Origin of the sequence: Roseibium sp. TrichSKD4, from assembly GCF_000148725.1 — a bacterium.
Taxonomy (GTDB): domain Bacteria; phylum Pseudomonadota; class Alphaproteobacteria; order Rhizobiales; family Stappiaceae; genus Roseibium.
This window is the reverse complement of the sequence record NZ_GL476300.1, coordinates 1-57,035: the sequence shown is the minus strand read 5'-3', so window position 1 is coordinate 57,035 and position 57,035 is coordinate 1. Positions and strand designations below refer to the sequence as shown.

Annotated in this window: 51 protein-coding genes and 3 pseudogenes (1 of these 54 running past the window's edge); 37 read left to right on the top strand and 17 right to left on the bottom strand. The window is 54.2% G+C overall.

All coding sequences use genetic code 11. The features are described from left to right. On the top strand, positions 1-466 hold the 3' portion of the coding sequence (locus TRICHSKD4_RS00280) for a sulfite exporter TauE/SafE family protein (protein WP_009465559.1). 464 nt of this gene lie to the left of the window's left edge; the window shows 466 of its 930 coding nt (coding positions 465-930); its start codon lies off the left edge, out of view; the stop codon is at positions 464-466. Beyond that, on the top strand, positions 463-1,239 hold the full coding sequence (locus TRICHSKD4_RS00275; protein ID WP_009465558.1) for a TIGR02186 family protein: 777 nt from the start codon (positions 463-465) through the stop codon (positions 1,237-1,239). The genes TRICHSKD4_RS00280 and TRICHSKD4_RS00275 overlap by 4 nt, the downstream gene beginning before the upstream one ends. Before the next feature lie 19 nt (positions 1,240-1,258). On the opposite strand, the gene pdeM is transcribed toward TRICHSKD4_RS00275, so the two are convergent. Together pdeM and TRICHSKD4_RS00265 are read right to left on the bottom strand one after the other, a co-directional pair. Further along, the gene (gene pdeM / locus TRICHSKD4_RS00270) at positions 1,259-1,996 is read right to left on the bottom strand and encodes a ligase-associated DNA damage response endonuclease PdeM (RefSeq protein ID WP_009465557.1); all 738 of its coding nucleotides are present in this window, start codon (positions 1,994-1,996) and stop codon (positions 1,259-1,261) included. Beyond that, positions 1,993-4,500 (bottom strand): ligase-associated DNA damage response DEXH box helicase, encoded by a 2,508-nt coding sequence (locus tag TRICHSKD4_RS00265; RefSeq protein ID WP_009465556.1) that lies wholly within the window; start codon positions 4,498-4,500, stop codon positions 1,993-1,995. The genes pdeM and TRICHSKD4_RS00265 overlap by 4 nt, the downstream gene beginning before the upstream one ends. 903 nt (positions 4,501-5,403) lie before the next feature. On the opposite strand from TRICHSKD4_RS00265, the gene TRICHSKD4_RS00255 reads away from it, so the two are divergent. Both TRICHSKD4_RS00255 and TRICHSKD4_RS00250 read left to right on the top strand, forming a co-directional pair. After that, positions 5,404-6,420: a ligase-associated DNA damage response exonuclease gene (locus TRICHSKD4_RS00255; RefSeq protein WP_009465553.1), complete on the top strand. Its 1,017-nt coding sequence runs from the start codon at positions 5,404-5,406 to the stop codon at positions 6,418-6,420. 28 nt (positions 6,421-6,448) lie between these two features. Then, positions 6,449-6,892, top strand: a complete 444-nt coding sequence (locus TRICHSKD4_RS00250; RefSeq protein WP_009465552.1) for a hypothetical protein — start codon at positions 6,449-6,451, stop codon at positions 6,890-6,892. Between the two features lie 29 nt (positions 6,893-6,921). Here the strand turns inward: TRICHSKD4_RS00250 and TRICHSKD4_RS00245 are convergent. Beyond that, a pseudogene (locus TRICHSKD4_RS00245) lies at positions 6,922-8,960 on the bottom strand (DEAD/DEAH box helicase). 224 nt (positions 8,961-9,184) lie between these two features. On the opposite strand from TRICHSKD4_RS00245, the gene TRICHSKD4_RS00240 reads away from it, so the two are divergent. Further along, on the top strand, positions 9,185-10,840 hold the full coding sequence (locus TRICHSKD4_RS00240) for a cisplatin damage response ATP-dependent DNA ligase (RefSeq protein ID WP_009465549.1): 1,656 nt from the start codon (positions 9,185-9,187) through the stop codon (positions 10,838-10,840). Between the two features lie 176 nt (positions 10,841-11,016). Beyond that, positions 11,017-11,823, top strand: a complete 807-nt coding sequence (locus tag TRICHSKD4_RS27795) for a hypothetical protein (RefSeq protein WP_009465548.1) — start codon at positions 11,017-11,019, stop codon at positions 11,821-11,823. An 80-nt stretch (positions 11,824-11,903) separates the two neighbouring features. On the opposite strand, the gene TRICHSKD4_RS00230 is transcribed toward TRICHSKD4_RS27795, so the two are convergent. Next, positions 11,904-12,776, bottom strand: a complete 873-nt coding sequence (locus TRICHSKD4_RS00230; protein WP_040615805.1) for a thioesterase family protein — start codon at positions 12,774-12,776, stop codon at positions 11,904-11,906. Between the two features lie 454 nt (positions 12,777-13,230). Here TRICHSKD4_RS00230 and TRICHSKD4_RS00225 point away from each other — a divergent pair, with 454 nt between their 5' ends. Continuing rightward, positions 13,231-13,917, top strand: coding sequence for a response regulator transcription factor (locus tag TRICHSKD4_RS00225; protein ID WP_009465545.1), 687 nt, complete (start codon positions 13,231-13,233; stop codon positions 13,915-13,917). A gap of 20 nt (positions 13,918-13,937) precedes the next feature. Here TRICHSKD4_RS00225 and TRICHSKD4_RS00220 read toward each other — a convergent pair whose 3' ends face one another. Then, complete coding sequence (locus TRICHSKD4_RS00220; protein WP_009465544.1) at positions 13,938-17,462, bottom strand: PAS domain-containing hybrid sensor histidine kinase/response regulator; 3,525 nt, start codon at positions 17,460-17,462, stop codon at positions 13,938-13,940. A 184-nt stretch (positions 17,463-17,646) separates the two neighbouring features. On the opposite strand from TRICHSKD4_RS00220, the gene TRICHSKD4_RS00215 reads away from it, so the two are divergent. The 5 genes from TRICHSKD4_RS00215 (at position 17,647) to TRICHSKD4_RS00195 (ending at position 22,202) form a co-directional block, all read left to right on the top strand. Next, positions 17,647-18,807, top strand: a complete 1,161-nt coding sequence (locus TRICHSKD4_RS00215; RefSeq protein ID WP_009465543.1) for a pyridoxal phosphate-dependent aminotransferase — start codon at positions 17,647-17,649, stop codon at positions 18,805-18,807. A gap of 68 nt (positions 18,808-18,875) precedes the next feature. Further along, a complete protein-coding gene (locus TRICHSKD4_RS00210; protein WP_009465542.1) occupies positions 18,876-20,027 on the top strand; it encodes a nitrogen regulation protein NR(II) in 1,152 nt (383 codons plus the stop codon). A gap of 54 nt (positions 20,028-20,081) precedes the next feature. Next, entirely contained in the window at positions 20,082-20,678 is a 597-nt protein-coding gene (locus TRICHSKD4_RS00205; protein ID WP_009465541.1) for a response regulator transcription factor, read from the top strand. A gap of 155 nt (positions 20,679-20,833) precedes the next feature. After that, positions 20,834-21,178, top strand: coding sequence for a response regulator (locus tag TRICHSKD4_RS00200; protein ID WP_040615803.1), 345 nt, complete (start codon positions 20,834-20,836; stop codon positions 21,176-21,178). 310 nt (positions 21,179-21,488) lie between these two features. Next, on the top strand, positions 21,489-22,202 hold the full coding sequence (locus TRICHSKD4_RS00195; RefSeq protein ID WP_009465538.1) for a Crp/Fnr family transcriptional regulator: 714 nt from the start codon (positions 21,489-21,491) through the stop codon (positions 22,200-22,202). 101 nt (positions 22,203-22,303) lie between these two features. On the opposite strand, the gene hemN is transcribed toward TRICHSKD4_RS00195, so the two are convergent. Next, the gene (gene hemN, locus TRICHSKD4_RS00190; RefSeq protein ID WP_040615802.1) at positions 22,304-23,680 is read right to left on the bottom strand and encodes an oxygen-independent coproporphyrinogen III oxidase; all 1,377 of its coding nucleotides are present in this window, start codon (positions 23,678-23,680) and stop codon (positions 22,304-22,306) included. An 86-nt stretch (positions 23,681-23,766) separates the two neighbouring features. Here hemN and TRICHSKD4_RS00185 point away from each other — a divergent pair, with 86 nt between their 5' ends. The 13 genes and pseudogenes from TRICHSKD4_RS00185 (at position 23,767) to TRICHSKD4_RS00125 (ending at position 36,315) form a co-directional block, all read left to right on the top strand. Beyond that, positions 23,767-24,474 carry a glutathione S-transferase family protein gene (locus TRICHSKD4_RS00185; protein ID WP_009465536.1) on the top strand — a complete coding sequence of 236 codons (708 nt, stop codon included), beginning with the start codon at positions 23,767-23,769 and terminating at the stop codon, positions 24,472-24,474. 126 nt (positions 24,475-24,600) lie between these two features. Continuing rightward, complete coding sequence (locus TRICHSKD4_RS00180; protein WP_009465535.1) at positions 24,601-25,659, top strand: AbrB family transcriptional regulator; 1,059 nt, start codon at positions 24,601-24,603, stop codon at positions 25,657-25,659. Positions 25,660-25,853: 194 nt separating this feature from the next. Next, positions 25,854-27,509, top strand: coding sequence for a cytochrome-c oxidase, cbb3-type subunit I (gene ccoN, locus TRICHSKD4_RS00175; RefSeq protein WP_040615801.1), 1,656 nt, complete (start codon positions 25,854-25,856; stop codon positions 27,507-27,509). A gap of 13 nt (positions 27,510-27,522) precedes the next feature. Next, positions 27,523-28,257 (top strand): cytochrome-c oxidase, cbb3-type subunit II, encoded by a 735-nt coding sequence (gene ccoO, locus TRICHSKD4_RS00170; protein WP_009465533.1) that lies wholly within the window; start codon positions 27,523-27,525, stop codon positions 28,255-28,257. Between the two features lie 6 nt (positions 28,258-28,263). Next, positions 28,264-28,419 carry a cbb3-type cytochrome c oxidase subunit 3 gene (locus tag TRICHSKD4_RS00165; protein WP_040615871.1) on the top strand — a complete coding sequence of 52 codons (156 nt, stop codon included), beginning with the start codon at positions 28,264-28,266 and terminating at the stop codon, positions 28,417-28,419. Between the two features lie 3 nt (positions 28,420-28,422). Next, on the top strand, positions 28,423-29,304 hold the full coding sequence (ccoP, locus tag TRICHSKD4_RS00160; RefSeq protein WP_009465531.1) for a cytochrome-c oxidase, cbb3-type subunit III: 882 nt from the start codon (positions 28,423-28,425) through the stop codon (positions 29,302-29,304). 256 nt (positions 29,305-29,560) lie between these two features. After that, positions 29,561-30,205, top strand: a pseudogene (locus TRICHSKD4_RS00155) (4Fe-4S binding protein); the annotation flags it as partial. Positions 30,206-30,316: 111 nt separating this feature from the next. Next, a complete protein-coding gene (locus TRICHSKD4_RS00150) occupies positions 30,317-31,666 on the top strand; it encodes an IS5 family transposase (protein ID WP_009465529.1) in 1,350 nt (449 codons plus the stop codon). Then, a complete protein-coding gene (locus tag TRICHSKD4_RS00145; RefSeq protein WP_247642754.1) occupies positions 31,627-32,427 on the top strand; it encodes a 4Fe-4S dicluster domain-containing protein in 801 nt (266 codons plus the stop codon). The genes TRICHSKD4_RS00150 and TRICHSKD4_RS00145 overlap by 40 nt, the downstream gene beginning before the upstream one ends. A 102-nt stretch (positions 32,428-32,529) precedes the next feature. Continuing rightward, entirely contained in the window at positions 32,530-33,042 is a 513-nt protein-coding gene (locus tag TRICHSKD4_RS00140) for a FixH family protein (protein ID WP_009465527.1), read from the top strand. Positions 33,043-33,050: 8 nt separating this feature from the next. Beyond that, the gene (locus TRICHSKD4_RS00135) at positions 33,051-35,264 is read left to right on the top strand and encodes a heavy metal translocating P-type ATPase (protein WP_009465526.1); all 2,214 of its coding nucleotides are present in this window, start codon (positions 33,051-33,053) and stop codon (positions 35,262-35,264) included. A gap of 34 nt (positions 35,265-35,298) precedes the next feature. Beyond that, positions 35,299-35,442: a cbb3-type cytochrome oxidase assembly protein CcoS gene (ccoS, locus tag TRICHSKD4_RS00130; RefSeq protein ID WP_009465525.1), complete on the top strand. Its 144-nt coding sequence runs from the start codon at positions 35,299-35,301 to the stop codon at positions 35,440-35,442. 354 nt (positions 35,443-35,796) lie between these two features. Beyond that, positions 35,797-36,315 carry a response regulator gene (locus tag TRICHSKD4_RS00125; protein WP_040615865.1) on the top strand — a complete coding sequence of 173 codons (519 nt, stop codon included), beginning with the start codon at positions 35,797-35,799 and terminating at the stop codon, positions 36,313-36,315. A gap of 33 nt (positions 36,316-36,348) precedes the next feature. On the opposite strand, the gene TRICHSKD4_RS00120 is transcribed toward TRICHSKD4_RS00125, so the two are convergent. Beyond that, complete coding sequence (locus TRICHSKD4_RS00120) at positions 36,349-36,549, bottom strand: hypothetical protein (RefSeq protein ID WP_139051906.1); 201 nt, start codon at positions 36,547-36,549, stop codon at positions 36,349-36,351. 203 nt (positions 36,550-36,752) lie between these two features. On the opposite strand from TRICHSKD4_RS00120, the gene aroQ reads away from it, so the two are divergent. Continuing rightward, positions 36,753-37,196, top strand: coding sequence for a type II 3-dehydroquinate dehydratase (gene aroQ / locus TRICHSKD4_RS00115; RefSeq protein ID WP_009465522.1), 444 nt, complete (start codon positions 36,753-36,755; stop codon positions 37,194-37,196). Between the two features lie 16 nt (positions 37,197-37,212). Here aroQ and TRICHSKD4_RS00110 read toward each other — a convergent pair whose 3' ends face one another. From TRICHSKD4_RS00110 to TRICHSKD4_RS00095, 4 genes are all read right to left on the bottom strand, one after another. Then, positions 37,213-37,962 (bottom strand): sugar transferase, encoded by a 750-nt coding sequence (locus TRICHSKD4_RS00110; RefSeq protein WP_009465521.1) that lies wholly within the window; start codon positions 37,960-37,962, stop codon positions 37,213-37,215. 228 nt (positions 37,963-38,190) lie between these two features. Then, positions 38,191-39,498 carry a UDP-glucose/GDP-mannose dehydrogenase family protein gene (locus TRICHSKD4_RS00105; protein WP_009465520.1) on the bottom strand — a complete coding sequence of 436 codons (1,308 nt, stop codon included), beginning with the start codon at positions 39,496-39,498 and terminating at the stop codon, positions 38,191-38,193. A 164-nt stretch (positions 39,499-39,662) separates the two neighbouring features. Further along, a complete protein-coding gene (locus TRICHSKD4_RS30100) occupies positions 39,663-39,983 on the bottom strand; it encodes a hypothetical protein (protein ID WP_208992956.1) in 321 nt (106 codons plus the stop codon). A gap of 37 nt (positions 39,984-40,020) precedes the next feature. After that, on the bottom strand, positions 40,021-40,632 hold the full coding sequence (locus TRICHSKD4_RS00095; RefSeq protein ID WP_009465518.1) for a LysE family translocator: 612 nt from the start codon (positions 40,630-40,632) through the stop codon (positions 40,021-40,023). A 145-nt stretch (positions 40,633-40,777) separates the two neighbouring features. Between TRICHSKD4_RS00095 and TRICHSKD4_RS00090 the strand changes: the two genes are divergently transcribed. After that, positions 40,778-41,224 (top strand): Lrp/AsnC family transcriptional regulator, encoded by a 447-nt coding sequence (locus tag TRICHSKD4_RS00090; RefSeq protein ID WP_009465517.1) that lies wholly within the window; start codon positions 40,778-40,780, stop codon positions 41,222-41,224. Between the two features lie 163 nt (positions 41,225-41,387). After that, positions 41,388-42,145, top strand: a protein-coding gene (locus TRICHSKD4_RS28770) for an IS5 family transposase (protein WP_371256643.1) whose coding sequence is annotated in 2 segments (ribosomal slippage) — positions 41,388-41,726 and positions 41,729-42,145 — 756 coding nt in all. Because the reading frame shifts where the segments join, the coding sequence is not laid out codon by codon here. Here the strand turns inward: TRICHSKD4_RS28770 and TRICHSKD4_RS00075 are convergent. Next, entirely contained in the window at positions 42,129-43,184 is a 1,056-nt protein-coding gene (locus TRICHSKD4_RS00075; RefSeq protein ID WP_139051904.1) for an ArgE/DapE family deacylase, read from the bottom strand. The two genes, TRICHSKD4_RS28770 and TRICHSKD4_RS00075, sit on opposite strands and share 17 nt — an antisense overlap. A gap of 137 nt (positions 43,185-43,321) precedes the next feature. Between TRICHSKD4_RS00075 and TRICHSKD4_RS00070 the strand changes: the two genes are divergently transcribed. The 3 genes from TRICHSKD4_RS00070 (at position 43,322) to TRICHSKD4_RS00060 (ending at position 47,301) form a co-directional block, all read left to right on the top strand. After that, positions 43,322-44,611, top strand: a complete 1,290-nt coding sequence (locus TRICHSKD4_RS00070) for an amidase family protein (RefSeq protein ID WP_009465512.1) — start codon at positions 43,322-43,324, stop codon at positions 44,609-44,611. Positions 44,612-44,721: 110 nt separating this feature from the next. Continuing rightward, positions 44,722-46,440, top strand: coding sequence for a D-lactate dehydrogenase (gene dld, locus TRICHSKD4_RS00065; RefSeq protein WP_009465511.1), 1,719 nt, complete (start codon positions 44,722-44,724; stop codon positions 46,438-46,440). A 195-nt stretch (positions 46,441-46,635) separates the two neighbouring features. Further along, positions 46,636-47,301, top strand: coding sequence for a L,D-transpeptidase (locus TRICHSKD4_RS00060; protein WP_009465510.1), 666 nt, complete (start codon positions 46,636-46,638; stop codon positions 47,299-47,301). A gap of 69 nt (positions 47,302-47,370) precedes the next feature. On the opposite strand, the gene mtnA is transcribed toward TRICHSKD4_RS00060, so the two are convergent. Both mtnA and TRICHSKD4_RS00050 read right to left on the bottom strand, forming a co-directional pair. Continuing rightward, positions 47,371-48,468 (bottom strand): S-methyl-5-thioribose-1-phosphate isomerase, encoded by a 1,098-nt coding sequence (gene mtnA, locus TRICHSKD4_RS00055; protein ID WP_009465509.1) that lies wholly within the window; start codon positions 48,466-48,468, stop codon positions 47,371-47,373. A gap of 205 nt (positions 48,469-48,673) precedes the next feature. Beyond that, positions 48,674-50,028, bottom strand: a protein-coding gene (locus TRICHSKD4_RS00050; protein ID WP_085979592.1) for an IS3 family transposase whose coding sequence is annotated in 2 segments (ribosomal slippage) — positions 48,674-49,689 and positions 49,689-50,028 — 1,356 coding nt in all. Because the reading frame shifts where the segments join, the coding sequence is not laid out codon by codon here. 328 nt (positions 50,029-50,356) lie between these two features. Between TRICHSKD4_RS00050 and TRICHSKD4_RS00040 the strand changes: the two genes are divergently transcribed. After that, the gene (locus TRICHSKD4_RS00040) at positions 50,357-50,806 is read left to right on the top strand and encodes a hypothetical protein (protein ID WP_009465505.1); all 450 of its coding nucleotides are present in this window, start codon (positions 50,357-50,359) and stop codon (positions 50,804-50,806) included. After that, complete coding sequence (locus tag TRICHSKD4_RS27790; protein ID WP_009465504.1) at positions 50,803-53,193, top strand: AAA family ATPase; 2,391 nt, start codon at positions 50,803-50,805, stop codon at positions 53,191-53,193. The genes TRICHSKD4_RS00040 and TRICHSKD4_RS27790 overlap by 4 nt, the downstream gene beginning before the upstream one ends. A 60-nt stretch (positions 53,194-53,253) precedes the next feature. Here the strand turns inward: TRICHSKD4_RS27790 and TRICHSKD4_RS32120 are convergent, their stop codons facing one another. Further along, entirely contained in the window at positions 53,254-53,484 is a 231-nt protein-coding gene (locus TRICHSKD4_RS32120; RefSeq protein ID WP_009465503.1) for a hypothetical protein, read from the bottom strand. On the opposite strand from TRICHSKD4_RS32120, the gene TRICHSKD4_RS00030 reads away from it, so the two are divergent. From TRICHSKD4_RS00030 to TRICHSKD4_RS00020, 3 genes are all read left to right on the top strand, one after another. Beyond that, positions 53,462-53,731: a hypothetical protein gene (locus TRICHSKD4_RS00030; RefSeq protein WP_009465502.1), complete on the top strand. Its 270-nt coding sequence runs from the start codon at positions 53,462-53,464 to the stop codon at positions 53,729-53,731. The two genes, TRICHSKD4_RS32120 and TRICHSKD4_RS00030, sit on opposite strands and share 23 nt — an antisense overlap. Further along, positions 53,728-54,075: an IS66 family insertion sequence element accessory protein TnpB gene (tnpB, locus tag TRICHSKD4_RS00025; RefSeq protein ID WP_009465501.1), complete on the top strand. Its 348-nt coding sequence runs from the start codon at positions 53,728-53,730 to the stop codon at positions 54,073-54,075. The genes TRICHSKD4_RS00030 and tnpB overlap by 4 nt, the downstream gene beginning before the upstream one ends. A gap of 69 nt (positions 54,076-54,144) precedes the next feature. Further along, the gene (locus tag TRICHSKD4_RS00020) at positions 54,145-55,668 is read left to right on the top strand and encodes an IS66 family transposase (RefSeq protein WP_009465500.1); all 1,524 of its coding nucleotides are present in this window, start codon (positions 54,145-54,147) and stop codon (positions 55,666-55,668) included. On the opposite strand, the gene TRICHSKD4_RS00015 is transcribed toward TRICHSKD4_RS00020, so the two are convergent. Continuing rightward, on the bottom strand, positions 55,656-55,955 hold the full coding sequence (locus tag TRICHSKD4_RS00015; protein ID WP_009465499.1) for a hypothetical protein: 300 nt from the start codon (positions 55,953-55,955) through the stop codon (positions 55,656-55,658). The genes TRICHSKD4_RS00020 and TRICHSKD4_RS00015 overlap by 13 nt on opposite strands. Position 55,956: 1 nt before the next feature. Beyond that, the gene (locus tag TRICHSKD4_RS00010) at positions 55,957-56,475 is read right to left on the bottom strand and encodes an antirestriction protein ArdA (protein ID WP_009465498.1); all 519 of its coding nucleotides are present in this window, start codon (positions 56,473-56,475) and stop codon (positions 55,957-55,959) included. Between the two features lie 204 nt (positions 56,476-56,679). On the opposite strand from TRICHSKD4_RS00010, the pseudogene TRICHSKD4_RS00005 reads away from it, so the two are divergent. Next, positions 56,680-57,035: pseudogene (locus TRICHSKD4_RS00005) on the top strand (transposase); the annotation flags it as partial.

Sequence of the window (57,035 nt, the reverse complement as noted above, 5' to 3'; positions counted from 1 at the left end):
CTGGATCCATGGTCTGCCCTTCAAGGTGCGGTTCCGCCGATCCAAACTTTATGTAAGCGCGATACCGGTGTTGGGACTTGGCGCGTCCATCGGTTTTCTGGGCACCGTTCTTGGTATCGGCGGCGGATTCATGATGGTTCCCGCGCTGATTTACCTGCTGCGAGTTCCAACTGGCATCGTGATTGGGACATCACTGTTCCAGATCATGTTCACAATGGCCGCAGCCACGATCTTTCATGCAGCCTCCACCCAAACCGTTGATATCGTTCTGGCGCTCACCCTGATGATAGGTGGGGTGATCGGGGCGCAGCTGGGTGCGCGGATGGGGCAGAAACTGCGCGGTGACCAACTGCGCCTGTTGCTTGGCCTTCTGGTACTTGCTGTCGGCCTGCGGTTTGCCGTCGACTTGCTACTCACGCCTGAGGACTTCTATTCCATCGCGATCACCAAGGGGGCAGGGGCATGAGTGCGCGCTGGCTGCTTCTTTGGATTGGAATTGCGGCTCTTGGCTTGATCTCTCGGGCAGAAGCTGAGGAGCTGGTGACGGCCCTGTCCGCTGAGATGGTCTCCATCCAGTCGAACTTCACGGGTACGGAAATCGTGATCTTCGGCCAGATATCCCGGGACACAAATACCATCAGTCGGCGCGGCAAATATGAACTTGCCATTATCGTAGAAGGCCCGACACAGGATATCACTACTCGCCGCAAGGGCCGGTTCTTGGGGGTTTGGGTCAACCGGGATTATGAGCGATTTTTGAATGTCCCATCGTTCTATGCCATCTCAACGACAACATCGATTGGCGAGTTGGCGAACCGGGATTTGTTGGATGAGTACCAAATTGGCCTCAATCACCTGAACCTTGCAGTCACAGGTAAGTCTGACGTTCCGTTGTCAGAGCGTGATGATTTCCGGCAGGCCTTCTTGCGGCTGCGGGAAGAAGCCGGGCTTTATTCCGAACGTCAGGAAGCGATTGAGTTTCTGACGGATACGATGTTTCGGACCAATGTGCCCCTTCCGGCCAATATCCCGGTCGGGGCCTACAAGATCAAAAGCCTTCTGTTTCAGGACGGTGCCTTGCTGTCACAGACGGAGGGAAGCCTCTCCGTTGCAAAGACCGGCTTTGAACAAATCACCTTTGAAATGTCGCGCGACTATTCCCTTCTTTACGGGCTGATCGCTGTCATTTTGGCGATCTTCACCGGATGGATTGCAGGCGTCATCTTCAAGAAAGATTGATAAGAAAAAGCCGTTCCGGTCAGTCGCCGATCAGGCGTGAGGCTGAGAACGGATAAAGCCGGTCATTCCCCAGCATAAAAACGGAAAACTGGAGACGCCGGAACACCAGGTGGAAGGCTGTGTCGTTGACATTCAGTCCGCCGGTCAGCGCGCCAAAGGCTGGCATCACAAGCCGATAACCGTCTGTCGCAAAGCAGGAACGCCGAATGGAGCGGCCATAGCGGCGAACGCGGGCAGCTGGATGAAGATGCCCGCAGATTTCTCCGGCGATCACGCTCCGATCCGTCTTCTGCAAAGGTTCATGGCGAAAGGTGAGCGGTCCAATGGTCAGCTCATCCACGGTTTCTCCGCACAAACGCACAGGAGCAATCGGGTCGTGATTGCCTGTGACCCAGATCCACTCGCGATTGAGCTGAAGAGATGTCAGCATGGCGCGATAAACGGGAGGTAGGCGGTCCGAGCCATCGGGATCATGAAAGCTGTCGCCCAAGGAGATGACACAAGCCGGATCAAAGGTTTCAATCGCCGAAGACAGGCGCTCCAGCGTGATGCCGGTGTCATATGGCGGCAGCATCAACCCACGCCGCGCATAGGAGGACGCCTTTTCCAGATGCAGGTCTGAAACGACGAGAACGGATTGATCAGGCCACCAGAGAATTCCGCTTTCATGCAGGCCAACGGTTTCCCCGTTGATCTGCAAATCATGGCAGACAGGCGCAATCGCAAATTCAGTCAAATGCGATGTCAGGGCACTCATTCCATGGCCTCCAGAACCAAGTCTTCCGCAGCTTCCGCCAATATGTCGTCTATGGCTTCGCCATAGACCGGCTCCTTGCCAATCTCAAGCATAATTGGCACAGCCAGAGGCGAAACTCTCTCAAGGCGAGTATGCGTGATTCGGCCCTTAATACGTGCAAGTAACTCAGATAATCTTGAAATATCCAAAAGTCCTTCAGCCGCATCGTTCCATGTGGCCTGCAAAAGGATGTGATCCGGCTCATGAGAGCGCAGGACATCATAAATGAGGTCGGATGAAACCGTAACTTGTCGTCCGGACTTTTCCTGCCCCGGATGTCGTCGCTCAATCAAACCGGCAATGACCGCGCAGTAGCGAAAGGTGCGTTTGAGAAGCGAAGACTCGGCCAACCACGCATCCAGATCATCTCCCAGAATATCTTCTTCAAAAAGCGCATTGAGATCGATTTTCCCGCTTGAGAACAAAAGCGACAAGTCTCCCAGACCCCAGACGGCCAGCGCATAATCATTTGCTACAAATCCCATCGGCCGTGCCCCCAGCCGCTCCAGTCGTTTGGTCAGCAGCATTCCGAGGGTTTGATGGGCAAGCCGCCCCTCAAATGGGTAACACACCATGTAGTGGCGCTTGGCTCTGGGAAAGGTCTCCACCAACAGGCCATCGCGGGTCGGCAATTCGGATTTTGCCTGCTGCAGTTCTAGCCAGTCGCGAACCTGACCGGGCAGGTGACGCCAGCGTTCCGGCGAGGCCAGCATGGCGCGCACACTGTCCGCCAAATACGTGGACAGCGGAAACTTGCCGCCCTGATAGGACGGGATCATCGGGGTGTCACTTTTGGAGCGAGAAGCAAAGGCTTCGTTCTCGCGCAAGCCTTCAAACCTGAGCACTTCACCACCAAACAGGAAGGTGTCGCCTTGCGCGAGTTGTTCAACGAACCACTCTTCGATCTCGCCGAGCATCTTGCCGCCGCGCCCGATGGGGCTGCGCCGACTATCTGCTTTTGACCGCACAAGGCGGACCTTCAGCATCGGGGCTTCGACAATCGTGCCGACATTCAGCCTGTATTGTTGAGCGATTTTTGGATGGGCGATGCGCCATAGCCCATCCTTGCCCTTTCGAAGCTTGGCGTATTGCTCATAGGTTTTAAGTGCGTATCCGCCGGTTGCGACAAAGCTCAAGACCTTTTCAAAGGTCTCCCACGTTAGATGCCGATAAGTTTCACAGGTGCGGATTTCATCATAAATGGCAACCGGGTCGAGGGCATCGGCGCAGGCAAGACCAAGAACATGCTGGGCCAGCACATCCAGCGCGCCTTTGCGTAGGGGAGGGGTGTCCTGTTTGCCGCGTTTGGAGGCAGCAAGGGCCGCCTGACATTCCAGAACTTCAAACCTGTTCGCGGGAACAAGAATGGCCTTGGAGGGGTCTTCCATCCGGTGGTTCGCCCGCCCAATGCGCTGCGCCAGTCGGCTTGCGCCTTTCGGGGCGCCGACATTAATCACCAGATCAATGTCACCCCAGTCGATCCCCATGTCGAGGGAAGACGTGGCAACAACGGCGCGCAAGGCCCCGGACGCCATGGCGGCTTCCACCTTTCGCCGCTGTCCGACGTCCAGCGAGCCGTGATGGAGCGCGATCGGCAGCGTGTCATCGTTGATCCGCCACAGCTCCTGAAAAATCATTTCCGCCTGACTGCGCGTGTTCACAAAGACCAGCGACACCTGATGCTTTTTGATCAGCTGGTAGATCTCGCCCATCGCATGGCGGGATGAGTGTCCGGACCACGGCAACCGTTCTTCCGTATCCAAGATACTGACATCCGGTTCCGCTCCACCTGTGATCTGTACCATTTCCGCAAGTGCACGTGTCTCTGCATCCGGTTGCCCGACAAGATAGGCCCGCAGATCATCGGGCTCAGCAACCGTTGCAGACAGCCCGATGGTGCGAAGGTTCGGGCAGATTTTGCGAATACGCGCCAACCCGAGGGCCAACAGATCGCCGCGCTTGGACGTAACCAGCGCATGGAGTTCATCCAGAACCACGGTTTTCAGGGACCGGAACATCTCCATGGATTGAGGATCAGATAGCAAAAGGGCGATCTGTTCCGGTGTTGTCAAAAGAATTTCTGGTGGATTGCGCTTTTGTCGCTGGCGTTTGTGGCTTGGTGTGTCGCCGGTGCGGGTTTCCAGTTTGACCGGAAGACCCATTTCCGAGACCGGAGCTTCCAGATTGCGGGCAATATCAACGGCAAGTGCCTTGAGGGGTGAGATATAAAGTGTGTGCAGGCCGGTTGAGCCTGCCGATTCCGGCGGCAGCTTGGCGCGTGCCTCCAGCTCCACCAAACTTGGCAGAAAGCCCGCCAGTGTCTTACCGGCCCCGGTTGGCGCAATCAGGAGCGTGGACTCCCCCCGAGACAGATGATCCACCAAAGCAAGCTGGTGCGGCCGCGGCGACCAGCCACGAGAAGCAAACCATTGATGAAACCGGGAGGGAAGAACGCGACTATCCATGGTCAACGTTTTAAGACTGGGATGCCAAAAAGGCGATGGATTCTCATCAAATAAGGCATGCAATCGAACCAGGTCATCTGTCTGAATTTGTTTTGCACCATTGCAAGTTTATATACTCCGTTCGCGCCAAAGGCAGAGCATTGAATCATTATTTTGGCGCAGCAGCCGAAGCGGTATAGATCCCCCAATATGCAATGAGCAAAGGCAAAATGAGAGGTGTCCAAATATCAACCCGACTGCTCGATAGATACATGTAATCTGAGGACAGCATAAGAATAAGGATGAAAAAGAAAGCGAGAAATATTGGGGTGGTCAGCCTGTTTTTATTAAATTCATTAGATGAAGCGGAGCTAACAATCGTAAAAGTTTTGATAGTTACAACATAAACTAATATTAAGAATGTCAAAAACACAGACCCACTGAATGAAAACAATAAATTCCTGAGAAAGCTTCGATCTCGAAGCCAAATGAAATAATCTGAATAGACAGAGCCGTCCGAATATACCGCCATAAATTCCTTTGTATGAGGAAATTTGATACACTGTATTTCAGCGATCCTGTAGAGTGTCGATGAACTTTCTAGAATTGAATTGAATGGTATAAGTATAGCGTATGTAATTACTAAAAAGATAGCAATTTTCTTGCAGGTAGTTTCAGGATTTCGGTATTTAATTAGGATTGTGTTGTTCGGGTGAATTATTTTCTTAAAAATATAGATTGCTACCGTTGTGAAAATTATTCCATACGGACCGAAAAATAATATTGCTGCAAAACATATCGATGAAAAAATGAATACAAGAAACATTGATTCTTACTTTTGGTGAGATTTGAGCGGAGCACATCACACACTTGATTGTCTGTCCAGCCACTGGACATAAGCTCTTGAGTCATTAGCTTTCGGGTATGTCCAGCCTTTTGACCCTCACGCCAGAGGGGCTCTATTGCCCTGATGCCAAGGCACATATTGATCCGGTGCGCCCGGTGGAGCGTGCGATCATCACACATGGTCACGCAGATCATGCACGTGCTGGTCACGGTGCTGTCCTGGCAACTCGGCAAACGCTGGACATCATGGCCATCCGATATGGTGCGAATTCTTGCGGTCAGGCTCAGGCGCTGGATTATGGTGAGGCGCTTGCGCTCGGGCTCGTCACAGTCTCGCTTTATCCCGCAGGGCACGTTCTCGGCTCGGCGCAGGTGCTTTTGGAAAACGCCAGTGGGCGCACGGTGGTGTCCGGAGACTACAAGCGCCACAAAGACCCGACTTGCACACCGTTTGAGCTTGTTAGCTGCGATACCTTTGTGACGGAGGCGACCTTTGGCCTGCCGGTGTTTCGTCACCCGCCCGCATCTGAAGAAATTGCAAAGCTTTTGGGTTCCATGGCGATGTTTGCAGATCAAACGCATCTTGTCGGCGCTTATGCGCTTGGAAAGGCGCAAAGGGTCATGGCAAAACTGCGCGCCGCTGGATATGAGCGAACGATTTACCTGCACGGGGCTCTGGAAAAACTGACCGACTACTATCAGACACAGGGTGTTGATTTGGGGCCGATCGAACTTGTCGGTAAACGAGGCAAGGAGCTGGCAGGCGAATTGGTGATGTGTCCGCCCGGTCAATTGACGGACCGTTGGTCTCGCCGCTTTGGCGATCCGAAAACGGTCATGGCGTCGGGCTGGATGCGGGTGCGGGCAAGAGCTCGGCAACGCGGCGCAGAACTGCCGCTCATCATGTCCGATCATGCGGATTGGGATGATCTTTGCCGGACAATTCTGGAAACAGGCGCAGAGCAGATTTGGGTTACGCATGGCGCAGAAGAAGCTCTTGTGCACTGGTGCGAATTGAATGGACGACAGGCCCGTCCGCTCAATATGATCGGGTATGGCGACGGCGAGGAAATCCTCGACACAAACGATGCGTAAGACCGACCGGTTGGTGAAGGAGATTGAAATGTCGGACGATCATCAGCCCGCAGCGAACAGCAACGGCCATGCAAATGGCGGGGGAGCCGAAGATGAACTTGCGGCTGAAACCGCCATTGCCCAGCTGTTCGACGACTACAAGGCGGGTTTTGACGACTATGAAGCCGACAGGATTTGCGATTGTTTCGCTCTGCCCGTAACGATATGGCAGTTTGAAGAAGGCCACGTTTTTTCCGAGGAAGAGGACCTGATGGACAACATCGAGACTCTTTTGTCAGCTTTGGAAAAAGAGGGCGTGGTGCAGTCCGAGTTTCAGGTGTCCTCAAGCCATATCAACGGCAATTCAGCGATGATTACGCTCGATTGGACGCAGGAAGACGCAGACGGGGAAGCCGTACTGGAATTCACCTGTCACTACCACCTCATTCAGGACGGCGTTGACTGGGTTATCGCCATGATCATCAACGAATAAGGCCGGTTTCCCGGCCTTATGTTAATCAATCAGCTCTTGGCGCGGGCTTCTTTGCGAGCCGCCCGGGATGGCTTGTTCTTCTTCGGTTTCCCGTTGCCACCTGCTGGCTTGCCGGTTTTCGGTTTACCGCGAAATGGCTTTTTGTCGCGGCCCGTGGATTTTTCATCATCCCCTTTGAAGGACTTTGACTTCTTCTCCCCACCCAGCGTTTTGGGGTCGAGCGGCTCGTAAGCGGGATGGTTGGGTGCCACATCCTCTTCGCCAAAGCGCTTGCGGCTTTTTACCTTACGCGGGCGGTCGTTTTGCGGGCGTCCACGCCGTGGACGGTCTCCGTCCATGCGGTCTTCCCGGCCCATGTTTTCGTAATCCGGGGCACCACCCTTGCGGCGGGGTTTTCCGCGTCCACGGTCTCCACCTTCACCGGCTGGAGGAGGCGGAACCTTGCCCTTGCGCGCATCCAGAAGTTCGATGGTGACATTGTCTTCACCAGTGCCGTCGCGCTTCAGCGTCGCCGCATATCGTTCGGCATGCTCTCCAGAGATTTCAAAGCGAGTTTCTGTCTGGAAAATCTTGATCGCGCCGACTTCCTTTTTGGTGACGTGCCCGGCGCGGCAGATCATGGGAAGCAGCCAGCGTGGATCAGCCCGGTGCTTGTGGCCAAGTGACAGGCGGAACCAGACACCCTCGTCAAACTTGCCACGGATTTCGGCAACACGGCCACCACGAGAGCCGGAATCGCGACCGTGAATGTTCTCTTCACTCGCTTCACTGACCTCTTCAGGCGCAGGAAGACGAGACTGGTAGAGCTTGACGAAAGCAGCTGCCAGCTTTTCCGGATCGTGCTTTTCCATAAGCTCGCGGGCAATGGCCAGGTCTTCCGGTTCAAACTCGGTGTTCAGAACAGGCGCTTCGAAGAGACGCTCCTTGTCCTTGGCACGAATGTCGTCCGCTGTTGGTGCGCCTTTCCAGGTGACTTTGACACCCGCGAACTTCAGCGTGTGTTCCGCTGCTCGGCGACGCGGGAAGGGGACCATCAACACACTGGTACCTTTGCGGCCAGCACGTCCCGTCCGTCCGGAACGGTGCAGGAGCGCAGCCTTGCCCGTTGGCAGGTCCGCATGGATCACAAGATCAAGGTTGGGAAGGTCAATGCCGCGTGCGGCCACATCCGTTGCCACACACACCCGCGCAGCGCCGGTTTTCATGGCGGTGAGGGCGGCAGAGCGCTGTTCCTGACTCAGTTCGCCAGAAAGGGACACGATGGCAAAGCCACGATTGGCAAGACGAGACGTCAGCGCTTAACCGCCTCACGTGTAGAGCAGAGATGATGGATTTTCCGCTTCATGCAACGCAGAACATTGATGAGGGCGTTTTCGCGCTCGCTGGAAACCACCGGGTGCGCGATGTAATCAATGTCGACGTGCTGATCCTTGGCGGAAATGGTCGACAAGCGAACCGCGTCTTTTTGAAAGCGCTTGGCAAGTTCTGCAATCGGTTTTGGAACCGTTGCCGAGAACATCAGCGTCCGGCGTGTTTCTGGCGCTGCGTCGAGAATAAATTCCAGATCTTCCCGAAAGCCCATGTCGAGCATTTCGTCGGCTTCATCAAGGACAACGGCCTTGATCTGGGAAAGGTCCAGCGCGCCGCGTTCCAAATGGTCCCGCAAGCGGCCCGGTGTGCCAACTACAATATGCGCTCCGCGATCAAGGGCGCGGCGCTCGGTCCGTGGGTCCATGCCGCCAACACAGGAGGTTAGCGTGGCACCTGCTTCCCGGTAGAGCCAGGTGAGTTCTTCCTTGACCTGAAGTGCCAGCTCGCGGGTCGGCGCAATCGCCAGTGCAATCGGCGCGTTCGCCTGTCCAAGGTTGTCGTCTTCGCCGAGCAGCGTCGGGGCAAGAGCAAGACCGAAAGCCACCGTTTTGCCGGAGCCGGTTTGCGCGGAGACGAGAAGATCAGCCTCTGGCGGGGCTTCCTTCAAAATAGTTTCCTGAACAGGGGTTAGGGTCTCATAACCCTTTTTCTCCAACGCGGCCTGCAGGGCCTGCGGGAGGGAACTCACTTCGGTCATTGTGTACTTTCGTGAAAGGAGACGCAGATCCCGTCGCCATTTTCAGCGGATAAAGCGGACATGCGTATGATTTTGTGCCTGTATAAGCGTCCTTTGCCCTCACGTCCAGCATCTTCACGCATGGCAGCTCACCGCTGACTGTAGATCTTGAAACTTGAAGACAGTGCATCAAGTTGCTGTAGTCTGGTCAAGATCTGTCATTTTATCACTGTCATCTGTTCGTCATGCAATCTTTCGCCCATCTGCTGGATCGTCTGTCTTATGAGCCGCGCCGTCTGGCGAAGGAGGCGATGTTGCAGGCTTATTTTCGAGAAATTCCAGATCCGGATCGGGGCTACGCACTGGCTGCACTGACGAGCGGGTTGAGCTTCAAACATGCAAAGCCTGCCTTATTGCGCCAGTTGGTCAGCGAGCGAACTGATCCAGTGTTGTTTGGCTTGTCTTATGATTTTGTCGGGGATCTCTCCGAGACAATTTCTCTGATGTGGCCGGTTTCGGCGACAGAAGGCGGTGAAACGCAGTCAGAGCCGCCGAAACTGTCTGCCGTTGTCGAAACCTTGCTGACGGCGAAAATGGCAGAGGTCCCAGAATTGCTAGAAACCTGGCTGGATCAATTGGATGAAACCGGGAGATGGGCTCTTCTAAAACTTGTCACAGGGGGGCTAAGGGTTGGTGTTTCCGCGCGGCTTGCCAAAACGGCACTGGCAAAAATGGGCGGCGTTGATCCAAACCTCATCGAAGAAGTCTGGCACGGACTGGAACCGCCCTATGAAGCGTTGTTCGCGTGGATGGAAGGAAAGGCGGGGCCTCCGGATGTGCGTGATCCGGTTCCTTTTCGCCCTGTGATGCTGGCCCATCCACTGGATGCAGAAAAAGATCCGGCGACCCTCGATCCCGATGATTTTGTGGCAGAATGGAAATGGGATGGCATTCGGGTTCAGGCGGTTTCTGCTTATGATGAAAATGGAGAGCGCCATCAACGCCTTTACAGCCGAACTGGTGAAGATATTTCCGCCGCCTTTCCCGATGTCCTTGAAACGCTCACCTTTGATGCGGCTCTGGATGGAGAGCTGCTGATCAAGCGCGGTGACGCTGTTCAACCTTTCTCGGATTTACAGAAACGGCTCAATCGAAAGAAGGCCGGGCCAAAACTGTTAAAGGACTATCCTGCAGCCATCAGGGCCTATGACATCATTGCTCTCGGCGAGAGGGATTTGCGCAGCCTGCCGTTTTCAGAAAGGCGCATTCTGCTGGAAGGTGTCATTAAGCAGCATGGTGGTTCAAGACTGGACCTGTCGCCGCAAATTGACGCAGAAAACTGGGAGGGGTGGGCAGAGGTTCGCGGAGACCCGGCCAGTGTCTTACAGCAGGCAGATGCATCAGCTGTTGAGGGGCTGATGCTCAAGCGCAAGGCCAGTTCCTATCTTCCCGGTCGGCCGAAGGGCGAGTGGTTCAAATGGAAGCGCGATCCTTTCCTGATTGATGCCATCTTGATGTACGCGCAGCGAGGACACGGCAAACGGTCGTCTTTTTATTCCGATTACACATTCGGCGTTTGGCGGGCGACAGCGGAAGGTGATGAGTTGGTGCCGGTTGGCAAAGCCTATTTCGGCTTCACCGACGAAGAACTGCAGCAGATCGACCGGTTTGTGCGCAACAATACCGTGAACCGATTTGGTCCCGTTCGAGAAGTCGAGCACACCCAGGAAGTTGGGCTGGTTCTGGAAGTTGCCTTTGAGGGGCTTAACAGATCTCCCCGCCATAAATCGGGACTTGCCATGCGGTTTCCCCGAATATCGCGGCTGAGATGGGACAAACCGCCAAGCGAAGCAGATCGTATTGAAACGCTGGAAGCCTTGTTGCCATCTCACGCTTCATGAGTTTTTGATATGGAGGTGACGTCCGTCGTTCATGTGTTTTTCAAGGGGCCGCAGCGGGTCGTCTGTGCATGACCGACAATTAATTTGGGCAGCGTCGTGCTTTGGCCATGGAATTATGGCACGTAAACAAGAGAGGCTTCCGGCCGCGCGGAAACACCCTTAGGAGATTGGCCGTTATGAATTTTCGTTCGGACTATTGTGCAATTGGTTTGATCACAGGCGTTTGTCTAACCGCGGCCACGGCAGGCCACGCTGCCGGTTTTTCTCAAAACACGGTCTCCTGGGGAAGTGTTGTCTATCCGGTCGAGGCGCGTAGTGAGCGCCCGGTTCCTCGGCCATCTGTGCCTGTTCCGCCAGTCGCACCTCTTGTGAAGGTCACTGAAGCGGCAAACAGTGCGGAAAAAACATCAGACACAGTGGCGCCGGAGGCGGCTGAACAGTCCACAAAGACCAGCGACAGCGAAACAGTGCTGCAAAAAGAAAACGCTCTTCCCGACAATCCGGGTGGTCAATTCTTCTTATTGCAAGTTGGCGATGAAGTGCTGCGTGTAGACAGGGAAGCGGGAACAGTCAGCTTTTGCAAAAAGCCAAACGGCTCCTGGAGATGTTTGTCCGCCCCGATGGCTGAGGAAGCCTATCTTGCCGAAATTGAGAGCCTGAACTCCGAAATTGAGCGTCTGGAAGAACGGATTGACGATCTGGAGTCCGCCGCGGTAGAGCCGCCGGTTGTCTCTGCGCCGGCAACGCCAGACGCGCCATCTGGTGAGACTGAGCAAGCCCCGGCAGAACCCGACGACCCGATGACTAACGCTGATGAAGGCGCAGACGACGAGAAGACACAATCTGCGGAGCAATCTTCCAGATTTGCCGAGGAGGAAGAAGAGCTGGAAGAAATTCTGGACTTCACCGAAAGCGCAATGCGCCGTTTCTTCGGCTTGATGCAGGATCTACGGTCCGAGTTTGAAGACACCGACCAGAAATAGGCCAGTGTTTGCCCATAGCAGACGTTCAGGGCGGCATGCACCCTGCGTCGACGAGTTCTTTCTACGCAGATAATGCGCTCTCAGTCGGCCGCAACACGCGCTGTGTCTTCATCTGAAAACGAGGGCAGCTCCACAGCTTTGCGTGTTTTCAGATCCATCATCATTGCAACCACATCGCAGATCGCAGTGATGCGCTGTGTGCGAGTTTCAAAAAGATGGTGGCGCAAAGTAAAGACCTTGTCTCCCATGCTGGTTACACCGCTTACTACTCCGACGGCATCACCGACCTTCAGCGGGCTGAGCCAGGTTAGTTTCATTTCCGCAGCAACGCGCCCATAGCCATTCTCGGTCAAATAGGCGTGGGTCATGGGAGTTTGTTCCCATATGTGGGCAACACCATCGGTGAAACAGGATAGGGCAAAGCCGTCGTCTGCCCTTTGGTCCGTGCCAATGTGGCGAGGTAGAACAGTCCCCTTGAAGCAGATGCTTGCTCCGGCTTGCAGCAACCCATCCATGGAGGAGCGGAATTGTGTTGGAGTTGGCGCGAGCCCACGGGGTGTCGCTTCGTCTGGGATAGGCCTGTTGTAATCTTTAAAGCGCGTCCGAAGCGCTTTGACTGAGCTGCTGTTAGGCTCATAGCCATCAATTGCGGTCGCTGTCAGCTCATCCGTTGTTGCGTTATGCATCTGATGGATAACCGTCAGCATATGAGGTCCGTCAAAGGCAATGTATGAAGACACGGTGATCAGGTCGCCGCACCGCATTTCCTTGTGATAGCGCACATGCCGAACACGGCGCGCCCCAACCAGAGTTTCGCTAAGGCCAGTGGAGAGTCGAAACTGGCGGTCGGCTTCTTCAAAGCGGGAAAAATAGAACTGCACGTTGAGATGGTCGTTCTCGTCGCATTCCCATCTGTTCACAAAAGAATAAAGAGTTATCAATGATCTCGACATTACTTGGAGTAGACCTTTGTTTCCGTTATTATTTATACTATACCCTAGCGGTAAATCAGAAACGTTATGTAGACTGATAATTGTTGGTCCAAATTAATCAATAGAAATATCCCAAATAAGAAGGGAAGGTTGTTGAAAAAAATGGCTTTAATTTTCTATTTGTTTCTGAATTATGTTCATTTTGAGAGCAAAAGCAAAATAACACCTTTCGCATGCAGCGAAGGTGTTCTGCAAGTGTTGGGAGGGTGGGTAGTAGTTTGATACTTAATGCATACATTGACTCAATAGGAAACGCAAACAGGAATTATTTTCCCCTGTGCTTGCGATTTTTCGAGTCTGCGAACATAATTTCAGGAAAATCAAAGCACCCAAATTCTGTTGTCGGATGAATATTGATGTAAGGTCAATTACCGATACAACAAGAACACTGATCGGGTGAGGGAGGTTAAGGGGCGTGGCTGAAAGCAATTATCGGTTTGTTATCGCGGATGATCACCCACTGTTTCGAGGAGCCTTGAAACAGACACTGGAAGCGCTGTTTCAAGGTGCTGAAATTCAGGAAGCCGGTGCGCTGGAAGATGTCACCAAGGGATTGGACGAAAACGGCGAGGCTGATCTGGTTTTGCTCGATCTGACCATGCCGGGCATGCGCGGGTTTTCCGGATTGATGTATCTGCGTGCGCAGCATGCAAGCGTCCCAGTGGTTATCGTGTCCGCGAATGAAGATCCACAGGTCATCCGTCGCTGCATGGAATTTGGAGCGTCCGGTTTTATCCCAAAATCCCACGGAATTGATGTGATCCGTGACGCAATTTCCGCAGTCATGGCAGGCGATCTCTGGACGCCGCCAGAAATTGAACTGGCAGAAGACGACGGTGTTGGTGATCTGGTCAAACGCCTCTCAACCCTTACACCGCAACAGGTGCGGGTTCTGATGATGTTGTCGGAAGGCCTCTTGAACAAGCAGATCGCTTATGAACTTTCAGTCTCCGAGGCCACGGTTAAAGCCCATGTCTCTGCGATCTTGCAGAAACTGGGTGTAGAGAGCCGCACGCAGGCTGTGATTGCGGCCTCCCGGATCGAAGTTGGCCAATGGCAACTTGGAGCGGATGAAGAAGAAGCGGCAGCCTCACAGGGCTGACGCTGAACTTCTAGCTGCGGTTATTCGGCAGCGTTTTGTGCTGTTTTACATCTGGCAAGATGGGCACGCAGTGCTGCCGGTTTTAGTGGCTTGTTCAAAATATTGATGGACTTGGATTCAGCCTCTGCTCGAACGGGCCGGCTTCTGTCCGCTGTAATGAGCAGCGCCGGGATGTCCTGACCGTAGGTTTCCCGCAACCGGCCTATTGCCTCAATGCCGGTGCCGTCGTCCAAGTGATAATCGGCAAGAAAAATATCCGGAATTAGTCCTGCATCGTCGAGAAGTTCGCGGGCCACAGTGTCATCCGGAGCCGTAATTACATCGCATTGCCATCCTTGTAGCAGGTGGCGCATGGCGTTGAGGATGTCCGGCTCATTGTCAATTGAGACCACGCAGAGCCCTTGAAGTTGTCCGACCGGTGCCGGTGCAACAGGAGCAGGTTTTTCCGGCGTAACCGGCTTAGCGGTGGGAATTCTAACCGAAAAACAGGAGCCCTTCTGAACCTTTGAGCGAAGGGATACCGGGTGATCGAGCACGTTGCTGATCCGCTCAACAATCGAAAGCCCCAGCCCCAACCCTTTGGCCGCACGCATGCCTTCTTCAAGTCTCTGAAATTCCAGGAAAATGAGCTTTTGCTGGCGTGGAGGAATGCCCATGCCTGTATCATGTGTTTCCAGAAGCAGGGCATCGCCATTCCTGCGCACACCGACGAGCACCTTGCCGGTTGCCGTATATTTGATGGCATTTGAAACAAGGTTCTGGATCAGCCGCCGAAGCAAACGCCTGTCAGAACGAACCGTCAGGCTGGTTGGAACCATCGCGAGGGTGAGGCCCTTCTCACGGGCAATCGGCTCAAATTCGCGGATCAAAGGCGTTAGGAGTTCATCCAATGCAAAGGCGCTGTATTCAGGCTTCAATGCGCCGGTATCCAGCCGGGATATGTCGAGAACCGCGCCAATAATGTCTTCAACGGATTCAAGCGCAGCCTCGACGTTGCGAACCAGTTCACCGTTCTCGCCTTCGCTGAATTTGCTGACAAGGATCGAGGAATAGAGCCGGGCAGCGTTCAGTGGCTGCAGAATATCGTGACCGGCAGCTGCAACGAAGCGTGTCTTGCCGATATTGGCGTCTTCAGCTGCACGGGTTGCTTCGCGAAGTTGCTTGTTGACCTCTGTCAGCTCTTCCGTGCGCTCGCGCACGCGCCGTTCCAGATTCTCATTGGCTCGGGCCAAGGCTTCTTCGGCCATCACCCGTTCGGTAATGTCGGTATAGGTGGTCACGATGCCGCCATCCGGCATGGGGCTGACGCGAACTTCCAAAACCGTACCGGTTGCGCGCAGTCGTTCTTGAAAGGTCTCGTGCCGGTTGGCCATCTGGTCAATGCGATGCTCGACCGTCTCATCAATCGTTCCCTCGCCATATTCGGCATTTTCGGCGGAAAAGCGGATGATACTGTCAAGAGCGATCCCAACTTGACCAAACTCTGCAGGTAGGCCCAACAATTCCCGAAACTGCCGGTTCCAACAAATCAGGCGGAGGTCTTTGTCGAACACTCCAATGCCCTGACGCACCTGGTCAAGCGCGGTCTGGAGTAGATCGCGGTTGTATTGCAGGGCGGCAGATGCGTCGTCCAGAAGCCGAACTGCACCCTTGGTCGATAGGGTATGCCGCTTGAGCATCAGGGAAAGAACGAGGCGGGACGAGGCTGCTCCGATCGCGCTTGCCAGAGGTTGCTCCGAAAAGCGGAGCAATCCGACGTCTGCCGGCTCTGTTCCCGAAAGCTCAACACCCCTTTCCCGAGCATAGCGCTGGAAGGAGCGCTCGGTTCTGGCCTCTCCGAGATATCTGGCAACGGTGGCTTGCAAATCACTCACCGTTGCAGAGGTTCGCCACAAGCGGAAGCTCGGCGTCGGCTTGAAGGCTGCTGGCACAAAGATATTGGCCTGTAGGGTCTCAGCCGCATGTGGGGCGCGGGTAAACGAGCCGAGGGTAAAGAATGTAACGTTGACCAAAAGGCTCCATAGAGTGCCATGGATGAACGGGTCACCCTCAATGCCAAACAAGGCCTGCGGTTTAAGGGCGGCAATACCAAACGGACCGATCTCAAGAATGGTTGCCGATATGATGCGAGACTCGGCGAATGTGGGCAAAAGCAGCGTGTAGGCCCAGCAAGCAAAACCTGCTGCCATGCCCCAGATTGCGCCGCGCGCTGTTGCCCTGCGCCAAATCAAGGCGCCGATAAAGGGCGGTGCAAATTGCGCAATCGCTGCAAAGGACAGCAGCCCGATGGAGACGAGAGCCGCCGTGTCTCCCGCTGCGCGATAATAGGCATAGGCCAGCAACAAAATGCCGAATATGGCCAAACGCCGAATGGTGAGAAGGTGGCTGCTCATGTCGCTGCCACTGGCGGCAACGATCTCGCCATCCTGCCGACGACGCAGGATGAGGGGCACCACAATATCATTGGAAATCATGACGGAAAGCGCCACGGTTGCGACAATGACCATCGCGGTGGCCGCTGATAGTCCCCCGATAAACGCAAAAAGCGCCAGCCAGTGGTGTCCGGCATCAACCGGCAGCGCCAGAACGAATGTGTCCGGATTTACATCCTGACCAAAGCGCAGCAAACCCGCTGCTGCAATGGGCACAACAAACAGATTGATCAGCACCAGATAGAGCGGGAACATCCAGACGGCACATTTCAGCTCGGATTCTGAGTTGTTCTCCGTAACAGCAACATGGAACTGGCGTGGAAGAAGCAGAACGGCGAAAGTCGACAGCAGGATCATCACCAGCCAGTTGCCGGTATTGATTGGTTGTTCAAAGACCTCAGCGACCTCAGGCGCATTGCCAATTGCATTGATCAGGTCAACCGGGCTGTCGAAGAGGCCGAAACAGACCCAAATGCCCACCGCGAGAAAAGCCGCGAGCTTGATCACGGCTTCAGCGGCAATAGCCAGCATCAACCCGTCCTGATGCTCGGTCGTATCCACATGACGGGTGCCAAAGGCCCACGCAAAAGCAGCCATGCTGAGAGCAATGATGAAGGCAATGTCGTTGAAGCCGAATAAGGCCAAAACGGCAGGCAAATCCGGCGTTCCAACCAATGCGGTGATGGACTGGGAAACAGCTTTCAACTGCAGGGCAATGTAGGGGATGATGCCTATCACAGCGATCAGAGTGGCAACGGCCGCAACGGATTGGCTTTTTCCGTACCGTGCGCCGATAAAGTCGGCAATGGAGGTGATCCGCTCTGCTTTGGCCAGTCTGATAATTCGGCGCAGGATTGGATACCCCAGCGCGAAAACCAAAAAGGGTCCGATGTAAATCGTCAAAAACTCAAAACCGGTCCGGCTCGCATTGCCGACCGAGCCGAAAAAGGTCCACGAGGTGCAGTAAACGGAAAGCGACAAAGCATAAATGATGGGTCGACTGCGCCCATCGCGCAGCAAGCCGCCTGACATACGGTCGCCATAGCTGGCGATCACAAACAACAGAAAAATGTAGGCAATCGCCGCAAAAACAAAAAGCCACTCGTACATCATCAGGTCGTGCTTGAGCCCCCGCTGCAGTCCTGGATCATTTCCCGACGCAAAAAAACACCGCTGACAATCCGATCACAGTTGGCAACGCTTGTCCATTCGTGCCATCAGGATGATTACCAAGTGCCTGTTAAGACTGACGAGATTTCATTCAGAGACGCGGAGCGAGCTGTTGAGTATCGACCTGATGTCCAGTTTAAGTGTTGAAGCTGGTAGAGCCCCGGAAAGTGGCATTATTGAAGTTGTGAATGCCGGGCGAGATCATCCGGACCTTATCCCTCTTTGGGCAGGAGAAAGCGATCAGCCCACGCCCGCTTTCATTTGTGAGGCAACAAAAACCTCTCTGGATACTGGCGAGACCTTTTATACCTATCAGCGCGGACTGCCGGAGCTGCGCGAGGCGATTGCAGCCCATTATCGGCGTACATATGGAGTGCCGTTTGAGGCGGCGCAGGTTTGTGTAACCGGATCAGGCATGCAAGCCATTCAGCTGGCCATTCAGGCGGTTGCCAGCAGTGGCGACGAGATCGTTATTCCAACTCCAGCCTGGCCAAATATGGCTGCCGCCGCAGAATTGCGTGGTGTGAAAACAGTTGCCGTCCCGATGGATATTGCGGAAAGCGGCTGGCAGCTGGATATGGCCAAGCTGGAAGACGCGATCACGGACAAAACCCGGGCCATCTTTTTGAATTCACCGTGCAATCCGACCGGTTGGGTCGCAAGCCTAGACGACCTTAAGGCTGTTCTTGAAATGGCTCGGCGTCGGAAGCTTTGGATCATTGCCGACGAAATCTATGGCCTGTTTCATTTCGGTGGCGATGGTGTAGCACCATCGTTTCTGCAGTTTTGTGATCCAGATGATCCGGTCCTGTTCGTCAACACCATGTCAAAAAACTGGGTCATGACTGGCTGGCGTTTGGGCTGGATTGCGGGTCCTGCTCGCCTTGGGCAAGTGTTTGAAAATCTGGTTCAATACTCTACCTCCGGAGTCCCGGCCTTCACGCAGCGCGGAGCCATTGCGGCCCTGACCGAGGGCGAAGACTTCTTGTCCGAGCAGGTTGAATTGGCGCGCAAGGGACGGGCTCTGTTGCTGGACGGTTTTGCCGGAAACAACCGTGTTCAATATGCTGCACCTGATGGTGCTTTCTATTTCTTCTTCGCCGTTGAGGGGGTGACAGATACACGCCAGTTTGCGCTAGATCTTTTAAAAGAAACCGGTGTCGGCCTTGCGCCGGGAACAGCCTTTGGGACCGGAGGGGAGGGTTTCCTCAGACTTTGCTTTGCCCGCCGACACGATCATTTGGAAGAGGCGGTAGGTCGCATCAACCAATTCCTTCAACGTGGATAGCATCGTGGCAGGCTTGCCGTTCTAAGTAGATACCCTTAAAGGTTTGAACGGAACACACGGGAGAGGACATGCACCCTCAAGATCACACCGATGCTCAGGAAATAGCGTCAACGGTTTCTGAAGCGCGCCTAACGAGCGTGTTTGGAACGGCTGTGGACGGTATCGTTGTGATCAATGAAAAGGGGCAGGTGCTGGCCTTTAATGAAGCTTGCGAAACCCTGTTTGGTTACAAGGCGTCAGAGTTGCTGGGTCGGAATGTGAGTACCATCATGCCGCGTCGCTACGCTGAGCATCATGATGGTTACGTCGACCATTACATTCATACCGGCGAACGCAAGATCATCGGCATTGGCCGTGAAGTTGAGGGACGGCACAAGGACGGGACTGAGTTTCCAATCGAATTGTCGGTTGGTGAGGCTGCAACTGCAGAGGGGCGCCAGTTCATCGGCATTCTTCGCGATTTGCGACAGAGAAAAGCCGTTGAAGCTAAGCTTGCAGAAGCGCAGGCGCAACTAGTCAATATGACCCGCATCAGTGCGCTGGACGAGATGGGTGCAGCCATTGCACATGAATTGAACCAGCCGCTCACTGCCTTGATGCTGTATCTGCAAACCGTATCCAAAAAGCTGCAGGTGAACGATCCGGACCCACTACTCCTTTCAATCATTGAAAAGGCGGTGGGCGAGGTTGAGCGTGCTGGAGATATTATCCAGCGAATGCGTTACTTCGTGGAGAAAAAAGAACCGGAGCGGGAAGAGATCAATGTCGCCGAGCTCGCTCAAGAGTGCTTTGATCTCATCAAGCTAGGTGTGGGCGATGACAGAGTTTCCTTTGAACTGAACGCATCGACCGATCTTGCGCCAGTGTATGCCGATCCGGTGCAAATCCGTCAGGTGTTGGTGAACCTTGTAAGAAATGCACGCGAAGCGGTGGAAAAATCTGCGGAGAAGCGTGTGACCGTCGAGCTTTCTCAGAATATTACCGCCGATACGATGGATATTCGCGTCTCTGACACCGGCCCCGGTGTCCCAGACGAGATGCGGGCGGAACTGTTCCGAGCTTTCAGCGGTGGAAAGCGGAAAGGGCTCGGTTTGGGGCTGGCGATTTCTCGGTCAATCGCGCAAAATCATGGCGGCGATCTTTACCTAGAGGAAGACCCGAAGCGCGCCGGAACAACATTCGTCCTGCGGCTCCCAATAACGGGGCCGCAAGAAAACTGAGAACATGATTATTCAGCTTGAGAATTTGGAATTGAAGAAGGGTCAAGGGGTGAGATGACACAGGAAAAGACGCTTTACCTCGTCGATGATGACCCCGCTGTGCGTGATGCACTGTCTGTTGTTTTTGAGACCGAAGGTTTCACCGTGGAAGCGTTTTCTGACGGTGACAAGTTTATCGAATCTGCAAGCAGCAAAAACCCTGCCTGTATTTTGCTTGATGTTCATATGCCTGGGCGTTCAGGGATTGAGATCTTGCGGGCACTGAATGCGGAAGATTATCCGGCTCCGATTTTCATTATCTCCGGCCAGGGCGACATTCCGATGGCTGTGGAAGCCATTCGCAACGGAGCGCATGATTTCATAGAGAAACCTTTTAGCGCCGAAGCCGTGGTGAAGCGTATTGAGGAAGGAATTGCTGCAAGAGCTGGGCGCGCAGATGCACAAGCCAAACAGGGTTTTCAGGGCGCGGACCTGCTGACTCGCCGAGAAACGGAAGTTCTGCAAGAGATCACCGAAGGCGCGTCGAACAAGGAAGCTGGACGCAAGTTGGGTATTAGCCCGAGAACTGTGGAAGTGCACCGGGCTCGGATCATGGAAAAACTCGGAGCCCGAAATGCAGCGGATCTTGTCCGTATTGTGCTGGGGCAGTAGGTCATTTACTGGTCGGACAGCAAAGAATTGGTGGTGGAGAGCGAAAAGCGCTAGCAAAATTCGGTCTCCCCATAGTGTTACTGCGTACTACTTTACTTAAGTTTATCGGCTATATTTAAGCGCGTCTCGAATGCGCTTAGCCGGAGTGCCCCCTTTTGACAGTTCACGTAATAGAGGATGATTTCGCAGTCTGTGACGCGTTGACCATACTCTTGAATGAGTTGGGGCACGATGTGAGAGCTTATGCATCTGCGGAAGAGTTTCTGTCAGACGGGCGGCCTGTACCAACAGACACAGTCGTTGTGGACTTGGGACTGCCGGGTATGGCTGGAACAGCCGTGGTGACTCATTTGAACGAGTCGAGCCCACCACCAAGAGTGATCGTTATCACTGGAAAATCGAAGACTCAACTTCGCCTGATCGCGGAAGAGCTTTCGGACCTGCCTGTCCTTCGTAAGCCAATTTCCTACTCCAAGCTCGCCGAACATTTCAGCGCCTAACGCAGCGAAAACAATTGCATAACGCCTAAGGCGTCTGCCTTAGACAATGAGGTTGTGCGTTCGGACGTCGCATGAGGCAATACGCCGCTAAGTAGTAGGCCTTACGCATTCGACCGAATTTATTGATCTATGTCATGCGGTTAACGTGGTTGCATTGAAGAGGCGAAATCGTCGGACGGGGCGATTTGCTGCATTCAGGTTCATGACCAATCCGGAGCTTATATTGCGGAGGGTGTCCCAACCTTGGTGCGGGCCTTTTGACATCATGTTGCCCATTCGGGCGCGGTCCATCCGGACCAAGGAGGGAAATATGGCTTATCTTGAACCCCAAGACGGGATCCGGCTCGCGCGGCGTGTAAGACCGGTACGACCTTCCGGGGCGAAGTCTGATGAAACCTTTGCGGACTTCGGAGCCAAGACCTCTACCTACGCATCGCATGACGTGATCTATTACGAAGGCGACCCGGCGCGCAGATTGTTTGAAGTTGCGTCCGGAACAGTCATGCTCTTCAAGCTGCTTCCAGACGGGCGACGTCAGGTGGTGGAAGTTCTGCGTCAGGGGGAAATCTTCGGCCTTGCGGGCAGTGACGAATATGACTGCACAGCAGAAACCTTGACGGAAGCAACGGTTCACGAGCTTGAGTTGCGCCTTGTAGAGGGTTCTGCCGAAGTCCAGTGCAAGCTGGCCAAATGCCTTTCAAACCAGATGCGGATCCTTCACGAGCATGCGGTTCTTCTCGGACGGAAATCGGCTGTTGAGCGGGTAGCCAGCTTCCTGATGTATCTGGTTCCAGATCGCGGCGGCCTTGGCTGTATCGGTCCGGATGATGAGGACAATGACGGCTACGATCTGAAGCTTCACATGACGCGTCAGGAAATTGCAGACTATCTCGGATTGACCATCGAGACCGTGAGCCGTGTGGTATCTGATCTCAAGCGCCGCGGAGTTATCCGCATTGACCGGTCAGACCAAATCCACTTGAAGCGCGTCTGCAGCCTTTGCCAAATGACCGGCATGCATTGACCGGTCTTCCAACTTTTCTTTTTGGTATCCTCCCCAACTGAAAAAGCCGGCACATCGTGTCGGCTATTTTTTATTCTGCATTTCCACAGCTGGGTGGCGGCTCAAACAGCCGTTGAGTGGCGCGCTTTGCCGGAGGTCATGCTCCCGCCCAGATACGCGTCGAAGGCCGCTGCAGCCAAGCGAACATAGGGCTGTCCTTGTTCCGTGATCTCAACACGAAACCCGTGATCACCTGAGCGGGACAATCGGACAAGCCCATCATCAGCAAGTCCAGATAGCGCATCAAAACAATCGCTTAAGGAGGATGTGCAGACTCCGAATGCACCGCAGGTCTTTTCAACGTCGCATTGATAGTCTGTCATCAGTTGCTCGATGATCCGGCCGCGCAAAAGGTCGTCGGTTGAAAGGGCCAAGCCTTTTCCGATTGGCGAGGTTCCCGCTTCGATCTTGCGTCTCCAACCGCCCACGTCAGGTAGGTTCTGGATATAACCTTGGCTTAGTTTGCCGATGGAAGAGACACCAAAACCAATCAACTGATCACCCTGATCTGTCGTGTAGCCTTGGAAGTTACGGCGCAGGTCTCCAGCTTCAAGTTGTTGAGCCATGCTGTCTTCCGGCAACGCAAAATGATCCAGCCTGATTGCCGTATATCCAGCGTCTTGGAGGGCGGTGCGGGCCAAATCCGCCATGGCCAGGCGTTCAGCTGCATCGGGTAGCCGTGTTTCGTCCATCAAGGTTTGATGCTTGCGCATCCACGGCACATGGGCATAGCCGAACAAGGCAATCCGTCCGGGGCGTAGCTCAAGCGTTTTTGTGATTGTATCGAGAATGGTCTCTCGCGTTTGTTCTGGAAGGCCGTACATAAGGTCGAAATTGAGATCGGTCAGGCCCACCGCGTGCAAATCTGCAACGGCTTTTGCAACCAGATCAAAAGGCTGAACCCGGCCAATGGCTTTTTGGACGGTAAGGTCGAAATCCTGAACACCAAGGCTTGCGCGGTTCACACCCATTTTCTGCAGTGTTTCTGCAAGGGCAGGGGTGACGTTACGTGGATCAAGTTCAATCGCGTGCTCAACATCAGCTGCGAATTGGAACCTGTCCTGAAGATCTTGAGTGATTTGCAAAAGGTCGGTATGAGGCAGAAGGCTCGGCGTACCGCCACCCCAATGGATATGCCGCACAGAGCCTGCAGATGTGAGGTGAGCGGCGACTAATTCGATCTCTTGGCGGAGCGTTTTTGCATAAGCAACCAGCGGTGCTTCCTTGCGTGTCGCCTTTGTGTGGCAGCCGCAATAGTGGCAGATTTCCCGGCAATAAGGCACGTGAAGATACAGCGACAACGTATCGCTCGGTCCGAGGGCCTCAAGCCAGCTGACATAGGTGTCAGCGCTCAACCCGTCATGAAAGTGAGGGGCTGTCGGATAGCTGGTGTAACGCGGAACCGTCCGCATCGCGTAGGAAAGGTCGATCTTGCTCATTGGCGCACATTTCACTGATCTGCCCGCAATTGCCTTGATTTTTCTCAATCGGTTTTTCAAACAGGAGGTCTGAAAAGGAGAGGGCGATGGAAAAGCAGGCGATTTATGAGCTTTACGGCTCGCCGGACAGTGCAAATCTGGTGGTCAGGATGGCTCTGGAGGTACTGCATCAGCCTTATCGCTATCACGCTGTCGATCGGAGCATTCAGGCGCACAAGTCGGAGACCTATCGGCAGCTCAACCCGCAAGGGCTTTTGCCTGTTCTGGTCGACCCGGATCAGGATGCTCCGCTGTTTGAAACGGCGGCCATACTACTTCATATGTCCGACAAGCACGGAAGCTTGGGTGCCTTACCAAACGGTCCGGAACGAGGCCGGTTTTTGAAGTGGCTGTTTTTCCTCTCCAGCACGCTTCAGTCCGATCTTCGTGTCTCTTTCCGCCCGCATGTATATGTCACGGACAAGGCCGGGCAGTCTGAACTGGTCTCAACACTTGGAGGTCGGGTGAATGAGCACTTTGCGCTCCTGAATGCAGAGATTGAAAAGCAGCAAGGGTCCTTTTTGCTGGGCTACGAGGTGAGCGTTCTGGACCTTCTTCTTGCAGCCTGCGCTCGCTGGGCCGTTCTTTATACACATGGCGAAGCGGCCAAAATTGACCATCTGTCCGCATTGCAAGAAATGCTTCGGACCGTAGAGGTCATGCCAGAAGTTGCAAAAGCGGCTGAGTTGGAGTGTCTTGGCCCAACACCATTTACAGCCCCGCGTGTTCCAGATGTGCCCGGCGTCACAGATTGACGCGCTGACCTTGATCTTATGTTGATTGTTTAAATCAATGATGCCTTTCTTATGAAAGGGAGCTAGCTCAACCGTCAGGAGTGCCCCCAAAAGGGACGGGTGCTTCGACACGAGCAGGCAGTCTAGATGGGCATTATATTCAAAAAGTCTCTGTTAAAACTTGGTCTCACTGCCTTGGTCGGTGGGCTTGGTGGTGCGGTGTTTACGTGGCTGGGTTTACCCGCTGGATGGCTATCTGGAGCAATGGTTGCCGTGGCTCTCGTGACCTTGGGTGGTTTCTCAACCGGAGTGTCAACCCCTGTTCGCAACGCGGTGTTTGTCGCGCTGGGATTGGTCATGGGCTCGGGAGTGCAGCCGGACTTCCTGCTTCGAGCATCTGAATGGCCGCTCTCCTTGGCTATTCTGGCAATCACCGTGTTTGGAATTGCATGTGCAAGCTATGCGGTGCTGCGATATGCAGGCCGTTGGCCTGCCGAAACAGCTCTTTACGGCGCTATTCCCGGCGCGCTGTCTTTTGTGATGGCGCTGGCTGCGGAACGGGGTGCTGACCTTGGCCGGATCGCAACGACGCAGACAATCCGCCTGTTATTCCTCGTTGCATTCTTGCCGATGCTGATCGTCGGGACATCAGGCCTTCCAGCCGAAACAGCAAACGCAGTGGAACGCGTTCCTTTGCTCACGAGCCTTATTGGCCTGTTTCTTTGTGCAGTTGGCGGTTTTTTTGCCAACAGAGCCGGTGTTCCGGCCGGATGGATGGTTGGCTCGTTTCTGATCAGCATGATTGGCAATGGAAGCGGTTATGTTCCCATGGGGCTTCCGGAACAGCTTCAAATACCCTGTTACATCCTTCTGGGGTCTTTGATTGGCAGCCGATTTGAATCCATTACACCACGGGAACTGGTCCGCCTGACGGGCATTTCCGTTGCAGCTTTTGCAGCAGGCGTTTTGATTGCAGGGCTGGGAGCGTCCATCACGTCTTACTGGATGGACATACCATTCGGACAGGCGCTACTAGCCTATGCGCCGGGCGGGCTGGAGGTGATGACGCTCTTGTCCTTCATGCTGGACCTTGATCCCATTTACGTTGCGGTTCACCAGATTTTCCGATTCGTCTCCATGGCGCTGCTTTTGCCCTGGATTTCGGTTGTGATGCTAGGGCGAGAATCTCGTCAGCCACTATCCTGAATTGTCATTGGGCAAATGCGTGACAGCTGCGACAATTTTTCAAAAACCCAAACAATTCAACTGCATTTAAACCCCTGAAACCCGCTGGTTTGCCCGATTCTTGATTTGAATCAACGCGGGTCAGTCAGTGGCATGCTTTTGGTCTTCCATATCGTTGGCACCTTGTAACGATTGTAAGAACTGGGGCGCTAAAAATGGCAACTTCACATGCCAGAATGCTTACGATGGAAGAGGGCTTCTTTGCTCTTTTCCTCGCCGTAATCGCATTCGGATGCCTGATCATCGCAGGCAAAACATTCGATCAAGTGATGGCATTTCACACCGGTCTGGGAGCGTTGTTCGCTGCTGGCGGTGTGTTTTACATCTTCAAAAACTATTTCGAGGGGGACAATCAGCAGATCCCGCAGGAGATTGACGGAAAGCCGAATTACAACATCGGCCCTATCAAGTTTGCTTCTGTGGCTGCGATGTTCTGGGGAATCGCCGGATTCCTCGTCGGGCTGATCATTGCCAGCCAGCTGGCTTGGCCCGCACTGAACTTTGATCTTCCCTGGACCAATTTCGGCCGTATGCGCCCGCTGCACACCTCAGCGGTGATTTTTGCGTTTGGCGGCAACGTGCTTCTGGCAACGTCCATGTATGTGGTGCAGCGGACTTGCCGCGCGCGCATGCCGGGTGGCATCCTGCCTTGGTTCGTGGTTCTCGGTTACAACGCCTTCATCCTGATTGCGGGCACCGGCTATCTGTTGGGCGCGACACAAGGCAAGGAATATGCCGAGCCGGAATGGTATGCCGACCTTTGGCTGACGATTGTTTGGGTCGCTTACCTGATGCTGTTCCTTGGTACGCTGTGGAAGCGGAAAGAGCCGCACATCTACGTGGCGAACTGGTTCTATCTGGCGTTCATCGTCACTGTTGCCATGCTGCACATCACCAACAATCTGACCATTCCGGTGTCGATCTACTCGACCCAGTCGGTCATAGTCTGGTCTGGTGTTCAAGATGCCATGGTTCAGTGGTGGTACGGCCACAACGCGGTGGGCTTCTTCCTGACCGCCGGCTTCCTCGCCATCATGTACTACTTCGTGCCGAAGCGCACTGACCGGCCGGTTTACTCCTACCGCCTGTCCATCGTGCATTTCTGGGCATTGATTTTCATCTACATCTGGGCTGGTCCGCACCACTTGCACTACACGGCTCTGCCGCAATGGGCATCCACGCTGGGCGCAACCTTCTCCATCATCCTCTGGATGCCGTCCTGGGGTGGCATGATCAACGGTCTGATGACCCTTTCAGGGGCATGGGACAAGCTGCGGACTGATCCGGTTTTGCGGATGATGGTGGTCTCGGTTGCCTTCTACGGCATGTCCACTTTCGAAGGGCCACTGATGAGCTTACGGGCAGTCAACTCCCTGTCGCACTACACGGACTGGACCATTGGTCACGTTCACTCCGGTGCACTTGGCTGGGTTGGCTACATCTCCTTCGGAGCGCTGTATTGCTTGATCCCGTGGCTGTGGAACAAAAAACAGCTTTACTCGCTGAAATTGGTGAACTGGCACTTCTGGCTGTCCACTCTGGGTATCGTTCTCTACATCACCGCGATGTGGGTCTCCGGTATCATGCAGGGTCTGATGTGGCGTGCATACGATGCGCTGGGCTTCCTGGAGTACTCTTTCATCGAAACCGTTGATGCGATGTATCCGTTCTATGTGATCCGGGCATTGGGTGGCGCTCTGTTCGTCCTCGGCTCCCTGATCATGGCTTACAACCTTTGGATGACGGTTCGTCATGGAGAAGCTGAAGAAGCTGACACCATGCCTGCCGGCTCCCTGGCTGCTGCCGAATAAGGGGAGAATAATAATGTCTGTTTGGACAAAACACGAAATCTTCGAGAAGAACTCAATCGTTCTTCTCGTAGGCATCCTCATCATGGTCTCGATCGGCGGCCTCGTCGAAATTGCACCGCTCTACTATCTGAAGAGCACCATCGAAAAAACTGAGGGTATGCGGCCTTACACTCCGCTGGAAATGGCAGGGCGTGAGATCTACGTTCGCGAAGGGTGTTACACCTGCCACTCGCAGATGGTGCGTCCGATGCGTGACGAACTGGAACGCTACGGTCACTTCTCGCTGGCGGCTGAGTCCATGTACGATCATCCGCATCAATGGGGATCTAAGCGGACGGGTCCGGATCTGGCGCGTGTTGGCGGAAAATACTCTGACGACTGGCATGTGGAGCACTTGATCGATCCAAGGTCTGTCGTGCCAACATCCATCATGCCGGGATATCCGTTCCTTGCGGAGACCCGTCTGGATACGCGTGAAATTTCGGCAACCTTGAAAGCAAACGCGATTGTCGGTGTTCCTTACACACAAGAGCAGATCGACGCTGCAGCATCCGACCTGATGGGCCAGGCCATGCCTGACACGGATGCAGCCTATGAATTCGAAGAGCGTTGGCCGGGGATCGCAGTGCGCGATTACGACGGCAACCCGAGAGAAGTCACCGAGATGGATGCCCTAGTGGCCTATCTCCAGATGCTCGGAACGCTCGTCGATTTCTCGATCTACGACAACAAGGCAAACTTGAGGTAGGTGGTTATGAACGAGACATACATGGCTGTTGCAGGGTTCGCGCAAACCTGGGGCCTCATCTACTTCGTGATCCTTTTCAGCATCGTTTTGGCCTATGCGCTTTGGCCGAAAAACCGCGAAAAGTTTGACGATGCGTCTCAGATCCCGTTTCGGGAGGATTGATCCATGGCTGACAGTCACAATAAAGAAATCGACCAGGTTTCCGGGGTTGAAACCACCGGTCACGAATGGGACGGTCTGAAGGAACTCAACAATCCGCTTCCTAGATGGTGGTTGTACAGTTTCTACCTCTGCATCGCCTGGGCCATCGGCTATTGGGTTCTCTACCCATCCTGGCCCATGGTCAGCAGTTACACTTCAGGTGTTCTGGGCAACAGCCAGCGTGCAGATGCTTTGGCCGCTTATCAGGAGGGCATTGATGCTCGGTCCGGCTTTGCCGACAAGATCGTCGCAACGCCGCTTGAGGAAATCAAGGCTGACCAAAGCCTGCTGGAGTTTGCATTGGCAAACGGTCAGGCTGCCTTCGGTGACAACTGCGCACCATGTCATGGCACAGGGGCGACCGGCTTTGAGGGCTATCCAAACCTTCAGGACGACACCTGGATTTGGGGTGGTATTCTCGACGCCATCCATACGACACTTCAATACGGTATTCGCCATAACGATTATGAAGATACCCGTTTTGGTGACATGCCAGCCTTCGGCCGTGACGAACTTCTATCACGCGAAGAGATCGATCAAGTCGCAAGCTTCGTGGCTGTAAAGGCAGGTCTTGAGCCGAAGGAAGGTGTCGATCTGGCAGCAGGCGAGACGCTCTATGTAGACAACTGTGCAGCTTGTCATGGCGATGACCTGAAGGGCATTCAGGATGTTGGCGCACCAAGCCTGGTTTCTGCCAACTATCTCTATGGCAAAACCCTTGATGCGATCACCGCGCAGATCAAGAACCCGCGCAACGGTGTCATGCCGGGCTGGGAAGCACGTCTTGATCCGGCGACCATCAAATCCTTGACGGTCTATGTCCACTCCTTTGGTGGTGGTCAGTAAAGATGAACCAGCGCCGGGAAATTCAATCTCCTGGCGCTGATTTGATCCGGCGCAATGCATATCGGCTAAAGCGACCGTATCACTTGCATTGAAAGTATTGCCTGAAGCGGGGAAGGAGACCGGTTCGGGTGTGGTTCAGGATCCTTTTGGGGCAGGATCCGCCAGAGAAAAGGACGGCGGCATGGTTTCCAAAACCGAAGCCGAGACTGCTGAACACTCGGAAGAGTGGTTTGCATCAGCAAAAAAGATCTACCCCATGGCAACCCATGGGCTGTTTCGCAGGATCAAATGGACCCTGCTGTTCATCACAATCGGGATCTACTATTTCCTGCCCTTCATCCGTTTTGACCGAGGCCCGAATGCCCCGGATCAGGCAGTGCTCGTCGACATGGAAGGGCGCAGGGGCTACTTCTTCTTTATCGAAATCTGGCCGCAGGAAGTCTATTACCTGACCGGGCTGTTGATTATCGCAGCCGTTGCCCTGTTCCTGATGAACGCAATCGCGGGCCGCTTGTGGTGTGGGTATCTATGCCCACAGACCGTTTGGACAGACTTGTTCCTCTGGGTGGAACGCAAGGTCGAAGGTGATCGCCGCGAGCGGATCGTACTCGACAATGCGCCATGGACCGCAAGCAAGGTTGCGAAGCGGGTGACTAAGCACTTCTTCTGGATCATGATTGCCTGGTGGACAGGTGGTGCATGGGTTCTCTACTTCAACGATGCGCCAACACTGGTTTATGAGCTGGCGACGTTTCAGGCACCCATGGCGGCCTATATCTGGATCGCTATTCTAACCTCGACAACCTACCTGCTTGCAGGGTTCATGCGTGAACAAGTGTGCATCTATATGTGCCCTTGGCCGCGGATTCAGGCCGCACTGACCGACGAAAAGGCACTTAGTTCGCGCTGAAAAACCCCTTAACTGATTGAAGAGTATGGATACCCATTGGGTTTTGGATGTGTGAATATGCCGGTTAGTTGATCCGAAGCACGCATTTTCTGGCATATTCTCATGAGACCTTCAAAACGCAACAAACGGTGTGGCGATCTGTTCAAGGAACGCCTGGCCGCAATCATCGATATGAACCATTCGTTGGTGCGGCTGTCTGGTCTGATGCCTTGGGATGAATTTGATGCGGAGTTCGGCAGGCATTATCGCCCCTTGGGACGACCGGCCAAACCAACGCGTCTGATGGCCGGGCTGCACTTTCTCAAGCACATGTACGATCTTTCCGATGAAGAGACGGTTGAGCGTTGGGTTGAAAACCCCTACTGGCAGTCTTTCTGCGGTTTTGAGTTTTTCCAGCACCAATTCCCCATTGATCCCTCAACCATGACCCGCTGGCGCAAACGGATTGGTCCTGAGGGAATGGAAAAGCTTCTTTCTGCTACGGTAGGTGTTGCGATTGAGAGCGGGACGATCAAGAAGAGCAGCCTTGAGCGGGTCTTGGTTGATACGACCGTTCAACCCAAAGCCATTGCCCATCCCACCGATAGCCGTCTTTATCACAAGGCCTTGCAGCTTCTGGTGCGCCAGGCCAAGAGGGCCGGCATCATCTTGCGTCGCAGCCATACCAGAGTTGCCAAAAAGGCGGCCTTGATGGCGGGCCGTTATGCCCATGCCAAACAGTTCAAGCGGATGCGCCGGGAACTCAAAAAGCTGAAGACCTATCTGGGCCGGGTCTATCGCGACATCTCCCGCAAGATCGCAGGCAACGAAGGTCTTGAGCACCGGTTCTCCCGTCTGCTGGGACTGGTGGAGCGGCTTCTGGCCCAGACCCCCAAGGACAAAAACAAGATTTATTCCATGCATGCGCCGGAAGTGGCCTGTATTGCCAAGGGCAAGGCGCGAACACCTTACGAGTTCGGGGCCAAGGTTGGCATTGCCACGACCAATCGGGAAGGATTGGTTCTTGCGGCGAGGGCTTTTGAGGGCAATCCCTATGATGGGCACACCTTGAATGACACCATCAGTCAGGCTGAGAAAGTCTGCGGCACCAAAGCTGAGCGTGTCTATGTGGACCGTGGCTATCGGGGGCATGATTATGAGGGCGACGCCAAGGTCATGATCTCCGGCCAGAAGCGCGGGCTGACGGCACAGATGAAGCGTGAGCTGAAACGACGATCAGCGATCGAGGCCACCATCGGCCACATGAAAACAGATGGACGACTTGACCGGAACTTCCTCAATGGCAAAAATGGCGATGCCATCAACGCCCTGCTGGCCGCAGCCGGTCATAACCTGCGTCTGATCCTCAATGCACTGATCATTTTGCTGCTCTGGATCACAAACCCCATCCCCAAACCGGTCAAATCGAATATTTGCGTATTGCTTCGGCCACGCGCAACATCAATGGCTTAGACGTTGTTCAGGGCGGACCACTTAATGTGACCTACCGTTGGGATCGTGGGGAGCCGCGCGGGTCGCTGAAGCAAAACAAGGCGCTTGAGCTGAAAGGTTTGCCAGCTGGTGACTGTATTGATTGTCACCAGTGTTTTCAGGTTTGCCCGACCGGGGTCGACATCCGCAAGGGCGCACAATTGGATTGCATTCAGTGCGGCCTATGTATCGACGCCTGTGACAACATCATGACCAAGGTCGGCAAGCCGACTGGCCTGATCGCATATGACACGGATGAAAACATTGAGCGCCGGGTTGAAGGCAAGGAGCCGATCTATCAGATCGTGCGGGCTCGAACGATCATCTATGCAGGGGTAATCGTTCTCGTCGGTGCCATTATGCTGACCGCATTGTTGACGCGTGATTTCGCAGACATCAGCGTCCTGCACGACCGCAATCCGGTCTTTGTTGAACAGAGCGATGGCACTGTGCGAAACGGCTACACCATTCGTTTGTCCAACAAGAGGCAACACGCGCGGAACTTTGTTCTGCACGTGGAAGGCATGCCGCCGCGTACCAAGGTTGAGGCCATTGGTGTTGAGGCCGTGTTCGCTGACCGTCCGATTATTGAAGTTGGGCCGGACACCACCCGAGAGGTGCGCATTCTCGTGACATCACCTCCAGATGTGAAGATGGAAAAGAGCACACCGGTGACCTTCCGCATCACTGAATCTGTGATGGGCGAAGTGGTGACTGAGGATGACTTCTTCAAAGCGCCATAAGGGCGAAAATGGGGGAGCGGGGCAACCCGCTCCCCAATGAGAAAAATTTCACGATGCAAATCAGGGCCAACCAGTGGCCAGTTTATTTGCCAGGAGTTTGAAATGACGATGACACATTCAGTCGGAAACGCCCCTAAGCCGCTGACTGGTAAAAGGGTTCTTGCTTACATTCTGGCCTTTTTCGGCGTCATCTTCGCTGCAAATGGTGTGTTTCTCTATTACGCCCTGGGCACCTTTCCGGGCGTTGCCGTGGAAAGTTCCTATAAGGCGGGCCAAGCCTATAACGAGGACATTGCCGCCGCCAAGGCGCAAGCAGCGCTTGGTTGGGATGTCGCCACGCATGTGACACGAGCTACCGACGGAACGGCCGAAGTCACCGTGACGGCGCTGGATAAAAATGGCCGGGCAATTTCAGGCCTCGCGTTTAGCGCAAACTTGCAAAGACCGGCGACGGAAACCCTCGACAAGGTTGTCGCATTGACGGAAGCCGGTGCGGGCTCCTATGTCGGCAATGTTTCTGATCTGGAGGCTGGGAATTGGACCCTCACATTGGAAGGCAATTCAGGTTCTGAGCGTGTATTCCGGTCGCAAAACCGCGTTTATCTGGCAAAGTAGGGCGTGTTATGACGGTGCACATGCGCGATTGGGATGCGTTTATCACACCGGCTGAGGACGGCAGTTCCCATATGGACCTGGCCGTTGAAGGGATTACCTGCGCCGCCTGTATGGGCGAAATAGAGCGCGGCTTGTCTCGCTTGCCGGGCATCCGGAATGCACGGGTCAATCTGACATCGCACCGTCTGGCTGTCGATTGGGATCAAACGGCAACCGGCGCTGATGATATTGTCGATGAGTTGGACCGTTTGGGATACAAAGCCCATCCGTTTGACCCGGCAAGTGCTCGCGAAACGCAAGACAAGACCGGCAAGCAGTTGCTCCGTGCTATGGCGGTGTCCGGTTTTGCCAGCATGAACATCATGCTGTTGTCTGTGTCTGTATGGTCCGGCAACGCGACCGATATTACACCTATTACGCGCGACCTCTTTCATTGGGTATCGGCGCTAATCGCCTTGCCCACCGTCGTCTATGCCGGACGTCCATTCGCCTATAGCGCGTTTCGCGCTATTCGGGCGGGCCGACTGAATATGGATGTGCCGATTACGATCGGCGTCAGTCTTGCCGTAGCACTTTCTGTCGTTCAAACGCTCCAGCATCACCCGCACGCCTATTCTGAATCAGCGGTCATGCTGCTGTTTTTCCTGTTGGTGGGGCGTTATCTCGATCACAGCATGCGAGGTAAAACCCGCTCCCTTGCCGAAAACATCGCAGCCCTGAAGGCGGAAGTCGCGGCACGGATAGGAGAAGATGGTCTTGTCCGCGAGGTTCCGCTATCAAAGATCGTGACCGGTGACCTAGTGTTGGTGGCCGCTGGTGACCGCGTGCCGGTTGACGGTCTCGTGGAAGACGGGCAATCCGAAATCGATCAAAGCCTTGTTACGGGGGAAAGTGTACTTTTACCGGTCCGGGCCGGGGAGCAGGTCTATGCCGGAACTGTCAATGGGGATGGTCCGCTCAAGGTCCGTGTGTCGGCGGAAAGCGGCGCGACCCTGCTTGATGAAGTCAATCGCTTGCTGGAAACAGCCGCGCAAGCAAAGTCCCTTTATGTGCGTATCGCCGATCGGGCCGCCCAAATGTATGCCCCCTTGGTTCACACCGCCGCGGCAGTCACATTCATCGGCTGGACGCTGTTGGGGCTTGGCTGGCAGCCGTCCTTGGTCATCGCGATCTCGGTTTTGATCATTACCTGTCCTTGTGCTCTCGGGCTAGCCGTACCTGCTGTTCAGGTGGTCGCATCAGGCCAGTTGTTCCGCTCTGGTATTCTCTTGAACGCGGGCGATGCCATTGAGCGGTTTTCGGATGCCGATACGATTGTGTTTGACAAGACCGGCACACTAACCTCTGCCGAAGCTGCGTTCTGCACCGAGCTTTCCTTAAAGGACCCGACCTTGGTTTTGGCGGGGCGTCTGGCGCTTTCAAGCCGTCATCCCTTGTCGCAAGCCATGGTCAAGGCGACCAATGCCTTGGTGCCGCTCGATGGTGTGACGGAGGTTTCGGGCTCCGGCATTGAAACAAGTGTAGACGGCAAGGTTCTGCGCTTGGGCAGCGCTTCTTTCTGCGGCGCGAGCTGCGAGCAACGCGAGGAGGTGTTGGCCAGATATCCCGGTGCATCACTGCTTGGGGTTCGGTATGGAGACGATATTCGGCTTCTGCCGCTTCGCCAGCAACTGCGCCCAGATGCCCAGCGCGTGATCAGCACTCTGAAGTCTCTCGGGTACGACCTCGAAATACTGTCCGGCGATCAGGTTGGCGCGGTTACAGCCGTAGCAGATGAACTCGGAGTCGCAACCTGGAAGGGTGAAGCCAAGCCAGCGGACAAGATAGCTCGGTTGCAGGAGTTGAAAGATCAGGGACGGAAAGTGTTGATGGTTGGGGACGGACTCAACGATGCGCCGGCTTTGGCTGGTGCCTATGTGTCCCTGTCACCGGTAACAGCGGTCCACCTGAGTCAGGCAGCTGCAGATGCAGTGTTTTTGAGCGACAATCTGGCGCCGGTGGCGGATGCGCTTGATATTTCCATCCGGGCTCGGCGGGCCATTGAGCAAAATCTCTGGATCTCTGCGATTTACAACGTGATTTCTGTGCCAATTGCTGTCGCGGGATTTGTGACACCTCTGGTAGCAGCTGTCGCAATGTCCCTGTCGTCAGTTGCCGTCACGGCCAACGCCTTGCGGTTGCGCTGGGGTAAAGCATCTAACTCTGCTATTAATATAGGATGACAGGCCGTAAGGGCCGCTACTTGGGTAGTTCAATATGGAAGTCTTGCTTTATCTCATCCCCATCGCCCTGCTGCTCGGCCTTTTGGGTCTGGTCGCGTTTTTGTGGTCGCTGAAGTCCGGTCAATATGATGACCTTGAAGGGGCAAAGTGGCGTATTTTGCAGGACGACGACCTGTAGGCAAAAATTATGTCATTAGAGCGGTCAAAAATTCGTTTCTGAATGTAACAGCGAGTTTGCAATTCTGCGCTGAGTGAAGTCCATCGACACGTCTCAATAAAGAAGATGCTCATTATAACCGGGCAAGGCCGCCGCTCGGTCATTGTTAAAAATGGCGTGGCGACGATTTGCTGTTTGTTTCATCTTTGATGGTTTACTAATGCGGCAAATTTAGGTGGTCTGTGTATTCATTGACTGCTTGGGTGGTGAAGTATAACTGGAATAATACGTAAAAGTAACAATCAAGTTGTCTCTAAATTCTAACCCTCTCTTCAGAATTCTATGTCACTAATTAGAAGAAACAAGGAGGGATTTGTGAGCTTGGACTTGGCCTCGCTGACATTTTTGTTGGTGGAAGACAGTGCATACATGCGTACGATCATTCGTACGATGCTTCAGGGATTTGGCGCACGCCGAATAGTTGAGGCAGAAGATGGTGCATCCGGTCTTGAGGCGATGGACCGCGCAAATCCCGATATTCTTATCCTGGATTGGGTCATGCCAATTCTGGACGGGGCCGACATGGTGCGCATGATCCGCAGCCCCAATAATCCGTTTGCGTATATTCCGATTATTATGGTGACCGCTCACACCGAGAGAAGCCGGATCGTGGAAGCGCGGCGGCTTGGCGTGCATGAGCTTCTCTCAAAGCCGATCTCGGCCAAGGCGCTTTATCAACGGGTTTCGAGCGTGATCCTGCAGCCGAGAGATTTCATCAAGACCGGCACGTATTTCGGTCCCGCTCCGCGTGAGATCCGCAATCGTCAGAAAATCTGGCAAGGCGGTCCAGGCGGTAATCCTGATGAGAAAAAATCCGAAGCGCCAGCTGGCTAACGCTTTTCAATTCACCTGAAAAAGAGAACCGTATCAGGCTGCAATGCTTTGGTGCTCTGCAAGGACCGGAGTAGCAGAGGTCAGTTGCGTAAGTTTGGCAACGAATTCCGGTATCAGATCCAAGTCTAGTGTGTAGTGTTCCAGAAGGAATGCGATCAGAACCTGACTGTCCAGATGCTCATACCCGTCGATAGCCGCCAGAAACTCATCTAGGCTCGTGAGAGATTTACGCACTGTGACCATCTTCAATGCCATCCTTCAGACTTTATTGGCTGACCCGAAAGATTAAGGATTATGGTTAAGATTACCTAAAAGAGTGATCGCTTTCCGAAGCGGGAGTGGTAATTTTAGGCCAAAAAAAATCAATGCTTTATGGTGGAAGCAGGTATAACAGCATCTAACGCACTGGAATACAAACAAGGAAGAACAGGCCGGCCATGGGCAACACAGTTTTCGTAATCAACGGACCAAATTTGAACCTGCTTGGCTTGCGGCAGCCTGAGATCTACGGCGCGGAAACACTTGCTGACGTTGAAAACAAATGCACTTCTCTGGCGTCCGATCATGGTCTGGTCGTGCACTTTTTCCAGAGCAACGCAGAGCATGAAATAATCGATACAATCCATCGGGCCCGTCAGGAGGCCGCCGGGATCATTATTAATCCTGCTGCCTACTCGCATACCTCGGTCGCTATCCTGGATGCATTGAATATGTTTGAAGGACCAGTCCTTGAGGTGCACATCTCAAACATTCATGCGCGTGAGACCTTTCGTCATCACTCATACGTGTCCGCACGTGCTGAAGGGGTGATTGCGGGCTTTGGGACGCAGGGTTATGAATTATCAGTTGAGCGGATGGCGCGTTTGTTGAAGGCGAGTTGACACCGAAATCTGAAAATCACTTGCCGGTTCCGCCAAAAAACTCGGTTGCTATGGTTTTCGCCAAGATTTTCAGATCGACCGAAACGCTGTGGTTCCTAACGTATTCCAGGTCGTACTCAAGGCGCATTTTGGCGGCTCGCCATTCTTTGGTTTCGCCACGCCAACCTTTGACTTGTGCCAGTCCGGTGATGCCCGGGCGCACATTGTGCCTCAGCATGTAGCGGGAATCAAAGTCTTCGTAAGGAACGCCGGCGGCCAGCATTCCCGGCACATGAGGCCGCGGGCCTACAAGTGACATATCTCCTTTGAGGACATTCAGAAGCTGTGGCAGTTCATCAAAATTGGTGCGGCGTAGAAAACGCCCAATAGGAGTTACACGCGTGTCCCCCGCAATGGTCTGTTGGCGTCCACTGGGGTCGCATGTCTCCAGATACATCGAGCGGAATTTGTAAATCTGGAACAGCTGCCTGTCTAACCCGTAACGTTTCTGGACGAACAATGCGGGGCCTCGGCTGGTCACTCTGATCAGCAGGGCGATCCCGAGAAGTAACGGTGCCAACAGAGCCAAGCCTGCAATTGCGCCAGAGATGTCGATCGCGCGTTTAATCCTGTTCCCGGTCTTGGAGGGAAGGTTGCTTCCGCTCCCAAATGAAGTGCCGGAAAATACGTCTGCTGAACCTGGAGCTGGTGCCCACAGTTCGATGAACAGGCCACTTGGTTTGTGGTCAGGAACTTTCTTTTCATATGTCAAATAGTCGTCTGACATGTTTCTGAGTGTGCCCGCGTCCGGTTGTGTCTTTGAATGTTATACACCGGCACTGATCGGCAGTGCGAATGAATAGTTTACAAAGGGTTAATAGGCGAAGTTGGCTCGCTTGTGTATTAAAAATTGTACATTTATCAAGCCCCACCCCAAGGTAAATATTGGGGGTGGGCTGCTCTATCTAAAATATTGTTAAAGCTTACGAAGCGGCATCAGTGGCCTAAGCGTACCTCAGTAGGCGCGCCCAACGCTGGTATAGGTGAATCCACGCTCAGACATATAATCGGTATCGTAGATATTGCGGAGGTCGATGACCTTCGGGGTTTTCAACAGGTTGTGAACCCTGTCGAGGTCGAGAGCCCGAAACTGGTCCCACTCGGTGACGATGACAACCGCATCAGCATTTTCGATGGCGTGATAAGGGCCATCGCAGAAGAGCACATTCGTCATCGCATGCTCGGCTTCCTTCATGCTGGCTGGGTCAAACGCGCGAATGCTTGCACCAGCCTCCTGCAGGCGGGCGACAATGTCGATGGAAGGCGCGTCCCGCATATCATCGGTGTTGGGCTTGAATGCCAAACCAAGCAGAGCGATCGTCTTGCCAGACACGTCACCGCCCATGAACTCAATGACCTTGTCGGCCATTTTGGACTTCCGCCGATTGTTCACTTCGATGACTGAGTTGACGATCTTGAGATCAACGTCGGCATCAGCGCCGATTTTGGAAAGCGCCAATGTGTCCTTTGGGAAGCACGATCCACCATATCCGGGACCTGCATGTAGGAATTTCCCGCCAATACGATTGTCGAGGCCGATCCCACGCGAGACTTCCTGAACATTGCCCCCAACCTTTTCGCAAAGATCGGCAATCTCGTTGATGAAAGTGATCTTCACCGCCAGAAACGCATTGGCTGCATATTTGATAAGCTCGGATGTCCGACGTTTTGTGACAAGAATCGGTGTTTCATTGAGGTAGAGCGGACGGTAGAGTTCGCGCATCACCTTCACCGCTTCTTCATTCTCCGTGCCAACGACAACCCGATCCGGGCGCTTGAAGTCGTTGATCGCAGCCCCTTCTCGCAAAAATTCCGGGTTGGAAACAACGGCGAAATTGGCTTGCGGATTTGCCTTGGCAATGATGGCTTCCACTTCGTCACCTGTTCCCACGGGAACCGTCGATTTGGTGACGATGACCGTAAAGCCTTCAATCAGATGCGCGATCTCTTCGGCCGCTTGGTAGACGTATGTAAGGTCTGCATGACCGTCGCCGCGCCGCGTTGGCGTTCCCACTGCGATGAAGACCGCATCAGCATTGCGAACGGCTTCTTCAGCTTCGGTCGTGAAATAAAGCCTGTCTTCATCGACATTTTTCGCAACAAGTTGTTGAAGACCCGGCTCATAGATCGGAATTTCACCGGCGTTCAGCGCGTCGATTTTGTCCTTCGCCTTGTCGATACACGTAACCGTGTGACCGAAATCAGCGAAACAGGCCCCGGATACAAGGCCAACATATCCGGTTCCAATCATTGCAACGCGCATTTCAAAATTCCTGAATTTTCAAGTTTCAAAGGTGCAAACACGCACCGCTATAAGGTTGGTAACGCATCTACCACATGGTTTCGGCGGAAGACCATAGGGTTGTGACATGACATTACGGTGGCAAAGCAGTAGCCAGCGCGGCGGTCCGACTATTTGTCTCCATCTCAGGCCGATTCAACCCCGCACCAGTTCGCGGCAAATAGGGCGATCGTCTGAGTGACCCGTTTGAGAGACGACAAACTGACCCGCTCATCAATGCCGTGGATATTTTCGGCAAGTGGTCCGTAGGTCAATGCTGGACGGTTCGCATGATTGGCGAAGAGGGCTCCATCCAGATAACAGGCCATCACATATCGTCGGAGCGATCCGCCCGAGACCGCGCAATGAGCATCCTGTAGAATGGTACCGGCAGTCGATGTTTCATCTAGGGTCAGGACCCATAAAATGGGGTGAGAGACAAGTGTCGACGATGAGCCCATAGTCACGGATGCTGCACAAAACATCAATGACCACTTTGTGATGTTACGAGGCCAAGTTTAAGGCGAAGCCTATCAATACAAGCCCGGAACAGACCCGGAAAACGTCATAACGTGCTTGCGTTAGAAAACGCCCGCGAATTTTTTCTGCCAGCAGTGCGTAGGTACTAAGCGATAGAATGGACAGCCCGCAGTAGGTCAATACTAGCATAGTTGATTGAGACCAAAGCGGCTGGGATGGGTCTAGAACTTGCGGGAAAAGTGCAAGATAGAACAACAAGGCTTTGGGGTTTGTGACCGCAAGCAAGAATGCCTCCCGGAACAAAAGCCGTGGCGGCACCTGCTGGATCAGTCCCTTCCCGAAGGCTATGTGGTCACGCTTTATGATCAGTTTGAGTCCCAAACCGCCTAAATAAGCGACCCCGAGCCATTGAAATACCGTCCAAAGCACGTCTGACGTCACGACGAAAGCAGCCACGCCACCCGCACAAAGGATGCCGCCCACGGCAAGACCCAAAGCGTTACCAAAGATAGTTGGCAGGACCGGCATAAAACCAAGCTGCAATGCCCGTCTGAGCGTGTTCAAGTTCGCAGGCCCCGGTGTTACGATGTTGGCCACTGATATCGTCGCGTATGAAAGCCATATTGCCCAAGCCATGCCTCAAATCCTCTGCCTTGCGCACCATAGTTGAAGCGCCAAACCGGATTTTATACACCGTCATAGTCGAAGTGCTTTGCCTTCCGGAGGCAAAACGATAACAGTTTGGCCAAATCGAAAGCAAAAAGGCTAGTGGGCTGTCGTAATGAAAATCATACTTGATCAACTGGACCGAACACTCCTTCAAGAGCTGAGCCGCAACGCGAGGCTGAGCTGGCGTGAGCTTGCATCATTGACTGATGTGTCTGCACCTACTGTTCGTGATCGCATCAAACGGCTCGAAGACACGGGCGTAATTACAGGGTTTGGTGTAGAGCTGTCGCCGATAGAACTTGGCTACACCCTCGAAGCGATAGTACGATTCAAGCCTTTTCCCGGAAAGGTTTATCTGCTGGCTGAAAAGATCATCATGTCAGATCGCATCGTTCAGTGCGACAAAGTCACCGGCGAAGACGCGTTTGTTGCGAGGATGCTCCTCAAAGACATCTCAGAACTTGATGGGCTACTGGAAGACTTCTCGACGCATGCGTCTACTCAGACGGCAATCGTTAAATCCAGCCCGGTCCGGATGCGCCCCCCACCGCTTGACTGAAACTGGTCCGGGTCACATGTCTTGGCGTGTGTAATGATTTGCACCAGAGCTTCCATCGGTGCGATCGCAGCGAAATGGTGCTTTGTCCCGCATCGCGGCCGTTCGATAAAGAGGGTTCCTCTCGGCTCACTACTGTGATTCATGGTAACGAGGAGGGGTGCCCATGTCACATCTATTTTGGCTTACTCAAGAGCAGGTTGAACAGATTGCACCGTTCTTTCCAAAGCCCCGTGGGGTTGACCGTGCCGATGACTGCAAGGTTCTGAGCGGGATAATCTATGTCATCAAGAACGGGCTGCAATGGGTCGATGCACCCCCTGATTACGGGCCGCACAAGACGCTCTATAACCGGTTTAAGCGATGGTCGGAAAATGGTGTGTTCGAGCGCATCTTCGAAGAACTGGCCAAGACGCAGGACGAGTCGGGAAATATCCTAATGATTGACGCCACGCACCTGAAAGCCCACCGCACAGCTTCCAGCCTAAAAAAGGGGGCGACGAGCCGAGGCTGATTGGGCGCACAAAAGGCGGCTTGAATACAAAGCTACACGCCGTGTGTGACAATCTTGGGCGACCTGTGCGCCTACACCTGACGGAAGGCCAACGAAGCGACTTCAAAGGCGCAGATGTTTTGCTCAAAGACCTGCCCAAGGCCGAAACCCTGATTGGGGATCGTGGATACGACAGCAACAAAATCCGCGAGATGTTAGCGGAACAAAAGATTGCACCCTGTATTCCGCCGAAGAAAAATCGAAAAGAAACAATCGAATACTGCAAGACCACGTACAAAACCCGATACAAAGTCGAAAACCTGTTTGCCAAGCTGAAAGACTGGCGGCGCATCGCTACGCGCTATGACCGATGCGCTCATACATTCCGATCCGCAATCTATCTCGCAGCAACAATCATCTTCTGGTTATGAGTCCTGACCCTAGCCGATAACCGGATTGCATGACACCAACCCATTCCAGCTTCGGGTTTGCCCGTTTCAGGCGTGGGTATGCGTCGCAAAGTGCTTTCAGATGAGTTTCGAAAGCCTTGGCTCGGGCTTTGGTATCGTCTCCGGGATAAAAGCCGATCCGCCCTTCAAAGACGCAAGCGCAGGGGACGGAGGCAGGCCACTCGCCGCCCGAAATGGTCCCGATATTCAAGCTTGCCGGGTTGCTTAAATCTTCAAAACCGGAGTGCGCATGTTTTTCATTGTTCCATTCGGTTTCAAGTTGTTTGAGTCCAGAAATGATCTGGATCGCCGCATCAATGGCGCTAAGGCCACTCTCCGGGTCGCGCGGGTGGGCGGGAACCCCTTCAACGGAAATCCGGAATTTGACAACGCCGGAATTGGCTGAAACCAGCTGCTCATCGGTTGGCTCCGGGATCAGGATGGCGTCCTCGACTTGCCCTCTGCGGATCATTTCAGCAGCGCCATTTCCTGTCACTTCTTCATCGAGCACCGACTGAATTTGCACGGGAGCCGTCAATTTCAAGCCAGCAGCGGCAATTGCGTCCAAAGCGAAAATGTTGGCACTCAGGCCTGCTTTCATATCTCCTGCGCCGCGACCATAAAGCCAATCCCCATCTCTGTGTCCAGAAAAGGGGGCGTGTTGCCACAAGGACGGATCTGCAGTTGGAACCACATCGATGTGGGAGTTCAATGCAAGTGAGCGATCATTTGCGGTTTCAGGAGTTTTGCTGCCTACCACATTGAAGATGCCGGAGTGATCAACGGTGGTCGGCGAATACGCCGGATGTTGGCCGATTTGATCCGTATCGATCTCGAACTCGGAAACCTCATAGCCGCGGTCACGAAGTGCAGAAGACACCAAACCTTGGGCTTCGGCTTCATTCCCGCGCAGGGAAGGGGCTCGGACGATTTCCTGTAGAAAAGCAATCTGTTTTTCAAAGCCCTTGTCCACGGCATCAAGGATTGAGGATTGAATGTCGGAGCGGGCAATCTGTGTCATCAAATGTCCTGAAGAAAAGCTGTCGTGGTGGGAGGCTTGGCATGGATAGTTCATGCCCTTGTGCGTGCAGCGCATTCCCCGTTACTTGGCATATTTGACATAATGATTACAAATTCAGTTCAATGGGAAAGCGAGACATGACGGCTATGAACACGACACATTGGTCTGCTGATACTGCTGAAACCCGTCTCGAACAGGCTTTTAAACTGGCGGACGAGCCAAAGGCACAGTCAGTCTTCACGAAGCTCCTGCCGGATCGGGCCAGAGAGCAAGCGAAAAAGGCAGGTGGAGCGAAATCACCTTTGGCCGGGGCGCTGGTCAGTGTCAAGGCGCTGTTTGATCTAAAGGGTGAGACCACCACGTCCGCTGCCAAGGTTCTGCAAATCGATCCGCCCGCAAGCCAAGATGCTCCCTCGGTCGTACGTCTGGATGAAGCCGGAGCCGTGTTTGTTGGTCTCACCAACATGTCGGAGTTTGCGTATTCCGGGCTTGGCCTCAACCCTCACTACGGAACGCCGCAAAACCCGATCTATCCGGGCTGTGCGCCGGGTGGGTCCACAAGCGGTGGGGCAGTGTCTGTTGCCCTTGGACTGGCGGATATCGCCATCGGCAGCGACACCGGCGGCTCCTTGCGCATTCCGGCGGCCTTTTGCGGCATAACCGGCTTCAAGCCTTCGCAGGCCTCAGTCTCGCTCGAAGGCGGCAATCCCTTGTCTGACAGTCTTGACAGTTTTGGCCCGATGGCACGCACGGTCTCTGCCTGCGAACTGGCTTGGCAGGTCATGTCCGGGCAAGAAACAAGTTCGGCTCCGGCTCAAAAGGCTCGGCTTGTTGTTCCGCGCAACTTCGGCTTCACCGAAGTGGACCAAGCCATTGCGGAAGGTTTTAAGGCCGTTGTGAGCCATCTCCGTAAAGCTGGGTTTGATGTAGTGGAGCGGGATTTGACATCTTGCGCGGATCTCTACAATCAGGTGCCGCCATGGCATATGACCTCTGTTGAATCCCGAGCGCACTATGAAACCCATTTCCAGAACTCAGGTGCGGATATGGATCAACGGGTGCATGCGCGTATGGGCAAGGCCGAAGAAATTTCGGCTATTGAATACCGACAGACTCTCAACCGCCGTCAGAAACTGATTGCGGACTTTGCTACAGAGGTCGGTGATGATCTCCTTATTTTGCCAACAACACCGATCTTGCCACCCAAGTTGAGCGACCTTGAAGATGACGCCAATTTCAACCGGCTGAATCTTTTGGCTTTGCGCAACCCGTCTTTGGCCAATGTAACGGACGCATGCTCTATCGCGCTGCCGTACAAAAACGGTGCATTGACCCTGAGCGCCATGCTGGTGGCTCCCGGTGGGCAGGATCACAAACTTCTGGCCGTCGCCAAGTCCGTTGAAGCCGAGCTGGCGCGCCTTTCGTGAGTTCAGCCTTTGCGACTTTTGGTCCGGTTAGGTAGTACTACCGGGTACACCTTAGCCAAATTTGGCTAGAAACCTCGGTGATTTACTGAAACGAATTTGGTGCCTTCATCATGTCTGTCGTCACAGAGCAATCCCTACTGTCTGATCCAGAACTCATCAGCCGCCTCAAGGAAATTGTGGGAAACCGCCACGTCCTGACGGGCGCTCGGGCGACGGAGCGGTTTCGGCGAGGGTTCCGCTCAGGCGAGGGAGACGCTTTGTGTGTCGTGCAGCCGGGCTCGCTTTTGGAACAGTGGAAGGTTCTGGAGGCCTGTGTGGATGCAGACAAGATCGTGATCATGCAGGCGGCCAACACCGGGCTAACAGAGGGCTCAACACCGTCCGGCACGTATGATCGCGGTGTTGTTCTCATCAACACACGGCGTATGGACACGATTGTTCCTTTGGACGGCGGCAAGCAGGTTCTTGCCTTCCCCGGCGCAACGTTGTTCGGACTGGAAAAGCTGCTTGGCTCCATGGGGCGCGAGCCGCATTCGGTAATTGGGTCGTCCTGCATCGGGGCCTCTATCATCGGCGGCGTGTGCAACAATTCCGGCGGATCTCTGGTGGAGCGCGGGCCGTCTTACACTGAACTTGCCCTTTTTGCGCAAAAACAGGCCGACGGAACGCTGAAGCTGGTCAATCATCTCGGCATTGATCTGGGAGAAACACCGGAAGAGATTTTAAACCGCCTCGAGAAGGGCGATTTCGATCAGTCTGCACCAGAAACAAATCGCAAGGCCTCCGCGACCGATTACGCCGGTCAAGTGCGTGATGTGGATGCGGAAACCCCGGCGCGGTTCAATGCGGACAAAAGTCGCCTGTTTGAAGCGTCCGGCTGCGCTGGCAAGTTGGGCGTGTTTGCCGTCCGGCTGGATACTTATGAAAAACCCGCCGCCCAAAAGACCTTTTATCTCGGCACGAACAGCGAAGCGTACCTGACTGAATTGCGTCGCCACATTCTGGCGAATTTCGAGACGCTGCCCGTTTCAGCCGAATACATGGAGCGCGAAGTTTTCGACATTACCGATCGCTACGGCAAAGACACGGTCATGATGATCGATTGGCTGGGGACGGATCGCCTGCCCACCTTCTTTGCGCTGAAGGGAGCCGTGGATTCCTACCTGCGCAATGTTCCGTTCCTGTCCAACCTGACCGATCAGGTCATGCAGCTTTTCTCGCGTATAACTCCGAATATCTTGCCAAAGCGCATGCGGGCGTTTCGAGACAAATACCGTCACCACTTGATCCTCAAAATGCGGGATGAGGGCATTGAGGAAGCGTCCGGCTTTCTGAAAACGCATTTTGCGGGCCGCGATGGTGACTTTTTTGAATGCACGGATCGAGAAGCCAAGATCGCAGGGCTGCATCGCTTTGCCGCTGCCGGAGCGGCGGTTCGATATATGGCCATTCACAAGAACGAGGTGGAGGATATTCTGGCTCTCGATATTGCGCTGCGCCGCAACGACCGCGACTGGTATGAGCAGCTGCCACAGGAAATCGAGGATCAGCTGGTCTCCAAACTCTATTATGGCCACTTCATGTGCCATGTCCTTCATCAGGACTACATCGTGAAAAAGGGCGTTGATCCAAAGGCGCTAAAGGCAGAGATGCTGAAAATTCTGGATCAACGAGGTGCGGAGTATCCAGCCGAACACAATGTTGGCCATCTCTATCCGGCAAAGCCGGATTTGGCGGAGCATTATCGTTGCTGCGACCCGACCAACTCCTTCAATCCGGGTATTGGCAAGATGTCAAAGCGCAGGAATTATGTGTGTGACGCGCCCTGAGAACCTGTGTTCTTTTGGCCGCAGCGGCATCGTAAAATTTCCTTTATGGCATCATTAACCATAATTCGGTTGCTATAGCCGCAGGGCATGTCTTTAGTCGGTCCACTTATTTTTGGCCGTCGTTTGTTAGCATTTGTCGCCTAGGGCTTGGAGCTGGCGAGGAGCAAACTGCGACAACGGTTGGGGAGTATGCTTATGGCTTCAAATTTGAGCCGCCGCGGATTCATTTTTTTGGGACTGCCACTGGTTTTGGCAGCCTGTCAGAGCCAAAAGGGCGCCACCATTCAAGCCGGGTTAACACCGCTCGATGATGGCACACCGGACTACGCCACTGCTTATGCGCCGATGCGCGATGGCGGTTTTTCGCTCCCTGCGATTCAGTATCAAAAGTTTGATCCTAAATTCCTGCGTCAGAGCGTTTTTTATCCGACGTGGTATGAAGTGGGCACCATTGTCGTCGACCCCAAGCGCAAGTTTCTCTATCTCGTCGAACCCGGTGGTCGTGCAATCCGATACGGGATCGGGGTTGGGCGTGCTGGCTTTGCCTGGAACGGTGAGGCGGTCATCAAGTACAAGCGCAAATGGCCGAAGTGGTTCCCGCCGAAAGAAATGATCGAGCGAGAGCCGCGCCTTGCGAAATGGAAAGACGGCCAACCCGGAGGCCCCTCCAACCCGATTGGTGTGCGTGGTCTTTATCTCTGGCAGGGCAACAAGGATACGCTCTACCGGATTCACAGCACCAATGCGCCGAACAGCATCGGAACCAACGCCTCAAGCGGCTGCATCCGCATGTGGCATCAAGATATCATCGATCTCTATGAACGCGTGAACACCGGGGCGAAGGTGGTTGTCTTGGGATAACGTGAGCAGCGGTTGTCAATATTGAAAACCCGCCGGAAATGGCGGGTTTTTTGTTCTGGGAAATGGTGCCTATTTGCTGGCAAATTCCGGAAAGAGGCCCACGAGACCTTCCGGTGATGCATCACAGATACCGCGCTCGGTAATGAGCCCGGTTACCAACCGATTGGGCGTTACATCAAAGGCCGGGTTTCCGCCGGGCGTCTCATCTGGTGTGACTTGAACCGTGCTAATGGTGCCATTGTCTTCTCGGCCCATGATATGGGTTACTTCCCGCGCATTGCGTGCCTCAATCGGGATTTCAGCAACACCGTCATCGACGGTCCAGTCAATTGTGGGTGAGGGCAGGGCAACATAGAAGGGGATGTTGTTGTCGCGCGCAGCCAGCGCTTTCAAATAAGTGCCGATCTTGTTGCAGACATCGCCCCGGCGCGTCGTGCGATCCGTGCCGGTAATCACGATATCCACCTGACCACGCTGCATGAGATGGCCGCCCGCATTGTCGGTGATGTAGGTGTGCGCAATGCCGTGGCTGCCCAGTTCCCAAGCCGTCAGCGCCCCCTGATTGCGCGGGCGGGTTTCATCCACCCACACATGGATTGGCAGGCCTTCATCATGAGCATGATACATCGGGCTGGTCGCGGTGCCCCAGTCGACGGTGGCGATCCAACCGGCATTGCAATGGGTCAGGATCCGCACCGGTTCACCAGCTGGCTTTCTGGCAGCAATATCGCGCAAGAGTTTCAGGCCGTTCAGGCCGATATTGCGGTTGATCTCTACATCTTCATCGGCAATGGCATGAGCCAGCTGAAGCGCTGCGTCAGCGCGTTGGGCTTCGGGAAGTGGAAGCAGATGATCGCGGCACCGGTTCAGCGCCCAGCGCAGGTTGATCGCTGTTGGGCGCGTCTTGTTCAGGGCAACCCATGCTTGAGCCAAATGAGCATCCGAGGGGTCAAGCCGGGCCGCCAATGCCATGCCGTAAGCCGCTGTGGCCCCGATGAGTGGCGCACCGCGGACGCGCATTTCCACAATGGCAGCGGCGAAGGCCGCCATCGTATCCACTTGCTCTACGAGAAAATCATGCGGCAGCCAGCGCTGATCGATGATCTGCAGGGCACCCTTGGCATCATCCCACCAAAGGGAGCGATAGTGCTGACCATTGACCTTCATGGGAAAACCTCTTGCTAAAATGCGCGCTCTTGGCGGGCGGGAAATCAAGTTTTGATCGAGCCGACCATAAGGCGGTTAGCTCAAGGTCCTCAAGGTGCTTATGCATTTTTGGAAATGGCACCACACGAAATTGTCCATCGTCAGGGATTTTTGGACAGATATGAGTTTTGTTTAAGGGAGTATCTGGCTCATCTGTTTGTCGATATTAGGCGGCCTGTTTGCGGTGTTGCAAGCGGCGTTGTTCGATGGTGCTTTGTTTGATCCTTTCTCGTTTGCGCAGGATTTGTTCGCCGCGCCCGAAGTAGACGTCAGCGGGTGTGAGGTTCTTCAAGCTCTCGTGATATCGGTGATGATTGTAGTGGCTGATGAACTTGCTTATTTGGGCTTTGAGGTCACCGGGCAGGAAGTAGTTCTCCAGAAGGATCCGGTTTTTCAAGGTCTGATGCCATCTTTCGATCTTGCCCTGCGTTTGGGGGTGGTATGGGGCTCCACGCACATGGTCCATGCCTTTGTCGTCGAGCCAGTCGGCCAGCTCACCGGCGAAGTAACTTGACCCATTGTCCGACAACAGTCTTGGCCGGTGGCGGACACTGGCCTGATTACAGCCTGAAGCCTGTAAGGCCAGTTCCAACGTATCCGTGACATCACTGGCCAACATCGTCGTACACAGCTTCCACGCGATGACATAGCGGCTGTAATCATCAAGGATTGTTGACAGGTAAAACCAACCCCAGCCAATAACCTTCAGATAGGTGAAGTCTGTCTGCCACAGCTCATTGGGCGCTGTGGTCTTGTTCTTGAACTCGTCAGCTGCCTTGACCACGATAAAGGCCGGACTGGTGATGAGGTCATGGGCTTTCAGCAACCGGTAAACACTGGCCTCAGACACGAAGTACTGCTTTGTGTCCGTAAACTGGACAGCCAGCTCCCGAGGTGAGAGTTCCGGTTCTTCCAGGGCCAGATCAATGACCTGTTGGCGGATATCATCGGGGATCCGGTTCCAGACCCGTGCAGGCATGGGGGCCGTGTCCTGCAAGGCATCTATGCCACCGGTTTGATATTTGTCATACCAGACGTAGAAGGTTGACCTTGGAATACCCAGCCGATCCAGCGTCTGTCTGACTGGAAGATGGGACTGCTCCACCAGTCGAATGATTTCAAGTTTCTCGGAGGCGGGATATCTCATTCGTCGTCGACCCCATCCCCGATCATGCTTTTTTTGAGAAGGCGAAGTTCCAGAGCCTGTTCTGCAACCACTTCCTTCAAGTCCCTCGTCTCTTTGCGAAGAGACTTTACTTCATCAGAACTGGCTTCACGAGCTGCGTCCCCAGCAAGCCGTTTCTTGCCCGCTTCCATGAAGTCCTTGGACCAGGAATAATACTGGCTCTGGGCGATACCTTCCTGGCGGCAAAGTTCTGCAATGCTGTCTTCGCCTCGAAGACCAGAAACCACTATGCGGATCTTCTCTTCAGCGGAAAACCGACGGCGGGTCTGGCGTTTGATGTCTTTTACGATCCGATCCGCATCGTCGGTCACTCGATCCTTCTTTCGTCTTATCATTTGCTCCTGAGTTAGCAATGATGAGCCAAAATCACTCCCTTACGAAATCAAACCAATTTGTCCATTAAGCGCTGACGGAGGACATGTCTTGTTGGCCTCATCCTAAAGAGGTGTCCGCAGTACCAATCCGAACCCGACCTGCAGTATATAGATTTCATTGGAAGAAAATGGTGCAGGCAGAGAGTGTGAAGTGGAACACTCTCTTCGACCAATTGGAGGATTGGGAAAGCCATCTCAAAGCAGAAAACATCGACGTTGATGCGATCCTAAAAACGCCATCTCGCAAGCCTGTTCGTCGTCGCGCCCCACAAATGCAGGGGCCGTCAAGATGAAACACCTAGTTGCCCTAAAATCAGAATTTTCCGACCATACGGCTCTGCCTGAGAAGAAGTCTCACGCGGCTGCATCTCCGGTGACACTGCGCTTATCCAGTAATGAGCGCGCCTTACTTGAAGACTGGGCGAAGGGCTCGTCCATGAGCGCCTATATTCGCAAGTGCCTGTTTGATGATCAGGAGACAAAGCGTAAGAAACGCCGCCGCCCTGAGCCTGTCACTGATCAGAAGGCACTGACGCAAGTGCTGGGGATGCTGGGCAGCTCACGCATCGCCAACAATCTCAATCAGCTCGCATTCCATGCCAATAGCGGCACGTTGGCTGTCGATCAGGACATTATTGATAAAATCAATGAGGCTTACGCGCATGTCTGCGTATTGCGCACGGAGCTATTAAAAGCGCTTGGCACGAAGCGTCTGGATGAATGGGATGATGCCCCATGATTTTAGAAGGGGCGCAGCGCGGGGGCGCTATTCGGCTGGCAGAGCATCTTCTCAACATGCATGACAATGATCATGTTGAGGTGCATGAGGTGAGTGGATTTTTATCGACTGACCTGCTTGGCGCGTTGCAGGAAGCCGAAGCGATCTCTAAAGGCACACGCTGCCGCCAGTTCTTCTTCTCTGTCAGTCTCAGCCCACCACAAACAGAAGATGTGCCGAACAGCGTCTTTGAAACGGCCATTACCCGTATCGAAGAGACGTTTGGGTTGGAGGGGCAGCCCCGCGCTATCGTGTTTCATGAGAAGAAAGGCCGCCGTCATGCGCATTGCGTGTGGTCGAGGATTGATGTCGCCAAAATGAAGGCAATCAATCTGCCGCACTTCAAGCGCAAGCTGACAAGTCTCGCCCGTGATCTATACATCGAGCATGGCTGGGATATGCCTGATGGCTTTAGAGATGCTGATCAGCGCGATCCGCTCAACTATTCCAATATCGAAGCCCTGCAAGCCAAACGGATCAATAAAGATCCTAAGGCGATCAAACAGATATTTCGTCAGTGCTGGGAGGCTTCTGATAGCCGCGCAGCCTTTGCGAGCGCATTGAGAGAACATGGATTCACTCTTGCTCGTGGCGATAGACGCGGCTTTGTCGCCGTTGATGGCAATGGCGAAGTTTATTCCGTTGCACGCTGGGTCGGTGAAAAAACAAAAATCGTTCGGGATCGCCTTGGGGATCTGCAAAGTCTTCCAAGCGTTGAGGAAGCGCGAGGGTTGCGGCTCAAAGAAGCGTTTGAGCAATCTGTTTTTGCCGATCCTGATCAGCCTTTGGTTGTTCCGCTTGATGAAGAGCGGCTTTCAAACAAAGAAAAGGTCAGACACGATCCTGCGCATATCATCCCTCTCATTGCCGATAAAAAAGAGGAATTTACGCGCTCTGATATTTTACGCGGGCTGGCGGACTTTATCGACAATCCGATGGAGTTGCATGGCGCGTTAGAGCGCGCCCTTCAATGTAGTGATCTGGTCAAGTTCTCTGGGCGCGGGACTGAAGCGCGCTACACAAGCGCTGAGTTTCAAGCCTGCAAGCGTGATCTCATGGGCAGTGTCCATGAGTTGGAAGGTCGTTCCAGTCATCATGTTGATAGCGCCATTATTCAAAAAGCCATCGCCGATGAAAACGCGCATCTGGCTGATGCCTATGGAGCCAGTTTAAGCGCCGAACAAGAGGCTGCGGTTAAACACGTCTTGAGTGGCAAGCAGCTATCTTCCGTTGTTGGTCTGGCTGGCGCGGGTAAAAGCACGATGCTTAAAAGCGCTAAATCAGCCTGGGGGAAACAAGGCTATCGCGTTATAGGTGCGGCGCTCTCTGGCAAGGCTGCTGATGGGCTGAAAAGCTCATCAGGGATTACGAGCCGAACACTAGCCTCGTTAGAACATAGCTGGGCAAGCGGGTATGAGCGCTTGGATAAGAACACCGTCCTCGTCATTGATGAGGCTGGGATGATTGGCGCAAAGCAACTCGCGAAATTTGTTCATGAAGCTGCCCGCTCTGGCGCAAAGATTGTGCTGGTTGGTGATCCTGAACAGCTTCAGCCTATTCAGGCAGGTACGCCGTTTAAGGATATTGCTGGCAGCGTTGATACAGCCAAGCTGACAGAAGTGCGCCGTCAATGGTTTGAGTGGCAGCGACAGGCCACACGCCTATTTGCAGATGGCAAAAACAAAGAAGCCTTGTCCGCCTACCGTGAAAACGGGTGCATCATTCAAACCCGTGAACCCAATGAAGCCATTGCTAAGCTGGCCGAAGGGTATTTGACCGATCAGGAACTTTATGGGGATGAGGCTTCACGGCTAGCGCTTGCGCATCGCCGCAAGGATGTTCATGCGATCAATCAGACCATCCGTCAGATGAAAAAAGCTGCTGGTGAGTTAAGTCACGAGGCGCTGCTTTACACCAGCCACGGCCCGCGCGCCTTTGCTGTGACGGATCGCATTGTGTTGACCAAGAATGATCGAACGCTTGGCGTGAAAAACGGCATGCTTGGCACTGTCGAGGCCATTGATGAGGGGCAGCTTACGATCCGTCTTGATGATGAGGATGGGCTGGCGCGCAGTGTGTGCGTTAATCCTTCACTCTATAGCGAGATTGATCACGGCTACGCCATCACCATCCATAAATCCCAAGGGGCAACGGTAGATCGGGCGTTTGTGCTGGGCTCTAAAACAATGGATTCGCATCTGTCTTATGTAGCGATGTCTCGCCACCGTGAAGAGGTAAGGCTGTATGCTGACAAGGCTTCACTGCGCTGCCTTGAAAAAGATCGGGATGAACAAGAGCGCGTTTGGTCACGCGCTCCTGATCGATCATTTATTCCAAGACGGCATTAAAACAATGCGTATTGCCTGCTGCATTCCAGATGCTTTTGCCAGTGGGGTTTTTGTGCCTCTTCATTCGTGAGCGTTCGGTATTCCCGCTCTGACGGGGAGCGCAGTGGGGTGATAATGTCCATTTTCGTTAATGGACATTGTGAGGCACATTTTGGGTACGAAGAAGGGCAGCAAGAAGCGGTTTTGGTCGGATGACGAGAAGCGGTCGATCTGTTTGCAGGCCAGAGTGCCGGGGGTTTCGGTTGCGCAGGTTGCGCGCCGCTCTGCGATGAATGCGAACCTGATCCACAACTGGCTGCGTGATGAGCGGTTTGCGCCAGAAGACAGCGATTGCGTCCTTGATGGAGCGGCGTTTCTACCAGTGGAGATAGAGGGCCCGCAGGCCGCACCAGGCCACCAGATCGCGGCGCTTGCCTCGGATATGCCGTTGTCGGCTCAGCGGGTTGATATCACGCTGTCGGACGGGCGGCGGGTATTGGTGGAAGGGACGACGGCGCTGCCGACGGTGCTGGCTTTGGTTGAAGGTCTAATGCCGTGATCCCCGTGCCGTCCAACGCGCGGGTTTGGCTGGCTGCCGGGGTGACGGACATGCGGCGCGGGTTCAACACTTTGGCGGCTCAGGCGGAGAAGGTTCTGGAGCTTGAACCCTATTCTGGACATCTGTTTGTGTTCCGGGGACGGCGCGGTGATCTGCTGAAGATCATCTGGTGGGATCGACAGGGCGCATGCCTGTTCAGCAAGCGCCTTGAGAAGGGCCGGTTTGTTTGGCCTGCTGCGAAGGACGGTAAGGTCAGCGTGACGCCCGCGCAATTGTCGATGTTGCTTGAAGGCATAGACTGGCGGATGCCGCAAAAAACATGGCGGCCCCTGAGCGTCGGATAGGCCAATATATTGGCGTTTGCGCGCCTCTCGGGATTCAACTTACGCCCTTGATCTGATATAAGATCGAAGATGCTGAAGGACCTTGATATCACCCCGGAGGACCCCGCCGAATTGAGGGCGGTGAACCGCCTTCTGGCCGACGAGGTCAAGGCTCTGAGCCTCAAGGTCGAGCAGCTTCAACACCAGTTGCACGGGGCCAATCGGCATCGGTTCGGCTCCAAGTCTGAGGGTCTGGATCAGCTCAATCTCGATCTGCTCGAGGACGCCGAGATTGTTGAGGCCGCTGAAGACCAGGCAAAACAGCCCGCCCCGTCGCAGGAGGGAGTTGATCCAAAGCCGAAGCGCAAACACAGCCGCAAGCCCTTGCCGGATCATCTGGATCGGGAAGACGAGGAGCTCTCTCCCGGTGATGAATGCGGTCGTTGTGGTGGCAACTTGCGCACCCTGGGTGAGGATGTCACCGAAGAGTTGGAATACGTGCCGGGACGCTTCAAGGTGAAGCGGATCATCCGGCCCCGCAAAGCCTGTTCATGGTGCGAGGCGATTGTGCAAGCGCCGCTGCCATCGCGCCCCATTGAGCGTGGGCGGCCCGGACCGGGATTGTTGGCCCATGTTCTGGTAAGCAAATATGCCGATCATTTACCCCTCTATCGCCTGAGCCAGATCTTTGCCCGTGAAGGCGTCGATCTGGACCGCTCGACCATGGCCGACTGGGTTGGTCGCTCGACGGCCCTGCTGGAACCTCTTGCCGATGCCATCGGACGGATGGTGCGGCAAGGACCTGCGCTTTTTGCCGACGATACGCCCATCAAAATGCTGGCCCCCGGCAACAAGAAGACCAAAACGGCGCGGGTCTGGACCTATGTGCGGGATGAGCGTGCCTGGTCTGGCCAATCGCCACCCTGTGCATGGTATCAGTTCACGGTGGATCGCAAAGGAGAGCATCCCGTTGCTCATTTGTCGGGATACAAGGGCTGGGTCCATGCGGATGGATATTCCGGGTTCAACGGTGTGTTCGGTGACGACAAAGCCGATGAGATGGCTGCATGCGCATGTACGACGCAAGTTCGTGGATGTCTTCTCCTCGCAGGGCAGCGCCATTGCGAAGAAGTCATCCGCCGGATTGCTGAGCTTTACGCTATCGAGAAAGAGATCAGGGGCATGCCCCCCGAAGACCGCGCTACCATCCGGCAGGCTAGGGCAAAACCGATCTTTGACGCCTTGGAAGAATGGTTGCAGACGCAATTGCCCAAAATCTCGGGAAAGTCACCACTCGCGCAGGCCATCCGCTATGCCTTGGGCCGAATGCCGAAAGCACGCCCATACCTTGAGCTCGGCCATCTGGAATTGGATAACAACACCGCCGAGCGCGCCGTTAAACCCGTCGCCATCGGACGCAAAAATTGGATGTTCTCAGGCTCCCAAGGCGGCGGCAAAGCCATGGCTATCGCTTATACCCTGATCGAAACGGCCAAGCTCAACGGTGTTGACCCTCAGGCCTGGCTGACCTGGGTCCTCGGTCAAGTCGCCGACCACAAAATCACACGCCTCGACGAACTTCTGCCCTGGCGTTACGCTGCTCAGGCAGCGTAACAGGCCGCATCGGTGTCGCGCCAGAGCGCCTTCGCCGGACGGTCACCTTCATTCAGCCAGTTAGTCACCAGTTCCGTGATGGTGGTTTCTTCCAAATCAATAGATTCTGGCGCAAAGTGATGGGATAAGTAACCCGTTCCTGTGATCGGCAAGGCGCAGCGCTTGGGTTTGATCGATTGGATTTCCAGATGAGAAATCACGTTCCATTTTAAAGGCGTATGCAGGATACGGATCTCTATATCCTGCACACCATCATGCCATGTGATTGTGTATTCGTGCTGGGTCATCTTAGCAGCTCCAGAATACATGCACGGCTTCGAAGCCCGTTTCGATGGCAATCACATCGCTGATCGCCAGATCTCGCCCCATGGCTTCATAATCAATATAAAACCGCAGGTTGCCCGGAACTTCTGTTGTTTCTTCGGTCAGGTTTTCGGCAAATTCCGACAAGGATTTAAATTCACCGTGGTAGCGATCTGATAAAGCCTCTTCGGCTGTTTCAATGTCTCCAAAATACTCAACAAGTTTACCGCCTAGCTCTCCATGCTCCTCAAGAAAGGCTGCAAGCTTGGCGATATAATCAATATCTTCATATTCACGTATCCAGACGCCCTCAAAGCCTTCATGATCATGGATGGCGTATTCTTCCGCCCCTTCAATGGGTGAGGTCTTCAATATGTCGTGGATCGCATAGCGGATATCATCCGCTGTCTGACAGGCATCAATCCAACCGCCGTGCAAGATGCCGTTATTGTATGAAGCTAGACAGGCTACATAGATTTGAATGTCTGAGTTTATCTCCTTCATGTTTCTCTCCGTTAGTAGTGGGTTGCTCATGCAACCCTGCTTCCGGCCGAGGATGGAGATGGGAGGGGACAAGGAAAATCGATGCTAAGTGGTTCGCGCTGAAAAACCCCTTAACTGATTGAAGAGTATGGATACCCATTGGGTTTTGGATGTGTGAATATGCCGGTTAGTTGATCCGAAGCACGCATTTTCTGGCATATTCTCATGAGACCTTCAAAACGCAACAAACGGTGTGGCGATCTGTTCAAGGAACGCCTGGCCGCAATCATCGATATGAACCATTCGTTGGTGCGGCTGTCTGGTCTGATGCCTTGGGATGAATTTGATGCGGAGTTCGGCAGGCATTATCGCCCCTTGGGACGACCGGCCAAACCAACGCGTCTGATGGCCGGGCTGCACTTTCTCAAGCACATGTACGATCTTTCCGATGAAGAGACGGTTGAGCGTTGGGTTGAAAACCCCTACTGGCAGTCTTTCTGCGGTTTTGAGTTTTTCCAGCACCGATTCCCCATTGTCCCTCAACCATACCCGCTGGCGCAAACGGATTGGTCCTGAGGGAA

What these genes read in the sequence shown, in the direction of transcription:
- TRICHSKD4_RS00275 (WP_009465558.1), top strand. Translation starts at nt 463, where the DNA reads ATGAGTGCGCGCTGGCTGCTTCTTTGGATTGGAATTGCGGCTCTTGGC.
- pdeM (WP_009465557.1), bottom strand. Translation starts at nt 1,996, where the DNA reads ATGAGTGCCCTGACATCGCATTTGACTGAATTTGCGATTGCGCCTGTC.
- TRICHSKD4_RS00265 (WP_009465556.1), bottom strand. Translation starts at nt 4,500, where the DNA reads ATGGATAGTCGCGTTCTTCCCTCCCGGTTTCATCAATGGTTTGCTTCT.
- TRICHSKD4_RS00255 (WP_009465553.1), top strand. Translation starts at nt 5,404, where the DNA reads ATGTCCAGCCTTTTGACCCTCACGCCAGAGGGGCTCTATTGCCCTGAT.
- TRICHSKD4_RS00250 (WP_009465552.1), top strand. Translation starts at nt 6,449, where the DNA reads ATGTCGGACGATCATCAGCCCGCAGCGAACAGCAACGGCCATGCAAAT.
- TRICHSKD4_RS00240 (WP_009465549.1), top strand. Translation starts at nt 9,185, where the DNA reads ATGCAATCTTTCGCCCATCTGCTGGATCGTCTGTCTTATGAGCCGCGC.
- TRICHSKD4_RS27795 (WP_009465548.1), top strand. Translation starts at nt 11,017, where the DNA reads ATGAATTTTCGTTCGGACTATTGTGCAATTGGTTTGATCACAGGCGTT.
- TRICHSKD4_RS00230 (WP_040615805.1), bottom strand. Translation starts at nt 12,776, where the DNA reads ATGTCGAGATCATTGATAACTCTTTATTCTTTTGTGAACAGATGGGAA.
- TRICHSKD4_RS00220 (WP_009465544.1), bottom strand. Translation starts at nt 17,462, where the DNA reads ATGATGTACGAGTGGCTTTTTGTTTTTGCGGCGATTGCCTACATTTTT.
- TRICHSKD4_RS00215 (WP_009465543.1), top strand. Translation starts at nt 17,647, where the DNA reads ATGTCCAGTTTAAGTGTTGAAGCTGGTAGAGCCCCGGAAAGTGGCATT.
- TRICHSKD4_RS00210 (WP_009465542.1), top strand. Translation starts at nt 18,876, where the DNA reads ATGCACCCTCAAGATCACACCGATGCTCAGGAAATAGCGTCAACGGTT.
- TRICHSKD4_RS00205 (WP_009465541.1), top strand. Translation starts at nt 20,082, where the DNA reads ATGACACAGGAAAAGACGCTTTACCTCGTCGATGATGACCCCGCTGTG.
- TRICHSKD4_RS00195 (WP_009465538.1), top strand. Translation starts at nt 21,489, where the DNA reads ATGGCTTATCTTGAACCCCAAGACGGGATCCGGCTCGCGCGGCGTGTA.
- hemN (WP_040615802.1), bottom strand. Translation starts at nt 23,680, where the DNA reads ATGAGCAAGATCGACCTTTCCTACGCGATGCGGACGGTTCCGCGTTAC.
- TRICHSKD4_RS00185 (WP_009465536.1), top strand. Translation starts at nt 23,767, where the DNA reads ATGGAAAAGCAGGCGATTTATGAGCTTTACGGCTCGCCGGACAGTGCA.
- TRICHSKD4_RS00180 (WP_009465535.1), top strand. Translation starts at nt 24,601, where the DNA reads ATGGGCATTATATTCAAAAAGTCTCTGTTAAAACTTGGTCTCACTGCC.
- ccoN (WP_040615801.1), top strand. Translation starts at nt 25,854, where the DNA reads ATGGCAACTTCACATGCCAGAATGCTTACGATGGAAGAGGGCTTCTTT.
- ccoO (WP_009465533.1), top strand. Translation starts at nt 27,523, where the DNA reads ATGTCTGTTTGGACAAAACACGAAATCTTCGAGAAGAACTCAATCGTT.
- TRICHSKD4_RS00165 (WP_040615871.1), top strand. Translation starts at nt 28,264, where the DNA reads ATGAACGAGACATACATGGCTGTTGCAGGGTTCGCGCAAACCTGGGGC.
- ccoP (WP_009465531.1), top strand. Translation starts at nt 28,423, where the DNA reads ATGGCTGACAGTCACAATAAAGAAATCGACCAGGTTTCCGGGGTTGAA.
- TRICHSKD4_RS00150 (WP_009465529.1), top strand. Translation starts at nt 30,317, where the DNA reads ATGAGACCTTCAAAACGCAACAAACGGTGTGGCGATCTGTTCAAGGAA.
- TRICHSKD4_RS00140 (WP_009465527.1), top strand. Translation starts at nt 32,530, where the DNA reads ATGACGATGACACATTCAGTCGGAAACGCCCCTAAGCCGCTGACTGGT.
- TRICHSKD4_RS00135 (WP_009465526.1), top strand. Translation starts at nt 33,051, where the DNA reads ATGACGGTGCACATGCGCGATTGGGATGCGTTTATCACACCGGCTGAG.
- ccoS (WP_009465525.1), top strand. Translation starts at nt 35,299, where the DNA reads ATGGAAGTCTTGCTTTATCTCATCCCCATCGCCCTGCTGCTCGGCCTT.
- aroQ (WP_009465522.1), top strand. Translation starts at nt 36,753, where the DNA reads ATGGGCAACACAGTTTTCGTAATCAACGGACCAAATTTGAACCTGCTT.
- TRICHSKD4_RS00110 (WP_009465521.1), bottom strand. Translation starts at nt 37,962, where the DNA reads ATGTCAGACGACTATTTGACATATGAAAAGAAAGTTCCTGACCACAAA.
- TRICHSKD4_RS00105 (WP_009465520.1), bottom strand. Translation starts at nt 39,498, where the DNA reads ATGCGCGTTGCAATGATTGGAACCGGATATGTTGGCCTTGTATCCGGG.
- TRICHSKD4_RS00095 (WP_009465518.1), bottom strand. Translation starts at nt 40,632, where the DNA reads ATGGCTTGGGCAATATGGCTTTCATACGCGACGATATCAGTGGCCAAC.
- TRICHSKD4_RS00090 (WP_009465517.1), top strand. Translation starts at nt 40,778, where the DNA reads ATGAAAATCATACTTGATCAACTGGACCGAACACTCCTTCAAGAGCTG.
- TRICHSKD4_RS00075 (WP_139051904.1), bottom strand. Translation starts at nt 43,184, where the DNA reads ATGACACAGATTGCCCGCTCCGACATTCAATCCTCAATCCTTGATGCC.
- TRICHSKD4_RS00070 (WP_009465512.1), top strand. Translation starts at nt 43,322, where the DNA reads ATGACGGCTATGAACACGACACATTGGTCTGCTGATACTGCTGAAACC.
- dld (WP_009465511.1), top strand. Translation starts at nt 44,722, where the DNA reads ATGTCTGTCGTCACAGAGCAATCCCTACTGTCTGATCCAGAACTCATC.
- TRICHSKD4_RS00060 (WP_009465510.1), top strand. Translation starts at nt 46,636, where the DNA reads ATGGCTTCAAATTTGAGCCGCCGCGGATTCATTTTTTTGGGACTGCCA.
- mtnA (WP_009465509.1), bottom strand. Translation starts at nt 48,468, where the DNA reads ATGAAGGTCAATGGTCAGCACTATCGCTCCCTTTGGTGGGATGATGCC.
- TRICHSKD4_RS00040 (WP_009465505.1), top strand. Translation starts at nt 50,357, where the DNA reads ATGAAACACCTAGTTGCCCTAAAATCAGAATTTTCCGACCATACGGCT.
- TRICHSKD4_RS27790 (WP_009465504.1), top strand. Translation starts at nt 50,803, where the DNA reads ATGATTTTAGAAGGGGCGCAGCGCGGGGGCGCTATTCGGCTGGCAGAG.
- TRICHSKD4_RS00030 (WP_009465502.1), top strand. Translation starts at nt 53,462, where the DNA reads ATGAATGCGAACCTGATCCACAACTGGCTGCGTGATGAGCGGTTTGCG.
- TRICHSKD4_RS00020 (WP_009465500.1), top strand. Translation starts at nt 54,145, where the DNA reads ATGCTGAAGGACCTTGATATCACCCCGGAGGACCCCGCCGAATTGAGG.
- TRICHSKD4_RS00015 (WP_009465499.1), bottom strand. Translation starts at nt 55,955, where the DNA reads ATGACCCAGCACGAATACACAATCACATGGCATGATGGTGTGCAGGAT.
- TRICHSKD4_RS00010 (WP_009465498.1), bottom strand. Translation starts at nt 56,475, where the DNA reads ATGAAGGAGATAAACTCAGACATTCAAATCTATGTAGCCTGTCTAGCT.